The organism is Streptomyces sp. NPDC039609 (genome assembly GCF_055596705.1).
The window spans coordinates 114029-170888 of sequence record NZ_JBVIUJ010000012.1 but is presented as its reverse complement, the minus strand read 5'-3'; the positions used below and the strand labels follow the sequence as shown (position 1 = coordinate 170888).

General features: G+C 72.3%; 49 protein-coding genes and 1 pseudogene (1 of these 50 only partly in view). 18 read left to right on the top strand and 32 right to left on the bottom strand.

Features of this window, described 5'->3' with window-relative positions:
- Positions 1 to 18: 18 nt before the first annotated feature.
- The 4 genes from ACZ561_RS31210 to ACZ561_RS31195 form a co-directional block, all read right to left on the bottom strand.
- Positions 19 to 342: a hypothetical protein gene (locus tag ACZ561_RS31210; RefSeq protein ID WP_471001350.1), complete on the bottom strand. Its 324-nt coding sequence runs from the start codon at positions 340 to 342 to the stop codon at positions 19 to 21.
- On the bottom strand, positions 339 to 707 hold the full coding sequence (locus tag ACZ561_RS31205) for a WhiB family transcriptional regulator (RefSeq protein ID WP_137993472.1): 369 nt from the start codon (positions 705 to 707) through the stop codon (positions 339 to 341). The genes ACZ561_RS31210 and ACZ561_RS31205 overlap by 4 nt, the downstream gene beginning before the upstream one ends.
- Before the next feature lie 173 nt (positions 708 to 880).
- Positions 881 to 1240, bottom strand: a complete 360-nt coding sequence (locus tag ACZ561_RS31200; RefSeq protein WP_376446124.1) for a hypothetical protein — start codon at positions 1238 to 1240, stop codon at positions 881 to 883.
- Between the two features lie 180 nt (positions 1241 to 1420).
- Positions 1421 to 3670, bottom strand: a complete 2250-nt coding sequence (locus tag ACZ561_RS31195; protein ID WP_471001347.1) for an ATP-dependent DNA helicase UvrD2 — start codon at positions 3668 to 3670, stop codon at positions 1421 to 1423.
- A 101-nt stretch (positions 3671 to 3771) separates the two neighbouring features.
- Here ACZ561_RS31195 and ACZ561_RS31190 point away from each other — a divergent pair, with 101 nt between their 5' ends.
- On the top strand, positions 3772 to 4014 hold the full coding sequence (locus tag ACZ561_RS31190; protein ID WP_149547526.1) for a mycoredoxin: 243 nt from the start codon (positions 3772 to 3774) through the stop codon (positions 4012 to 4014).
- A 79-nt stretch (positions 4015 to 4093) separates the two neighbouring features.
- Here the strand turns inward: ACZ561_RS31190 and nudC are convergent, their stop codons facing one another.
- The 7 genes from nudC to ACZ561_RS31155 all read right to left on the bottom strand — a co-directional run bounded on the left by nudC (position 4094) and on the right by ACZ561_RS31155 (position 16281).
- Positions 4094 to 5080 (bottom strand): NAD(+) diphosphatase, encoded by a 987-nt coding sequence (gene nudC, locus ACZ561_RS31185; RefSeq protein WP_471001344.1) that lies wholly within the window; start codon positions 5078 to 5080, stop codon positions 4094 to 4096.
- A complete protein-coding gene (locus ACZ561_RS31180; RefSeq protein ID WP_471001341.1) occupies positions 5077 to 6510 on the bottom strand; it encodes a dipeptidase in 1434 nt (477 codons plus the stop codon). Before ACZ561_RS31180 ends, nudC begins: the two co-directional genes overlap by 4 nt.
- 10 nt (positions 6511 to 6520) lie before the next feature.
- Complete coding sequence (locus tag ACZ561_RS31175) at positions 6521 to 10027, bottom strand: UvrD-helicase domain-containing protein (RefSeq protein WP_471001338.1); 3507 nt, start codon at positions 10025 to 10027, stop codon at positions 6521 to 6523.
- Positions 10028 to 10100: 73 nt separating this feature from the next.
- Positions 10101 to 10943, bottom strand: coding sequence for a hypothetical protein (locus tag ACZ561_RS31170; RefSeq protein WP_471001335.1), 843 nt, complete (start codon positions 10941 to 10943; stop codon positions 10101 to 10103).
- 95 nt (positions 10944 to 11038) lie between these two features.
- Complete coding sequence (locus ACZ561_RS31165; RefSeq protein ID WP_471001333.1) at positions 11039 to 11836, bottom strand: hypothetical protein; 798 nt, start codon at positions 11834 to 11836, stop codon at positions 11039 to 11041.
- 123 nt (positions 11837 to 11959) lie between these two features.
- Positions 11960 to 15754, bottom strand: coding sequence for a UvrD-helicase domain-containing protein (locus tag ACZ561_RS31160; RefSeq protein ID WP_471001330.1), 3795 nt, complete (start codon positions 15752 to 15754; stop codon positions 11960 to 11962).
- Between the two features lie 149 nt (positions 15755 to 15903).
- Positions 15904 to 16281, bottom strand: a complete 378-nt coding sequence (locus tag ACZ561_RS31155) for an MGMT family protein (RefSeq protein WP_471001327.1) — start codon at positions 16279 to 16281, stop codon at positions 15904 to 15906.
- A 189-nt stretch (positions 16282 to 16470) separates the two neighbouring features.
- Here ACZ561_RS31155 and ACZ561_RS31150 point away from each other — a divergent pair, with 189 nt between their 5' ends.
- The 3 genes from ACZ561_RS31150 to ACZ561_RS31140 all read left to right on the top strand — a co-directional run bounded on the left by ACZ561_RS31150 (position 16471) and on the right by ACZ561_RS31140 (position 22730).
- Positions 16471 to 19140, top strand: coding sequence for a lysylphosphatidylglycerol synthase transmembrane domain-containing protein (locus ACZ561_RS31150; RefSeq protein ID WP_471001324.1), 2670 nt, complete (start codon positions 16471 to 16473; stop codon positions 19138 to 19140).
- Between the two features lie 425 nt (positions 19141 to 19565).
- Positions 19566 to 21134 carry an alpha/beta hydrolase gene (locus tag ACZ561_RS31145; protein ID WP_471001321.1) on the top strand — a complete coding sequence of 523 codons (1569 nt, stop codon included), beginning with the start codon at positions 19566 to 19568 and terminating at the stop codon, positions 21132 to 21134.
- A 54-nt stretch (positions 21135 to 21188) separates the two neighbouring features.
- Entirely contained in the window at positions 21189 to 22730 is a 1542-nt protein-coding gene (locus tag ACZ561_RS31140) for an alpha/beta hydrolase (protein ID WP_471001318.1), read from the top strand.
- 66 nt (positions 22731 to 22796) lie between these two features.
- Here ACZ561_RS31140 and moeZ read toward each other — a convergent pair whose 3' ends face one another.
- From moeZ to ACZ561_RS31100, 8 genes and pseudogenes are all read right to left on the bottom strand, one after another.
- A complete protein-coding gene (moeZ, locus tag ACZ561_RS31135) occupies positions 22797 to 23975 on the bottom strand; it encodes an adenylyltransferase/sulfurtransferase MoeZ (RefSeq protein ID WP_189600485.1) in 1179 nt (392 codons plus the stop codon).
- 63 nt (positions 23976 to 24038) lie between these two features.
- Positions 24039 to 24788 carry a spherulation-specific family 4 protein gene (locus ACZ561_RS31130; RefSeq protein WP_471001316.1) on the bottom strand — a complete coding sequence of 250 codons (750 nt, stop codon included), beginning with the start codon at positions 24786 to 24788 and terminating at the stop codon, positions 24039 to 24041.
- Positions 24776 to 25744, bottom strand: a complete 969-nt coding sequence (locus tag ACZ561_RS31125) for an NAD-dependent epimerase/dehydratase family protein (protein WP_471001313.1) — start codon at positions 25742 to 25744, stop codon at positions 24776 to 24778. Before ACZ561_RS31125 ends, ACZ561_RS31130 begins: the two co-directional genes overlap by 13 nt.
- 127 nt (positions 25745 to 25871) lie before the next feature.
- Positions 25872 to 27815 (bottom strand): hypothetical protein, encoded by a 1944-nt coding sequence (locus tag ACZ561_RS31120; protein ID WP_471001310.1) that lies wholly within the window; start codon positions 27813 to 27815, stop codon positions 25872 to 25874.
- Positions 27816 to 27828: 13 nt separating this feature from the next.
- Positions 27829 to 29448, bottom strand: a complete 1620-nt coding sequence (locus ACZ561_RS31115; RefSeq protein WP_471001307.1) for a DUF3492 domain-containing protein — start codon at positions 29446 to 29448, stop codon at positions 27829 to 27831.
- 198 nt (positions 29449 to 29646) lie between these two features.
- A pseudogene (locus ACZ561_RS31110) lies at positions 29647 to 30252 on the bottom strand (ATP-binding cassette domain-containing protein); the annotation flags it as partial.
- 54 nt (positions 30253 to 30306) lie between these two features.
- A complete protein-coding gene (locus tag ACZ561_RS31105) occupies positions 30307 to 31683 on the bottom strand; it encodes a DUF3152 domain-containing protein (RefSeq protein ID WP_471001304.1) in 1377 nt (458 codons plus the stop codon).
- A gap of 50 nt (positions 31684 to 31733) precedes the next feature.
- Positions 31734 to 32720 (bottom strand): alpha/beta fold hydrolase, encoded by a 987-nt coding sequence (locus ACZ561_RS31100; protein WP_471001301.1) that lies wholly within the window; start codon positions 32718 to 32720, stop codon positions 31734 to 31736.
- 134 nt (positions 32721 to 32854) lie between these two features.
- On the opposite strand from ACZ561_RS31100, the gene ACZ561_RS31095 reads away from it, so the two are divergent.
- The 4 genes from ACZ561_RS31095 to ACZ561_RS31080 all read left to right on the top strand — a co-directional run bounded on the left by ACZ561_RS31095 (position 32855) and on the right by ACZ561_RS31080 (position 34716).
- On the top strand, positions 32855 to 33070 hold the full coding sequence (locus ACZ561_RS31095; RefSeq protein ID WP_376445061.1) for a hypothetical protein: 216 nt from the start codon (positions 32855 to 32857) through the stop codon (positions 33068 to 33070).
- A 147-nt stretch (positions 33071 to 33217) separates the two neighbouring features.
- Positions 33218 to 33877, top strand: a complete 660-nt coding sequence (locus ACZ561_RS31090) for a TetR/AcrR family transcriptional regulator (protein WP_329116321.1) — start codon at positions 33218 to 33220, stop codon at positions 33875 to 33877.
- A 147-nt stretch (positions 33878 to 34024) separates the two neighbouring features.
- Positions 34025 to 34252: a DUF3107 domain-containing protein gene (locus ACZ561_RS31085; protein WP_329116322.1), complete on the top strand. Its 228-nt coding sequence runs from the start codon at positions 34025 to 34027 to the stop codon at positions 34250 to 34252.
- 194 nt (positions 34253 to 34446) lie between these two features.
- On the top strand, positions 34447 to 34716 hold the full coding sequence (locus ACZ561_RS31080) for a hypothetical protein (RefSeq protein ID WP_329116324.1): 270 nt from the start codon (positions 34447 to 34449) through the stop codon (positions 34714 to 34716).
- 31 nt (positions 34717 to 34747) lie between these two features.
- Here the strand turns inward: ACZ561_RS31080 and ACZ561_RS31075 are convergent, their stop codons facing one another.
- Positions 34748 to 35506, bottom strand: a complete 759-nt coding sequence (locus tag ACZ561_RS31075; protein WP_471001297.1) for a ferritin-like fold-containing protein — start codon at positions 35504 to 35506, stop codon at positions 34748 to 34750.
- 490 nt (positions 35507 to 35996) lie between these two features.
- Here ACZ561_RS31075 and ACZ561_RS31070 point away from each other — a divergent pair, with 490 nt between their 5' ends.
- Both ACZ561_RS31070 and ACZ561_RS31065 read left to right on the top strand, forming a co-directional pair.
- Entirely contained in the window at positions 35997 to 38102 is a 2106-nt protein-coding gene (locus ACZ561_RS31070) for a DEAD/DEAH box helicase (protein WP_471001294.1), read from the top strand.
- Between the two features lie 95 nt (positions 38103 to 38197).
- Complete coding sequence (locus ACZ561_RS31065; protein ID WP_471001291.1) at positions 38198 to 39058, top strand: alpha/beta fold hydrolase; 861 nt, start codon at positions 38198 to 38200, stop codon at positions 39056 to 39058.
- A gap of 71 nt (positions 39059 to 39129) precedes the next feature.
- On the opposite strand, the gene ACZ561_RS31060 is transcribed toward ACZ561_RS31065, so the two are convergent.
- Entirely contained in the window at positions 39130 to 40056 is a 927-nt protein-coding gene (locus ACZ561_RS31060) for an NYN domain-containing protein (RefSeq protein ID WP_471001288.1), read from the bottom strand.
- Between the two features lie 182 nt (positions 40057 to 40238).
- Here ACZ561_RS31060 and ACZ561_RS31055 point away from each other — a divergent pair, with 182 nt between their 5' ends.
- Positions 40239 to 40391, top strand: a complete 153-nt coding sequence (locus tag ACZ561_RS31055) for a hypothetical protein (protein WP_318103221.1) — start codon at positions 40239 to 40241, stop codon at positions 40389 to 40391.
- A 97-nt stretch (positions 40392 to 40488) separates the two neighbouring features.
- Here ACZ561_RS31055 and ACZ561_RS31050 read toward each other — a convergent pair whose 3' ends face one another.
- From ACZ561_RS31050 to ACZ561_RS31035, 4 genes are all read right to left on the bottom strand, one after another.
- Complete coding sequence (locus ACZ561_RS31050) at positions 40489 to 41094, bottom strand: MarC family protein (RefSeq protein ID WP_376444558.1); 606 nt, start codon at positions 41092 to 41094, stop codon at positions 40489 to 40491.
- An 805-nt stretch (positions 41095 to 41899) separates the two neighbouring features.
- Positions 41900 to 42760 carry a PHP domain-containing protein gene (locus tag ACZ561_RS31045; protein WP_471001285.1) on the bottom strand — a complete coding sequence of 287 codons (861 nt, stop codon included), beginning with the start codon at positions 42758 to 42760 and terminating at the stop codon, positions 41900 to 41902.
- Between the two features lie 105 nt (positions 42761 to 42865).
- On the bottom strand, positions 42866 to 43504 hold the full coding sequence (locus ACZ561_RS31040; RefSeq protein ID WP_376444562.1) for a DUF6758 family protein: 639 nt from the start codon (positions 43502 to 43504) through the stop codon (positions 42866 to 42868).
- A 165-nt stretch (positions 43505 to 43669) separates the two neighbouring features.
- A complete protein-coding gene (locus ACZ561_RS31035) occupies positions 43670 to 44254 on the bottom strand; it encodes a suppressor of fused domain protein (RefSeq protein ID WP_471001282.1) in 585 nt (194 codons plus the stop codon).
- Positions 44255 to 44666: 412 nt separating this feature from the next.
- Here ACZ561_RS31035 and ACZ561_RS31030 point away from each other — a divergent pair, with 412 nt between their 5' ends.
- Complete coding sequence (locus ACZ561_RS31030) at positions 44667 to 45806, top strand: magnesium and cobalt transport protein CorA (RefSeq protein WP_471001279.1); 1140 nt, start codon at positions 44667 to 44669, stop codon at positions 45804 to 45806.
- A 36-nt stretch (positions 45807 to 45842) separates the two neighbouring features.
- A complete protein-coding gene (locus tag ACZ561_RS31025; protein ID WP_471001276.1) occupies positions 45843 to 46352 on the top strand; it encodes a hypothetical protein in 510 nt (169 codons plus the stop codon).
- A gap of 36 nt (positions 46353 to 46388) precedes the next feature.
- Here the strand turns inward: ACZ561_RS31025 and ACZ561_RS31020 are convergent, their stop codons facing one another.
- Entirely contained in the window at positions 46389 to 47192 is an 804-nt protein-coding gene (locus ACZ561_RS31020) for a hypothetical protein (protein WP_471001273.1), read from the bottom strand.
- Positions 47193 to 47376: 184 nt separating this feature from the next.
- On the opposite strand from ACZ561_RS31020, the gene ACZ561_RS31015 reads away from it, so the two are divergent.
- Genes ACZ561_RS31015 through ACZ561_RS31005 form a run of 3 tightly spaced genes read left to right on the top strand, consistent with a single transcriptional unit; the run spans position 47377 to position 50405 of the window.
- A complete protein-coding gene (locus tag ACZ561_RS31015; RefSeq protein ID WP_471001507.1) occupies positions 47377 to 48651 on the top strand; it encodes a magnesium transporter MgtE N-terminal domain-containing protein in 1275 nt (424 codons plus the stop codon).
- Positions 48641 to 49228: a DUF1003 domain-containing protein gene (locus ACZ561_RS31010; protein WP_471001270.1), complete on the top strand. Its 588-nt coding sequence runs from the start codon at positions 48641 to 48643 to the stop codon at positions 49226 to 49228. Before ACZ561_RS31015 ends, ACZ561_RS31010 begins: the two co-directional genes overlap by 11 nt.
- 43 nt (positions 49229 to 49271) lie before the next feature.
- Positions 49272 to 50405, top strand: coding sequence for an Mrp/NBP35 family ATP-binding protein (locus tag ACZ561_RS31005; protein WP_329116351.1), 1134 nt, complete (start codon positions 49272 to 49274; stop codon positions 50403 to 50405).
- Positions 50406 to 50489: 84 nt separating this feature from the next.
- Here the strand turns inward: ACZ561_RS31005 and ACZ561_RS31000 are convergent, their stop codons facing one another.
- The 5 genes from ACZ561_RS31000 to sigE form a co-directional block, all read right to left on the bottom strand.
- Positions 50490 to 51116, bottom strand: coding sequence for a hypothetical protein (locus ACZ561_RS31000; RefSeq protein WP_471001267.1), 627 nt, complete (start codon positions 51114 to 51116; stop codon positions 50490 to 50492).
- Positions 51117 to 51209: 93 nt separating this feature from the next.
- Positions 51210 to 51650, bottom strand: coding sequence for a sec-independent translocase (locus ACZ561_RS30995; RefSeq protein WP_471001264.1), 441 nt, complete (start codon positions 51648 to 51650; stop codon positions 51210 to 51212).
- 91 nt (positions 51651 to 51741) lie between these two features.
- Positions 51742 to 53583 carry a S1C family serine protease gene (locus tag ACZ561_RS30990; protein WP_471001261.1) on the bottom strand — a complete coding sequence of 614 codons (1842 nt, stop codon included), beginning with the start codon at positions 53581 to 53583 and terminating at the stop codon, positions 51742 to 51744.
- Between the two features lie 77 nt (positions 53584 to 53660).
- The gene (locus ACZ561_RS30985; RefSeq protein ID WP_471001258.1) at positions 53661 to 54626 is read right to left on the bottom strand and encodes an anti-sigma factor family protein; all 966 of its coding nucleotides are present in this window, start codon (positions 54624 to 54626) and stop codon (positions 53661 to 53663) included.
- Positions 54623 to 55381: an RNA polymerase sigma factor SigE gene (gene sigE / locus ACZ561_RS30980; RefSeq protein WP_362363844.1), complete on the bottom strand. Its 759-nt coding sequence runs from the start codon at positions 55379 to 55381 to the stop codon at positions 54623 to 54625. The genes ACZ561_RS30985 and sigE overlap by 4 nt, the downstream gene beginning before the upstream one ends.
- A 141-nt stretch (positions 55382 to 55522) precedes the next feature.
- On the opposite strand from sigE, the gene ACZ561_RS30975 reads away from it, so the two are divergent.
- Positions 55523 to 56188, top strand: a complete 666-nt coding sequence (locus ACZ561_RS30975) for an O-methyltransferase (protein WP_376444622.1) — start codon at positions 55523 to 55525, stop codon at positions 56186 to 56188.
- 104 nt (positions 56189 to 56292) lie between these two features.
- Here the strand turns inward: ACZ561_RS30975 and ACZ561_RS30970 are convergent, their stop codons facing one another.
- Positions 56293 to 56460: a DUF3117 domain-containing protein gene (locus ACZ561_RS30970; protein WP_006346801.1), complete on the bottom strand. Its 168-nt coding sequence runs from the start codon at positions 56458 to 56460 to the stop codon at positions 56293 to 56295.
- Between the two features lie 366 nt (positions 56461 to 56826).
- On the opposite strand from ACZ561_RS30970, the gene chcB reads away from it, so the two are divergent.
- Positions 56827 to 56860: the 5' portion of a 2-cyclohexenylcarbonyl CoA isomerase gene (gene chcB / locus ACZ561_RS30965; protein ID WP_471001255.1), read on the top strand. 770 nt of this gene lie beyond the right edge of the window; the window shows 34 of its 804 coding nt (coding positions 1–34); it begins with the start codon at positions 56827 to 56829; its stop codon lies off the right edge, out of view.

Genomic DNA, 56860 nt, shown 5'->3' with positions numbered 1-56860 from the left:
CCCCGCGAGGTTCTTTCATCAGTGCATGACGGCCATGGCCAGCGCGCGGCGGGCGCGCAGGGACACACGCTCGGCACGCCGCTGCATCCGCCGGGCGGCGACCAGGCGCACGGCCTGGCGTTCCGCGTCGGCTTCCCGCATGCGGTCGTGCATATGAGCACGAGCCAAGGCTTCTGGGATGAGTTGCATCTCACGGGTCCTGTTCTGACGCGAGGCGTTCGCGCCGGTGATGGAAACGTCTGGGGTCGCGGAGCCGGAGGGCTCGCTGGTGGAAGAGGTCATCGGGGCCTGCTTCTGGGGATCGTGCGTGAGGGGTCGGTCGATGGTTCCGGTGACGTTCATGCCGCGACCGGGTTCTTGCGCGGGCGGCCACGCGGCCGCTTGCGAGCTACGACGACTCCCTGGACGAACAGCTCGCCGCCCCAGACGCCCCACGGCTCACGCCGCTCCTTCGCGCCGGCGAGGCAGGCCTCCATCAGCGGGCAGGTGCGGCAGAGGGACTTGGCGTACTCGACGTCGGCCGGGGACTCGGCGAAGAAGACCTCCGGGTCGAACGAGCGGCAGGGGACGGGTACGCCGAGGTTCTCGATGGCGTCGTCGAGCGCGGTGAGCGCGGTGAGGGGGGTCAAGGTGGAGTCCTCCGTGAGGCCGGGCGGGGGGATCGTTTCGGAAGGCGGTACGGACGGGGCGTGCGCTTCGAGTTGCACGGTGGTGTTTCCTCGTCTGGTCGTTCCGGCCTGTTGGCCGGGGTTTCGGCTGGTACCGGGTTCTGCTGGTCCCGAGGCCCCTTCGCTCTGTCGCCCCCGTTCGGGGACAAACAAAAGGGCCGCGGATCCCGGGTGGGGTTCCGCGGCCCTGAAGGCGCCGGCCTGATCGTCGATCAGGCTGGATCACTCCAGGGTTCGAGCCCACGGAAGGCCCACTTCGTGTGGTGCTGCGTCGTCTGCTGCTTGGTTTCGGCACCGGTCGCCGCAAAGTCATAGGCCTTGGCCTCGACTGCTGCTACTCCTGCTTCCAGTGCCTTGGTCGGTCGCTCATTGCGCTCCATGACGAGCAGACCCGCAAGGGCGGCCGGCCGCAGGGAAGCGGCGGCGCCGGCCATACCAGCGCCGGACAGACCGGTGCCAGGAAGACCGCTGCCAATGAACGCCGAGCCGGAGAGGCCGAGCGAGCAGGCGGAGACGACCGAGCGATCGGTCATTTTGTCGGTGCTGACGAAGCTGACGTTGGTGCTGTTGATGTTGCTGATCACTGGAATCGCCTCCTCTCGGCGTCTCGGAGGGCTCGGGGTGAGCCGGACCCTCATGTTCATTTGGACAAGTACAGCACGAAAGCAGGGCTTCGAAGAAGCCGCTGTTTCCGTGGTTAAGAACCTATGGGGCTTGACGGGGGGTGCGCAAACTATTTTTTCGACGAGTTTTCATGAGTCCTGCTCGTCGTCTCCTCCAGGCGCCCCACCTGGCTCTTCGCCCGCGCAGATGGCGAGGACGTCGACCCCGAAGCGGTCGAGCTTGCGGACGCCGACCCCGGAGATCCCCGCGAGTTCGCCGTCGGTGGACGGCATGCGCTCGGCGATCGCCATCAGCGTCTTGTCGGTGAACACGCAGTACGCGGGCTGCCCGAGCTCCTTGGCCTGGTCGGCACGCCAGTCGCGCAGCCTCTCGTAGAGCGCCTCGTCCATGTCGGAGGGGCAGTCCTCACAGCGCATCAGCTTCATCTCACCGGCTTCGGTGAGTGTGGCGCCGCAGACGCGGCACAGCACCGGACCGCGGCGCTTGCGGCGGGCGGCGCCGCCCCTCTCGATGGAGCCGCCGCCTCCCGTGCTGCCCACACCGAGAGCGCCGGAGCCGGGGCGCAGCCCCTTGAGGAAGCGGGTGGGGCGCCGGGAGGCGCGGCCGCCCGGGGAGCGGGAGAGCGCCCAGGAGAGCGTGAGGTGCAGCCGGGCGCGGGTGACCCCGACGTACAGCAGGCGCCGTTCCTCCTCGACCTGTTCGTCGGTCTTGGCGTAGGTGATCGGCATCATGCCCTCGGTGAGGCCGACCAGGAAGACGGCGTCCCACTCCAGGCCCTTGGCCGCGTGCAGCGAGGCGAGGGTGACGCCCTGGACGGTCGGGGCGTGCTGGGCGGCGGCCCGCTCGTCGAGCTCGGCGACGAGGTCCGAGAGCGTGGCACCGCTCTTGGCGCGGGCGAAGTCCTCGGCGAGGCGGACGAGGGCGGCGAGGGACTCCCAGCGGTCACGGACGGCGCCGGAGCCGGCGGGCGGTTCGCTGGTCCAGCCCTTGGTGGAGAGCACGGCGCGGACCTGGGAGGGCAGGTCCTCGGCGTCGTCGAGGAGGGAGTCGTTGCCCCCGGCGCGGGCGGCTCCGCGCAGGGCGATGCCCGCCTCCCGTACCTCCTGGCGCTCGAAGAAGCGCTCGGCGCCGCGCAGCTGGTAGGGCACCCCGGCGTCGGCGAGGGCCTGTTCGTAGACCTCGGACTGGGCGTTGATGCGGTAGAGCACGGCGATCTCGCCGGCCGGGACGCCCGCGGCGATCAGGTCGCGGATGCGGCGGGCGGTGCCCTCGGCCTCGGCGGGCTCGTCGGCGTACTCGGTGTAGACGGGCTCGGGGCCGGTGTCGCGCTGGGAGATCAGCTCCAGGCGGTGCTCGGCGGCGCGGCCGCGGGCCTGGCTGAGGAGTCCGTTGGCGAGGTGCACGACCTGGGGGGTGGAGCGGTAGTCGCGGACGAGCTTGACCACCGTGGCGTTCGGGTGCCGGGTGCGGAAGTTCAGCAGGTGGTCGGGGGTGGCGCCGGTGAAGGAGTAGATGGTCTGGCTGGCGTCGCCGACGACGCAGAGGCTGTCGCGGTCGCCGAGCCACAGGTCGAGGAGCCGCTGCTGGAGCGGGGAGACGTCCTGGTACTCGTCCACCACGAAGTGCTGGTACTGGCTGCGGATCTGGTCGGCGATGTCGTGCCGGTCCTGGAGGATGCCGACCGTGAGCAGCAGCACGTCCTCGAAGTCGATCACCGAGCGGTCCCGCTTGAGCTGCTCGTACATGGCGTAGATCTGACCGATCTCGGCCGGGTCGCGGGGGGCGTCGCGGACCGACTTGGCGACGACCGCGGGATAGTCGGCCGGGACGGTCTGGGTGACCTTGGCCCACTCGATCTCGCCGGTGACGTCGCGCAGCTCGTTGCGGTCGAGCCGGACGCGGCAGCGCGCGGCCGACTCGGCCACGAGCTGGATCTTGCGCTCCAGGAGTCGGGGAAGATCGCCACCGACGACTTTCGGCCAGAAGTACTGGAGCTGACGCAGGGCGGCGGAGTGGAAGGTACGGGCCTGCACCCCGCCCGCGCCGAGCTCACGGAGCCGGCCGCGCATCTCCCCTGCCGCCCGGTTGGTGAACGTGACGGCCAGCACACTGCCGGGCTGGAGTATCCCCGCCCGCACCCCGTACGCGATGCGGTGCGTGATGGCCCGCGTCTTGCCCGTACCGGCTCCCGCCAGCACGCACACCGGGCCGTGCAGGGCCAGGGCGACCTCGCGCTGCTCGGGGTCGAGCCCGTCGAGCACCGCGTCGGCCGACTCGGGGACCTGCGGGAAGAGAGTGGAGTGCGTTGCTGCTGTCACCCCGCCATGCTGCCAGGTTCGCGAGGGGCGGTGCGTCGCGTTGTCCACAGGCCCGGACATGCAGTCATACGAATCACGGTCGTCCTCATCCGGGAATGGGGACGGGGGCGCGTACGTTCTCCTCCTCGGCACCTACCCCGCGAACAGAGGAGCGCCAGGCCATGCAGGGCACTGTGACGATGTACAGCACCACGTGGTGCGGCTACTGCCGTCGGCTGAAGAGCCAGATGGACCGCGAAGGCATCGCGTACACGGAGATCAACATCGAGCAGGACCCCGAGTCGGCGGCGTTCGTGGAGAAGGCCAACGGGGGCAACCAGACCGTCCCGACCGTCCTCTTCGCCGACGGCTCGACGCTGACGAACCCGTCGCTCGCCCAGGTCAAGCAGAAGGTCGGCGTCTGACGCGACGCGCACGCGGACCGAGAAGAGCCCCCGCCCGGTGCTGCCGGGCGGGGGCTCTTTTCAGCCATGGGTGCGGACGTCAGACGACGTCGCCCGGCTTCGGCAGCGGCTTGCCGTACCAGAGCTCGATCAGCCGGGAGGCGATCGAGATGCCGTACGGAGGCAGCACCTCGCCCGACTCGAAGGCGGCGGCCAGCTCCTCACGGGAGAACCAGCGGGCCTCGTGGATCTCCTCGCCGTCCACGTGTATCTCCGAGGAGGTCGCGTGCGCGATGAAGCCCAGCATCAGGCTGGACGGGAAGGGCCACGGCTGGCTGGCGACGTATTCGACCTCGCCGACCGTGACTCCGGCCTCCTCGAAGACCTCGCGGATCACCGCCGTCTCGATCGACTCGCCGGGCTCGACGAAGCCCGCGAGGGTCGAGAAGCGGCCCTCGGGCCAGTGGACCTGGCGGCCGAGCAGGATGCGCTCCTGGTCGTCCGTGACGGCCATGATGACCGCCGGGTCGGTCCGCGGGTAGTGCTCGGCGCCGCAGGCCTGGCAGCGGCGGATGTGGCCGGCGGCCGCGATCACCGTGCGCTCGCCGCAGCGGGAGCAGAAGCGGTGGAGTCGCTGCCAGTTCTCCAGGGCCACGGCGTGCACCATGAGGCCGGCGTCCCGGGGCGAGAGCAGCAGGCCGGCCTCGCGCAGCCCCGCGGGCCGGGCGGACTGGTCCATACGGCCGGGCAGGGCGTCCTTCTGCAGGGCGAAGTAGGAGACGCCGTCGGCGTCCGTGCCCAGGAAGTAGCGGTGGGTCTCGGTGACGGGCGCCTCGAAGGCCGGGGTCATGACGAGCTCGGTACGGCCGTCGGGGGTGTCGTCGATCAGCACCTGACCGCCGGAGACCACGAAGACGCGGGTCGTGGGGTGGCTCCAGGCCGCCGCGAGCCAGGCCTCGTCGAGGCGGTGGTGAGCGGCACGGTCGATGCCGCTCGGGGCGGTGAGCGAGATCGGCCGGTCCGCGAACTGGCTGTTCAAGGTGGACACAGGTACTTCCAACTCCCCCGGATCGTTGTGTGGGTTCATCGCGCGGCTGCGTGGAGTGCGGCGGGCAGGTCGCTCCACAGATGGGCGGTGGTCTCGACGCCCTTGAGGAGAAGATCGAGCTCGATCTTCTCGTTGGGGGCGTGCCAGCCGTCGGACGGCACCGAGATGCCGAGGAACAGCACCGGTGCGCCCAGGACGTCCTGAAGGTCTGCGGCGGGGCCCGAGCCGCCCTCACGGGTGTAGCGGACCTTGGCGCCGTCGAAGGCGCGGCTCATCGCGCCCGCGACCGCCTTGAGGGCCGGGTGGTCGAGCGGGGTGAGGCAGGGCCGGGTCGGGGCGCCGAAGACGATCTCGTACCGGATGCCGGCGGGGACACGGGCGGCGAGCCAGTCCCGTACGGCGAGCTCGATCTTGTCCGGGTCCTGGCCGGCGACCAGTCGGAAGGAGAGCTTCAGCTGGGCGGAGGCGGGGACGATCGTCTTGCCTCCGGGGCCCTGGTAGCCGCCGCCGATGCCGTTGACCTCGGCGGTCGGGCGGGCCCAGACGCGCTCCAGGGTGGAGAAGCCGGCCTCGCCGAGGGTGCCGCGGGACTTGGCGGTGGTCAGCCAGGCCGCCTCGTCGAAGGGCAGCTCGGCGATGAGGGCGCGCTCGGCGTCGGACAGCTCGGTGACACCGTCGTAGAACCCGGGGATCGCGACGCGCTCGTCCTCGTCGTGCAGGGCGGCGACGAGACGACCGGCGACGGCGGCCGGATTGGGCACGGCTCCGCCGAAGGAACCGGAGTGGATGTCCTGGTCGGGGCCGAACAGCTCGATCTCGCAGTCCGCGACGCCGCGCATCCCGGTGCAGACGGTCGGGGTGTCCTCGGACCACATGCCGGTGTCGGAGACGATCACGGCATCGGCGGCGAGCCGGTCCGCGCGGGCCTCGACGAGGGCCCGGAAGTGCGGGGAGCCCGACTCCTCCTCGCCCTCGACGATCAGCTTGAGGTTGACCGCGGGGGCGGTGCGCCCGGTCGCGGCGAGGTGGGCACGGACCCCGAGGGTGTGGAAGAAGACCTGGCCCTTGTCGTCGGCGGCACCGCGCGCGTACATCCGGCCGTCGGTGACGTGCGGCTCGAACGGGTCCGTGTGCCAGCCGTCCTCGCGGGCGGCCGGCTGGACGTCGTGGTGGCCGTAGACGAGCACGGTCGGGGCGTCCGGGTCGTCGGACGGCCACTCGGCGAAGACCGCCGGCGCTCCGTCCGTCTCCCAGACCTCGACCGTCGTGAACCCCGTGTCGGACAGCTTGCCCGCGAGCCACCGGGCACTGCGCCGTACGTCCTCGGCGTGGGCGGGCTGCGCCGACACGGAGGGGATCCGCAGCCAGGCGGCGAGGTCGCCGAGGAAGGCGACGCGGTGCTGCTCGATGTACGTGCGCACGGCCTGGGTACGTACGGTCTGGACGGCGTTGTCCGGGGTCTCGCTCATGCTCCTGAGCCTATCCGGCGTCCGGGGCGGGTCCGTCCGGGGTCGGTCCGCCCAGCAGGATCCCCTCCAGTTCGGCACGGCCGGGGAGTGCCCGGGGCCGTACGACCTCGCCCGTCCGTACGTAGACGAAGGCGGCGGCGACGTCTTCGGGGGCGAGGCCGTGCCGCTCGGCCCAGGCGAGACGGTAGATCGCGAGCTGGAGAGGGTCGGCGGTACGCAGATGGCTGGTCTTCCAGTCGACGATCTCGTACGCGCCGGACTCCGGGTCGCGGTAGACGGCGTCGATCCTGCCGCGGACGACCCGTCCGGCGAGGGAGAGATGGACGGGGACCTCGACGCGGTGCGGGGTGCGGTGGGCGTACGGGGTGAGGGCGAAGGCGTCCTTGAGCGCGTCGAGGTCGCGCTCGTCGACGATCTCCGGTTCGCCGGCGAACTCCTCGCCGCCGGGGAGCTCGTCCGGGCCGAGCATGGGGAGCGGGAGCTCCTCGAACCGTGACTCCACCCACGCGTGGAACCGGGTACCGCGGCGGGCGGCGGGCTGCGGGGGCCGGGGCATGGGCCGGGCCAGGTCCTGGGCGAAGCCGTCGGGGTCGGCGGCGAGGCGGAGGACCTGGGAGGCGGAGAGGTAGGCGGGCAGGAGTACGTCGCGGGTGGTGGCGCGGGCGCGACGGAGTTCGGTGGTGAGGGCGGTGAGGTCGCGGTCCCAGGAGGCGATCGTTCTGGCTTCCTCGGGGGTCGCTCCGACCTCCGGTGACCGGGGCGCGGGGATCCCGTCGGTCGTGGGCTCGTCCGCCGGGGGCTCGTCCGCCGGGGGCTCATCGTCCCAGAACGGGTCCTCGACCCACTGAGGCTCCTCGTCGGGCCAGAGGTCCTCGGGGTCCTGGGGTGCGGGCCCTTGCGCGGGCAGCGCGTCCGTGGGTTGTGCCCACCCACCCCCGGACTCCGTCCGGGGGTGCCCCCACCGCCCCTGCGGAACGAATGCCCACAACTGGGACCGGACCAGCTCAGCCGCCCTCCGGCGGCGCACGAAGGACTCCTCGTCCAGCGGGAGGGGCCAGGCCTGGTCCGCGAGGTGCTCGGTCAGGGTCGGGTTCTCCGCGTCCTTCTCCGGCTCGTCCGCCCATGCCTCGATCTCGCCGAAGCCTGCCGCGCAGTGGTCGTGGAGGGCGTGGAGGAAGTCCGAGGGGCCGCGGGGCTTCTTCTGCGACGGGCCCCACCAGTGGGCTGAGCCCAGGAGGAGGGAGCGGGGGCGGGTGAAGGTCACGTAGCCGAGGCGGAGCTCCTCGGTGTGCTGGTGGTCGCGCATCGCCTCCTTGAAGGTCTTCAGGGAGGCCGCGTCCCAGGTCGTGATCTCGGGCAGCGTCGCCGTGTCGCCGCGCAGGGCGTGCGGCAGCACCTGGGGCTGGGAGGTCCACGACTCGCGGGACCTGGTGCTCGGGAACTGGGCGGAGACCAGGCCGGGCACCGCGACGACATCCCACTCCAGGCCCTTGGACTTGTGGGCGGTGAGGACCTTGACCGTGTTCTCGCCGCCCGGGAGCGCGTTGTCGAGGCCCTTCTCGTACTGCGCGGCCGTACGCAGGAAGCCGAGGAACGCCAGGAGGGTCGCCTCGCCGTCCAGGGAGGCGAAGCCGGCCGCTATGTCGAGGAAGTTCGAGAGGGTCTCGCGGCGCCGGGCGGCGAGGGCGTGCGGGGACGCGGAGAGTTCGACCTCCAGGCCGGTGGTGGCGAGAACCCGGTGCAGCACGTCCATCAGCGGGTCGGCAAGTGAGGAGCGCAGGGTGCGCAGCTCGGCGGCGAGCCGGGCGAAGCGGACGCGGGCCTCGGCGGAGAAGGGCAGGCCGTCGTCCTCGCCGCCGGAGTCGAGGAATGTGTCGAGCGCGTCGGCGAGCGAGATGACCTCGGCGGGGTCGACGCCCTCGACGGCCGCCGCGAGCCGCTGGTCGGCGTCGGCGTCCCCGCCCCGCTCCCGGTGGACCAGCAGCCGGGCGCGGCGGCCGAGGAGGGCCAGGTCGCGCGGGCCGATGCGCCAGCGGGGACCGGTCAGGAGGCGGACCAGGGAGGCGTTCGCCCCGGGGTCCTGGAGGACCTCGCAGACCGCCACCAGGTCGGCGATCTCGGGCAGGTGGAGGAGCCCCGACAGACCGACGACCTCGACCGGTACGTCACGGGCGACCAGGGCGGCCTGGATGGCGGGGAAGTCGGTGGCAGTCCGGCAGAGGACCGCGATCTCGCCGGGCTCCCTGCCCGTGCGGACCAGGTGGGCGAGGGAGTCGGCGAGCCAGTCGATCTCCTCGGCGTGGGTGGGGAGGAGCGCGATCCGTACCGAGCCGTCGCGCTCCGCGCCGGGCGCCGGGCGCAACGCCTCCACGCCCGCGTGCATGGCCCGCAGGGGCGTGGCGAGGCCGTTGGCCAGGTCGAGGAGGCGGCCGCCGCTGCGGCGGTTCTCGGAGAGGGCGTACCGGGTGGCGGGGGTGCCGTCCTCGTACGGGAAGTGCGTCGGGAAGTCGTCCAGGTTGGCGACGGACGCGCCGCGCCAGCCGTAGATCGCCTGGCAGGGGTCGCCGACCGCGGTCACGGCGTGCCCGGTGCCCGAGCCGAACAGGCCGGAGAGCAGCAGCCGCTGGGCGACGGAGGTGTCCTGGTACTCGTCGAGCAGCACGACCCGGAACTCGTCGCGCAGGATGGCGCCGACCTCCGCGCGCGTGGTGGCGAGTTCGGCGGAGCGGGCGATCTGGTCGCCGAAGTCGAGCAGATCGCGGGAGCGTTTGGCCGCGCGGTAGCGGATCACCAGGTCCAGCAGCTCGCGGCGGGCCGCGGCCGTCTCGGGGACCTTGCGCAGATCGGCGTTGGAGAGCTTGGCGCGGGAGAGGGTGTCGAGCAGCTCGGTGTCGTACGCCTTCAGGTCCTCGGGCCGTACGAGATGCTCGGCCAGCTCGGCGTCGAGTGCGAGGAGGTCGCTGACCAGCGTCGGGAACGACTTGGTCAGGGCGGGGTACGGTCCTGGCGCCTCGCGCAGGACCCGCGCGGCGAGCTGATAGCGGGTGGCGTCGGCGAGGAGGCGGGAGGTGGGCTCCAGGCCGATGCGCAGGCCGTGGTCGGTCAGGAGCTGCCCGGCGAAGGCGTGGTACGTGGAGATGCGGGGCTCGCCCGGGGAGTAGTAGGGGTCGGCGGGCACCGCCGTCGTCGAGGGGTGGCGGTCGGGCGACGGGTGGGACGGGGTGATGGCGTCGGGGTCTGTGACGCCCGCGCGGACGAGGGCCGTGCGGACGCGTTCGGCGAGTTCGCCGGCGGCCTTGTTGGTGAAGGTGAGACCGAGGACCTGTTCGGGCGCGACCTGGCCCGTGCCGACCAGCCAGACCACCCGGGCTGCCATGACCGTCGTCTTGCCGGAACCGGCTCCGGCCACGATGACCTGCGGGGCGGGCGGCGCGATGATGCAGGCCGTCTGCTCCGGGGTGAACGGGATGCCGAGGAGCTCCTTGAGCTGCTCGGGGTCGGTGATGCGTGCGGTCACCCCAAAGAGGCTAACGGGGACCACCGACAGCGCCGACCACGGCGGAAGGCGAGCGGACGCGAGCGGGGACGCCTCAGACCGCCGCTGTCGGCGTCCCCTGGTCGAGCTTGGTGAGGTCCACGGTCTCGCCCGCGGGCGGTACGACGACCTTCACCGGCTTGTCGTAGTCGGAGAAGACGAGCGTCCCTGGCTCCTCGCCACCCGTCTTGACCATCCTGAGGATGTAGGGCTTGCCCTCCTGGGAGACGGACACCGTGGTCGTCTCACCGCCGGGCCTCTTCTTCACGAGGGTGGCGACCGGGGTTCCCTCGACCTCGGCGTCCGGTCCGCGGGTCAGACCCCTGCGCTCGCCGTCGTCCTCGTCCAGGTCGGCGAGGAGCTCCTTGAGGTCGCAGACCCCGCTCAGGTCGCCGCTGCCCGCCTGACCGGGGGTGATCTTCAGCCAGCGCCCTTCGAGGAGCTCGATCGTGGGGCCGATCTGGGGCTCCGGTATCCCCTGGGAGGTCATGGAGACCCGCCAGAACCGCTCGTCGCCCTTGATGTACGTGATCCCGTCGGCCTGCCGCAGCTCCGCCGTGCCGCCGCCGATCGTCATCCGTCCGGTGCACTCGCGCTTGTCGTCGACGGCGAGGTCGATGTCCAGCGGCTGTCCGTCCGACTCGACCCGGCCGGTCATCCGGAGAGAGGTCGCGGACTGGGTGGCGGTGACGGCGCGGTCGCCGATCCGGTCGGCGGACTGGCCCTCGAAGGGGTCCGGCGAGGGGCTGGGGGCTGCGGCCTGTACGTACGCCGGTGCGGGAGGCACCTGGGCCCCGGCCGCCGGAGCGGCCCCGACGATCACGGCCGTACAGACGGCCGTCGCACCGGCCGCCACGGTGGCCGTCGCGGTGCGGAGCATTCGACGCTGGGACGCCATGCGAGCCTCCTCGCGGATTCCCCCGTCCACCAGCGTCGCCCCTGTGACGTGCGCCCGCTACTTCGCCGCGGCGGGCGCACGTCGAGGCGGGTGCGTCAGCCGAGCTTCGCCGGGTCCATCACCTGGTCCGCCGGAGGCGCGGTGGCCGTGACGGGCTTGTTGAAGTCGGAGAAGACGAGCGTTCCGGGCTCCTTGCCGCCGGCCTCGACCGACTTGAGGATGAAGGGCTCGCCCTCCTTGGCGACGTACACGGTGTGGGTCTCGCCGTTGCTCTTCTTCTTGATCAGGGTGACGGCGGGGCGGCCGTCGATGTCGGCGTCGGCGCCCTTGGTCATGCCCTTCCGCTCGGACTTGTCCTCGTCCATCTCCTTGATCAGGGCGTTGAGGTCGCACAAGTCGGCCAGTTCGCTCGCGTTGCCGTCGGACATCTTCATCCAGCGGCCCTTGAGGAGCTCGGCCATGGCGTTGCCCTCCTCGGCGGAGGAGCCCTCGCTCTTGGCCATGTTCTGCCAGAACTTGTCGTCACCCTTCATGTACATGACCTTCTCGGCCTGAAGGAGGTCCGCGGTGGCCGTGTCGATGGTCATCTTGCCGACGCAGGCGCCCTTGCTGTCGACGGCGAGGTCGATCTTCATCTGCTCGCCGTCGGCCTTGCTGTCGCCGACCATGCGCAGCGAGGTCGCGCCCTTCATGGCCTTCACGGCCTGGTCGGCGATCGCGTCGGCATCAAGGCCCTTGAACGGGTCGACCGGGGCCTGCGTCGTGGCGGACGCCGCCGGCTCCTTCTTGTCGCCCTTGGCCTTGGTGTCGTCGCCCTTGGAACAGCCCGTCACACCGACGACGGTGGCCGCACAGACCATCGCCGCGACCCAGATCTTCCGGTTGGCCCGCATTTGTGCACTCCTCATGAAATTTCTCTTGACCCCCGGGACAGTCCGACTCCTGTGAGGTCCCCATGGATTCACGGCGGGAAAGTGACTTCGGACACGTCGGACGGCCGGTTCACGAGGAGGCCGTCATTCGACGATGTGGCGGCCCTCGGGCTGCGCGCTGCACGAGGCGCGGAAGGTGCAGTGGGTGCAGTGCTGGCCCGTGCTGGGGGTGAAGCGCTCGTCGAGGACCCGGCCGGCCGCGGTGGCCAGGAGGTCGCCGACCCACTCCCCCGCCAGGGGTTCCTGTGCCTGGACCTTCGGGAGGGTCTCGCCGCCCTCCTTCTTGGGGGCGGGCTGGCGCAGTTGTACGAGTTCGGCGCCGCCGGGGTCGGGGCGGTGGCCGTCGAAGACCTCGTCCAGGGCTCCTTCGCGCACCGCGAGCTGGTACACGGCGAGCTGGGGGTGGTGGGCGACCTCGTCCCTGGTGGGCGCGGACTTGCCGGTCTTGAAGTCGACGACGTAGGCGCGGCCGTGTTCGTCGGTCTCCACGCGGTCCATGGAACCGCGGATCCGGACCTCGTACGCACCGGCTTCGAGGGTCACGTCGAAGTCGTGCTCCGTCGCGGCGGGGGTGCGGCCGCCGCGGTCCATGACGTGCCAGCGCAGGAAGCGTTCCAGCGCCACGCGCGCGTGCTCCTTCTCCTGCGCGGATTTCCAGGGGGCGTCGAAGGCGAGCGCGTCCCAGACCGAGTCCAGGCGGGCCATGAGGACGTCGAGGTCGGCGGGGGTACGGCCGGAGGCGACCTCGTCGGCGAGGACGTGGACGACGTTGCCGAAGCCCTGGGCGGCGGTGGCGGGGGCGTCGGCCTTGACCTCGCGGCCCAGGAACCACTGGAGGGCGCAGGTGTTGGCGAGCTGGTCGAGGGCGGAGCCGGAGAGGGCGACGGGGTGGTCGCGGTCGCGGAGCGGGACCCGGCTGCGGGTGGGCTCGAACAGGCCCCACCAGCGGTCCGGATGAGCGGCCGGGACGAGCGGCTGGCCCTCGTCGTCGGTGAGCGCGGCGAGCTGGGCGAGGCGCTGGGCGGCGGCGTCGCGAAGGGCGTCGGAGGCGGCCGGGTCGACGGTGGTGGCACGCAGTTCGGCGACGAGCGCGGCCACGGCGAGGGGGCGGCGGGGGCGGCCCGGGACGTCCTTGGGCTCGGTGCCGAGTTCGGTGAGGAAGCGGGAGGGCTGGTCGCCGTCGTCGGCGGGGGTCTTGACCGCGGTCACGACGAGCCGGTCGCGGGCGCGGGTGGCGGCGACGTAGAAGAGGCGGCGCTCCTCGGAGAGGAGGGCGCCGGGGGTGAGGGGTTCGGCGAGACCGTCGCGGCCGATGCGGTCGGCTTCGAGGAGGGAGCCTCGGCGGCGCAGGTCGGGCCAGAGGCCCTCCTGGACGCCGGCGACGACGACGAGGCTCCATTCGAGGCCCTTGGCACGGTGGGCGGTCATGAGGCGGACGGCGTCGGGACGGGTCTGGCGCTTCGAGAGGGTGTCGGCGGCGATGTCCTGGGCGTCGAGCTCTTCGAGGAAGTTCAGGGCGCCGCGGCCGCCGACACGGTCCTCGGCGCGGGCGGCGGCCTCGAAGAGGGCGCAGACGGCGTCGAGGTCGCGGTCCGCGTTGCGCCCGGCCGGGCCGCCGCGAAGGGCCGCGCGCTCCAGCCGGCCGGGCCAGGGGGTGCCGTTCCAGAGCAGCCAGAGGGCCTCCTCGGCGGTGCCGCCTGCGGCGAGGCGGTTGCGGGCCTGCCGGAGCAGATCGCCGAGCCGCTTGGCGCCGCGGGCGTACGACTGGTCGTGCGCGACGAGCCGCTCGGGCTCGGCGAGCGCACGGGCGAGGAGTACGTCGGAGGGCGGCGGCACCTGGTTCCCGCCGGCCCGCTCCTCGTCGCGCAGCGCGCGGCCGAGGCGGCGCAGATCGGCGGGGTCCATACCGGCGAGGGGCGAGGCGAGCAGGGTGAGCGCGGTCTCGGTGTCAAACCACGCCCCGCCCCTCTCGTCCCCTTCGGCACCGCCGCCGGAAGCCGGGGGCTCGCCTCCCGGGCCCGTCGTGTCGCCGACGGCGAGGCCCGTCTCCCCAGGGACCGTCTCCCCGGCGCCCGGCTCCACAGCGTCGCCGGACGCGATCGGCTCGGGCGCCGCCTGCTGAGCGACCGCCGGGGTGCTCGGCGAATCGCCGCCCAGCCCGGCGGGCTCCTCGGCTCCGTCGGCGGGCGAGTCGAACGCGGCATCCAGCTCCACGTGGTGGGCCGAGTCACCGGCGACCCCCGCGGGCTCCGCAGCCTCGTCGGCGGGCGAGTCGAACGCGGCATCCAGCTCCACGTGGTGGGCCGAGTCACCGGCGTCCCCCGCGGGCTCCGCAGCCTCGTCGGCGGGCGCGTCGAACGCGGCATCCAGCTCCACGTGGTGGGCCGACTCGCCGGCGTCCCACGCGGGCTCCGCAGCCTCGTCGGCGGACTCCCCCCTGCCCTCGGTCGGCTTCCCGGCGCCATCGCCCGCCGTGTCCCGTCCCGCCGCCCCCGGGGCGGCCGGGTCGTCCGCGCCCGGGGTCGCCGCCGTGCGCAGGGCGAGAAGCAGCGGGGCCACCGCCGGTTCGTGGCGGAGGGGGGTGTCGGCGGTGTCGGTTTCGAGGGGGACGCCGGCCGAGGTGAGTGCGCGGCGGAGGCCCGGGACGGTGGTGGCCGCGCGGACCAGGACGGCCATGTCCTGCCAGGGGACACCGTCCTCCAGGTGGGCGCGGCGCAGGAGGTCGGCGATGTTGTCGGACTCGGTGGAGGCCGTGGGGTACGTGTACACCTCGACCCGGCCGCCCCCGCGGCTCGCCGCCGGCTCGCGGTGGGCACGGACCTTGTCGCCGGGGAGTCGCGGCAGGGGCATCCGCCGGGTGAGTTCGCGTGTCGCGGCGAGCAGCCCCGCGCCCGAGCGGCGGGAGCCCGTCAGGACCCGGACGTCCGACGGCCGGCCGTCGAGCCGCCGGAACGTGTCGGGGAAGTCGAGGATGCCGTTCACATCGGCACCCCGGAACGCGTAGATCGACTGGTCCGGGTCGCCGAAGGCGACCACCGTGCGGCCGCCCCCCGCCAGCGCGCGCAGCAGCCGCACCTGCGCGGGGTCCGTGTCCTGGTACTCGTCCACGAAGACGGCGTCGTAGTCGGGCAGCGTCACGCTCTCCGACAGCAGCACCGCCCGGTGCACGAGCTCCGTGTAGTCGAGGACCCCTTGCAGGTCCAGGACGTCCAGGTACTCCGCCAGGAAGCCGGCCGCCGCCCTCCAGTCGGGGCGCCCCACCCGCTGGGCGAACTCGGCCAGCGCCCTCGGCCCGAGCCCCAGCTCGCGTGAGCGCGCGAGGACGGCCCGTACCTCGTCGGCGAAGCCGCGCGTCGTCAGGCAGGCCCGCAGCTCGTCGGGCCACCGGATCCCCGCGAGCCCCGCCTTCTCCAGGTCGATCTGGCCCGCGAGCAGCTCCCGTACGAACAGGTCCTGCTCCGGTCCCGACAGCAGCCGCAGCGGCTCGGCGAACAGCTCGGCGTCCTGGTGCGCGCGGATCAGGGCGTAGCAGTACGAGTGGAAGGTCGTCGCCTGCGGAGGCCGCGATCCTCCCAGCCGCGCCGCCATCCGGTCGCGCAGCTCCACGGCGGCCTTGCGGCTGAAGGTGAGGACGAGGATCCGCTCCGGGTCCGTTCCCTTCTCGACGCGGGCCGCGACCGCCTCCACCAGCGTCGTCGTCTTGCCGGTGCCCGGTCCGGCGAGGACGAGCATCGGTCCGCCCGCGTGGTCAACCACTTCCCGCTGCGCTGCGTCCAGCAGAGGGGGATCCACCTGGGTCGGGGCAGTACGCACCAGTCGGTACGCGCCCGTGGTCCGCCCCTGGTACGGCGTGCGCCGGGTGGTGGAGGAGGAACTCACGTGGATCGACCGGTCCTGAGCGAAGAGGTGGAGAGGTGTACGGGGCGAACGACGACGTTACGGGAAACAGAGGGTGCCCGAGTCGTACTCCGTACGGGCCTCCGTGCCGCCATCGGGCCGCCCGGCCCGTCCTGCCATGGGCAAAGCTGTCACGTGTGAGTTCCCGCACGCGGATCCCGGTCGGTGACGTCCGTGCCGTCCCAGCGCGCCCGCCGCATGTCGAGCTTCGGTATGTGCCCTTCGGCGGTGCGCCCGGCCTGCCGGAGCGGGGTGCCCTCGTCCCGGTAGTGGTCGAGGGCGCGCAGCTCGTGGCCGGGCAGCAGCATGCCGTCGGAGCGCACCACACGCCACCACGGCACGGCTCCGCCGTACAGGGCCATCACCCGGCCGACCTGGCGCGGCCCTCCCTCGCCGAGCCATTCGGCCACGTCTCCGTAGGTCATCACCCGGCCCGGCGGGATCAGCTCGGCGACCTCAAGGACCCGCTCCGCGTACTCCGGAAGCTCCTCCACGCTCATCCGCCCCATCCTGCCTCACGCCACCGACAACCCCACCGACAACGCCCTGATGCCTCCGTGGGCCGGCGCTTCGTGCCACCATCGTCCGGGCGGTGACTGGTGATACGAGATCAAGAGCGACAAGACGACCAAGAAGAACAACAATTCGAGAAGCGGGACGCGTCGCACGACGAGCACGCGGCACAAGCAGAGACGGACATGGTCATGGGGTACGACGCTCGGCCTCCTGAGGAGGGGGCTCACCCCGACCTGCCCTCGCCCGAAGGAGAGCCCAGCGAGCGGGTCTCGCAGGACGAACCGCTGCTCGCCGCCCGTGTGCACCGTCCGTCCGACCTGATGCGGCTGCTCGTCGGCGTCCTCGCGATCGCCGTCGTCATCGCCATCGCCGCCTTCGCCCACGGCACCACCTCCGGCCTCGAGCAGGACATCAACAAGGGCGCCGGCGGTGCGCCCGACGTCTTCGTCAAGATCGCCGGCCTGGTCTCCAGCATCGCCGTCCTGCTCGTGCCGGTGGCCTTCGCCATCGAGCGGCTGATCAAACGGGACGGACTACGCATCGCCGACGGCGTCCTCGCCGCCGTACTCGCCCACGGTGTCACCCTCGCCACCGACCTCTGGGTCGCCAAGGCCGCGCCCGGCACCATCCAGGACGCCCTGACCCAGCCGGCCACCGGCGGCGGCCTGACCGACCCGGTGCACAACTACCTCGCGCCCGTCATCGCGTACATGACCGCCGTCGGCATGGCCCGTCGGCCGCGCTGGCGGGTGAGCCTGTGGGCGGTGCTGCTGCTCGATGCGTTCACGATGCTGGTCGCCGGGTACACCACCGCGTTCTCGATCATCCTGACCGTGCTGATCGGCTGGACCGTCGCGTACGGAACGCTGTACGCGGTCGGCTCCCCCAACGTCCGCCCCACCGGGCAGACCCTGCTGGCCGGTCTGCGCCGGGTCGGCTTCCGGCCGGTCACGGCGCTGCGCGCCGAAGGCGCGGGCGTGCCCGACTCGGCCGACAGCGGCGACCGCGGCCGCCGGTACATCGTCACGCTCGAGGACGGGCCGCCGCTCGACGTCACCGTCGTGGACCGGGAGCAGCAGGCGCACGGCTTCTTCTACCGGGTCTGGCGCAGGATCACCCTGCGCGCGATCACCACCCGCCGTTCGATCGTCTCGCTGCGCCAGGCACTGGAGCAGGAGGCCCTCCTCGCGTACGCGGCGATCGCCGCCGGGGCCAACGCCCCGAAGCTGATCGCCACCTCCGAGCTCGGCCCGGACGCCGTGATGCTCGTGTACGAGCACCTGGGCGGCCGGACCCTGGATTCGCTGGACGACAAGGAGATCACCGACGATCTGGTGCGGAGCGCCTGGCGACAGGTGGAGGCGCTCCAGTCGCGCCGGATCGCGCACCGCAGGCTCGCGGGCGACGCGATTCTGGTGGATCGTTCCGGCAAGGTCATCCTGACCGACCTGCGGGGCGGCGAGATCGCCGCCGGCGACCTGATCCTGCGGATGGACATCGCGCAGCTGCTCACCACCCTCGGTCTGCGGGTGGGTGCCGAGCGGGCGGTGGCCGGGGCCGTGGCGGTGCTCGGCCCGGACGCGATCGCCGACTGCCTCCCCCTGCTCCAGCCGATCGCGCTGAGCCGCTCCACGCGGGCGACGCTGCGGAGGCTGGCCCGAGAGCGGTCGAAGCGGGAGCGCGAGGCCGTGCTCGAGGCGTCGGAGGCGGCGAAACGGGCGCGGGCCGAGGCGAACGCGGGCACCACGGACCTCAAGCCGGACCGCAAGTCCGACCGGAAGATCGAGAAGGCGGAGAAGCAGGCCGAGAAGCGGGCCATCGACGAGGCCCTCGACGACGCCCGCGAGGAGGATCTGCTGGCCCAGATCCGCCAGCAGGTGCTGCTGATCCGGCCGCAGGCACCGGTCGAACCGGTCCGTCTGGAGCGGATCAAGCCGCGCACGCTCATCAGCCTCATCGCCGGTGCCGTGGCCGCGTACTTCCTGCTCTCGCAGATCGCCCGGACGCCGCTGTCCACCATCAGCTCGGCCGACTGGCGGTGGGTGGCGGCGGCGGTGCTTTTCTCGGCGCTGAGCTACATCGCCGCCGCGATGAGCCTGCTCGGCTTCGTACCGGAGCGGGTGGGGTTCTGGCGGACGGTGGTCGCACAGGTGGCCGGGTCGTTCGTGAAGATCGTCGCTCCGGCGGCGGTCGGCGGTGTCGCGCTGAACACCCGGTTCCTCCAGCGCTCGGGGGTGCGGCCCGGGCTCGCGGTGGCGAGCGTCGGCGCGTCGCAGCTCTTCGGGCTCGGGGCGCACATCCTGCTGCTGCTCGCCTTCGGCTATCTGACGGGTACGGAGAAGTCGCAGTCGTTCACCCCGTCGAGGACGGTCATCGCCGGTCTGCTGACGGTGGCGGTGCTGGTTCTGGTGGTCACGGCGATCCCCTTCATGCGGAAGTTCGTGTCGACGCGGCTGCGGTCGCTCTTCGCGGGTGTCGTGCCGCGCATGCTGGACGTGCTCCAGCGGCCGCTGAAGCTGCTCACGGGCATCGGCGGGATGCTGCTCCTGACCGGTGTGTTCGTGCTCTGCCTTGACGCCTCGATCCGCGCGTTCGGGCACGACAGCCAGGGGATCAGCTACGCCAGCGTGGCGGTCGTCTTCCTCGCGGGCAACGCGCTCGGTTCGGCGGCGCCGACGCCTGGCGGTGTGGGCGCGGTCGAGACGGCGCTGACCCTCGGTCTGGTCGCGGTCGGCCTTCCCATCGAGGTCGCGACCCCGGCGGTGCTGCTGTACCGGCTGCTGACGCTGTGGCTGCCGGTGTTGCCGGGGTGGTTGTGCTTCAACTGGCTGACGAAGCGCGGGGCGCTTTAGCGCGGGGGCGCTTTAGCGCGGGGGCGGGTGGCGGGCGGCGGGCAGGGTCGTGCGGAGTCTGCGGGCCGGCTGTGGCTGGTCGCGCAGTTCCCCGCGCCCCTAGGGTCCTGGGGCCGGCGTCCGGATGGAGTCTGCGGGCACATCGTGGCTGAGCGCGCCGTTCCCCGCGTCCCTGACAGGGCCCGCAGGGTCGGCGTCCGAACGGAGTCTGCCCGCCCGTCGGGGCTGAGCGCGCCGTTCCCCGCGCCCCTGACAGACCGGCTTCCGGACGAAGCCCGCACGCGCCGTTCCCCGCGCCCCTGACAGACCGGCGTCCGGACGAAGCCCGCACGCGCCGTTCCCCGTGTCCCTGCGGGGTGCCGTGCGTGACACCCGTGTGGGTGCTCGCCCGCGCGGGGTTGCTTTGTTCGGCTCACGATGGGTTCATGCCGATCTCCGCCGCGCAGCGTGCCGTCCTGCTCACCGCGACCACCGTGTTGCTCGCCGTCGGAGTCGCCGGATGCTCGGACAGTGGTGGGACGGCCTCCGACTCGCCCACCGATCTCGCCGGGTTCGCCGCACAGGAGCTGGAGTGGGCCGCCTGTCCTCCCCCGTCCGCCGCGGAGGGCGGCGGACCCGCGCCCTCCCCGCTGCCCGGCGGGACCGCCTGGGAGTGCTCGTTCATGGAGGTGCCGCTCGACTACGACGACCCCGGAGGCGTGACCATCGAGCTGGCCCTGATCCGCGCCCGGACCAGCAACCCGGACCAGCGGATCGGCTCCATGATCTACAACTTCGGCGGCCCCGGCGGCTCGGGCGTCACCGGCCTGCCCTCTTTCGCCCCGGACTACGAGAAGCTCCGCACCCGCTACGACCTCGTCTCCTTCGACCCCCGGGGCGTCGGCCGCAGCGCGGACGTCCAGTGCCTGACCGACAAGGAGCTGGACGCCTACTACGCCATGGACTTCACCCCGGACGACGCCGCCGAGGAGCGGACGATGTCCGACGGGCAGAAGAAGTACGCCGCCGGCTGCGAGAAGGAGGCCGGTACGGTCCTCCCCCACGTCGGCACCGAGAACGCCGCCCGCGACCTGGACCTGATGCGCCAGGTCCTCGGCGACGACAAGCTCCACTACTTCGGCATCTCGTACGGCACACAACTGGGCGGTGTGTACGCCCACCTGTTCCCCGAGAACGTCGGCCGCGCCCTCTTCGACGCGGTCGTCGACCCGAACTCCGGCACAGAGGCGGGCGCCCTCGGCCAGGCCCAGGGCTTCCAGCTCGCCCTCGACAACTTCGCCAAGGACTGCGTGGCCCGCGGCGACGCCTGCACGCTGCCCGGTTCGACGGTCGCCGAGATCGAGGCGTTCATCATCAACCTCCTCGACGAACTCGACGAGAAGCCGATCCCCGGGATCGGGGACCGCAAGCTCACCCAGACCCAGGCCACCAACGGCATCGCGCAGGCCCTGTACTCCAAGGAGTTCTGGCAGTACCTGGAGCAGGGCCTCGACTCGGCCGAGGGCGGCGACGGCGCACTGCTCCTCGCCCTCTCCGACTCCATGAACGGACGTGACCAGAACGGCAGTTACAGCAACATCCAGGCGGCGAACGCGGCCATCAACTGCGTGGACTTCAAGGAGCGCTACACCCTCGGCCAGGCCAAGGAACGGCTCCCGGAGTTCCAGAAGACCTCCGCCGTCTTCGGGGACTACATGGGCTGGGCCCTGTCCGGCTGTTCCCAGTGGCCGGTGCCCGGCGCCTGGGAGCACCCCGACGTCTCCGCGCCAGGCTCCGCCCCGATCCTGGTGCTCGGCACGACGGGCGACCCGGCGACCCCGTACGGGGGGACCCGGGCCATGGTGGACGCGCTCGGCGAGGGCGTCGGCGTGGAGCTGACGTACGAGGGCGAGGGGCACGGCGCGTACAACGGCGGCAACGCGTGCGTGCAGAACGCCGTCAACGCGTACTTCCTGGACGGAAAGGTGCCGGCCTCGGGGACCATCTGCAAGTAGGTCCACCGCGGCGCCTAGGATGGCGATTTTCCGGTCCGGATCACGGGGGTTGTCTTGTCCAAACGGATACGGGTGGCGGCCGCTGTCGTCACCGGGCTGCTGCTCGCGGGCTGCACGAGCACCGGAACGCCCACCGAGACCCCTCGGAGCATCGGGAAGACCCCGCCGAGCACGGATGCCAAGCAGCCGAAGGACGCCACGCTGCCCGCCTCGCTCACCGGGCAGCGCCCCGAGTGGAAGCCCTGCGCCGCCCCCGAGGGCGGCGACGAGCCCGGCGCCGACTGGCGCTGCACCGAGGTGCGGGTCCCGCTCGACTACGCGCGGCCTGACGGCGAGACGATCCCGATCGCGCTGATCCGCAAGGAGGCCCGCGACAAGAACCGGCGGATCGGCTCCCTCCTCTTCAACTTCGGGGGCCCGGGCGCCTCCGGGGTCGAGATCCTCCCCCGCGCGGCCCAGGCGTACAGCGCGCTGAACCGCCGCTACGACCTGGTCGGCTTCGACCCGCGCGGCGTCCGGCAGAGCGCCGGTGTGGTGTGCCGGGACGACAAGGAGCTGGCCGCCGCCGAGACCGTCGACATGACGCCGGACACTCCTGCCGAGGAGGCCGCGTTCCGCGCGGACGGCGCCTCCTTCGGCGCCGGGTGCGCCCGCCGCTCCGGCAAGGTCATCCCGCACACCACGACCAGCAACACCGCCCGAGACCTGGACCTGGTCCGGCACGTCCTCGGCGACGACAAGCTGAACTACTTCGGCATCTCCTACGGGACCCAGCTCGGCGGCGCCTACGCGCATCTGTTCCCGGCGCACGTCGGCCGGACCGTCCTCGACGCGGTCGTCGACCCGACCGCCGACAGCACGGGTCACGCCCGCAACCAGACGATCGGCTTCCAGCGCGCCCTGGACAACTACCTGAAGAGCACCGGCGAGGACCCGAAGCAGGGAACGGCCCGGATCGCCCGTCTGCTGGAGCGGCTGGACGGCGACCCGCTGCCCGTCGGCGACCGGCAGCTGACCGACGGTCTGGCGCTCACCGGCATCGCGGTCACGCTCTACTCGGAGAGCAACTGGCCCCTGCTGACCTCCGCCCTGGAGCAGGCCCGGAACCGCAACGGCGCGGAGCTGCTGGCCCTGGCCGACTCGTACAACGACCGGGACGAGTCCGGGCACTACTCCACCCAGTCCCACTCCCAGCGGGCGATCTCCTGCGCCGACTCCGCCGAGCGGCCGACGACCGAGCAGGCGAAGGCCCTGCTGCCGGAGTTCCGCAAGCTCTCGCCGGTCTTCGGCGCGTTCCTCGCCTGGGACACGGCCGGCTGGTGCGCCCAGTGGCCGGTGAAGGGCGAGCGGGTCGACCCGGACGCCGGCGCGCCCGGTGCGGGCCCGATCCTGGTCGTCGGCACGACCGGTGACCCGGCGACCCCGTACGAGGGGGCGGAGCGGATGGCGAAGGAGCTGGGCACCGGCGTCGGCGTCCTGGTCAGCAACGAGGGCGAGGGCCATGGCGCGTACGGCACGTCGTCCTGTGTGACGAGGACGGTCGACGCGTACCTCCTGGACGGCACGGTCCCCAAGTACGGCACGCGCTGTTCCTAGTCGGAGGTGCGAGAAGGGCCCGGACCTGATGTCAGGTCCGGGCCCTTCTCGTACACCTGCGCGGGTCTAGTAGACCGGCTTCTCGGGCTCGATCTGGTGCACCCAGCCGATCACGCCGCCGCCGACGTGCACCGCGTCCGCGAAGCCCGCGGACTTGAGCACGGCGAGGACTTCCGCACTGCGGACACCCGTCTTGCAGTGCAGGACGATCCGCTTGTCCTGCGGCAGGTCCTGGAGGGCGGTGCCCATCAGGAACTCGTTCTTCGGGATCAGCCGCGCGCCGGGGATCGAGACGATCTCGTACTCGTTGATCTCCCGGACATCGATGATGTCGATGTTCTCGCCCTCGTCGATCCACTCCTTGAGCTGCTTGGGAGTGATCGTCGAGCCGAGCGCCGCCTCCTGGGCCTCCTCGGACACGACGCCGCAGAAGGCCTCGTAGTCGATGAGTTCGGTGACGGTCGGGTTCTCGCCGCAGACCGCGCAGTTCGGGTCCTTGCGGACCTTCACCTGGCGGTACTGCATCTCCAGGGCGTCGTAGATCATCAGTCGGCCGACCAGCGGGTCGCCCACGCCGGCCAGGACCTTGATCGCCTCGGTGACCTGGATGGAGCCGATGGACGCGCAGAGCACGCCCAGGACGCCGCCCTCGGCGCAGGACGGGACCATGCCCGGCGGCGGGGGCTCCGGGTAGAGGCAGCGGTAGCAGGGGCCGTACTCGGACCAGAAGACGGAGGCCTGGCCGTCGAAGCGGTAGATCGAGCCCCAGACGTACGGCTTGTTCAGCAGCACGCACGCGTCGTTGACGAGGTAACGCGTGGCGAAGTTGTCCGTGCCGTCGACGATCAGGTCGTACTGGCTGAAGATGTCCATCACGTTCTCGGCTTCGAGCCGCTCTTCGTGGAGGATCACGTTCACGTACGGGTTGATGCCGAGGACCGAGTCCTTGGCGGACTCCGCCTTGGAACGGCCGATGTCCGCCTGGCTGTGGATGATCTGGCGCTGCAGGTTCGACTCGTCGACCTCGTCGAACTCCACGATGCCGAGCGTGCCCACACCGGCCGCGGCCAGGTACATCAGGGCCGGCGAACCGAGGCCACCGGCGCCCACACAGAGCACCTTGGCGTTCTTCAGCCGCTTCTGCCCGTCCATCCCGACATCCGGGATGATCAGGTGGCGGGAGTACCTGCGGACCTCGTCTACGGTGAGCTCGGCAGCCGGCTCGACCAGGGGTGGCAGCGACACGGGGGCTCCGTTGGTCGGTATGTCAGTACGGTTGTTCTCCCCGTAACACTGCCACGGCCCTTCTCATTCCGAGACACCCGGTCCAATGCGCGAGACGATTTCGTCCCAGTAGCCGGGCAGAGTTTGGAATGGATCGTTTTGTCCCGTGCGGTCCGCGTGGTCCGTGAAGAAGATCGTCCCCGCTCCCTGCCAGCGGGCGATCCGCATCGCCTCGTCCAGGTGACTGCGCGGCACCCCGTGGACGAGATGGACGAACTTCTCCGGCGGATACTCGGCGGTCCACTCGGCCACCTGCGACCAGCGGTAGTCCGCCCACGGCCCGGAGAAGGTGACCAGCTGGTCGGCCGTCTCGGCGTAGCCGGGGTACGGATGGGTGCCATGGCCGAGGACGAGGTGGGCCTCACCGTCGAGGACCGCCTCCAGGGTGGCCGTGACGCGCCTCACCTCGGGCAGGTCGACCCGGTCGGTGGGGCACCGGTCCAGGTAGAAGCCGTCGACCTTGTACCAGTCGAGGAAGCGGTGGGCGTCCGAGACGATCTCGCCGAACTCGCGCGAGCCGTGGCAGAGGTCCAGATGCCCGAGGACCCTGATCCCCGCGTTCCGCAGTCGGCCGGACGCCTCCAGGCAGTGCGGGTCGGGCCGGTCCCCCGGCCCTTCGGCGACGTTGAGCACGGCCCAGTGCAGGGGGGTGCCGGGGCGGGTCAGTTCGGCCCATTCGACGGGGGCGAGCAGCGGGTGGGCGTAGCCGGGGACCCCGAAGCCCAGCTCCTCCATCCGTACGGCTCCGGTCGTGCTGGTGGTCAGATGCGACATGCCGCCTCCATCCAGATGTCGGCGAGCGACTCCTCCAGGTTGATCCTGGGGCGCCAGCCGAGCCGGTCGCGTGCGGTGCGGACGTCGGCCTGCTGCCAGCTGCCGCAGCCGTCGGGGTACGGGAAGGGCGCGGCGGCCAGCTGTTCGGCGATGGTCTCGGTGCGGGGGGCGCCGATGACGGGTCGCTGGGGCGGGCCGTGCGGGCCGTCGAGTTCGTGCAGGGTCCCGGCGTATCCCGCGACGCGGGCCAGCACCGCGGCGGCGTCGCGCAGCCTGACCGCGCGGCCGGTGCCGATGTTGACGACACCCTGGGCTGCGGAGAGCGAGGCCGCGTGGACGGCGCGGGCCACGTCCCGTACGTCGACGAAGTCGCGCTGCACGCCGAGGCCGCTGAGCTTGAGCTCGCCGTCGCCGGCCTGCATGGCGCGGCGCATGGCCTCGGCGAGGCGGCCGAGCGGGGAGCCGGCGGGGGTGCCGGGGCCGACGGGCGAGAACACCCGGAGCACGACGGCGTCGAGCCCCGACCCCAGGACGAGTTCGGTCGCCGCCAGCTTTGACACCCCGTAGGGGCCACCGGGGCGGGGCACGGCGTCCTCGGCGGTGGAGGAGCCGGGCTGGCTGGGCCCGTACTCCGAGGCGCAGCCGACCTGGACGAGCCGCGCACCACAGCCGCTGCGGCGCAGGGCCTCGCAGACGGTGGCGACGGCGACGGTGTTGTGCCGGGTCAGTTCGCGGGCGCCGCCGCGGGTGGCGCCGGCGCAGTTGACGACGACTCCGGGGTGGACGGCGTCCAGGAACCGGGTCAGGGCGCCGGGGCTGCCGCCGGCGAGGTCGAACCGTACGTCGGCGTCGTCCCCCCGCCCGAGGGCGGTGAGGTGCACGGCCGGGTCGGCGAGCAGCCGGTCGGCGACGAAACGGCCGAGGAATCCGTTGGCTCCGAGCAGCAGCACCCTCATCGTGCGGCCCCTTCGTGCCGACCGGCCGTGGCTGGGGGTTGGGAGGTCATGTCTCTTTCGTCTCCTTGGAATGGGGTCCTGCGGGGTGGGTACGCCCGCGGCGTCGGCTCCGCGGGTGCGCCGGGGTTCAGGTGCCGGTGGCGGCGTGGGCCGAGGCCCGGGAGAGGGCGGCGGTGGCGTGGGCCAGCAGGCCGAGCGCCGCGGCGCCGCAGACGAGGGTGGGGACGGCGCCGGGGCCCCAGGTGTCGACGAGGGCGCGGACCGGGACGGCGAGGAGGTCGCAGCCGGGCACGCGGCCCGCCAGGACGCTCGCGAGGGCGAGCGCCTCGGCGGCGCAGGCGGCGGCGAGACCGCTCGCGGCGGTCTCGGGGAACCCGTGGACGGTGAGGAGCCGGGTGAGCAGGAGGAGCGCGCCGAGGGCGAGGGCGCCGGGCGCGAAGCCGGTCAGGGCCAACAGGCCCGCGAGGGCGGCCAGATAGAGGGCCACGGTGGCCAGGAGCAGGGGGCGGGTGCCGGCGGCGAAGTCCTCCAGGCCTCGGCTGACGGTGAGCCTGCGGCGGGCCCTGGTGGCGAAGAGCCGGGCGCACCAGGCGGCGGGGGCGACAGCGAGGGCGAGGCCCAGGAGGGGCTGGGGCGTGATGTCCCAGGCGCCGTCGGGTCCGCCGGCGAGCACCTGCCGGAGAAGACCGTCCCCGCCGACCGCGTACGCGAGGAGCCAGAGGGTCCAGACGCGGGCGGCGGGGACGGTGCGGCCGGCGGCGCGCAGGGGGCCGCGCCGGACGGCGACGGCGAGTGCGGCGGCCAGGCCGAGGGCCCCGGCCGCGCCGACGGCGAGGCGCACGGGCCCTTCGGTGAGCGCGAGTCCGGTGACGGTGAGGGCGGCGACGGCCCCGGGCGCGAGGGCGGCCACGGTCCACCCGGCCCACCCGGGGCGCGCGCCGTCCTCGATCGCGGGACGCGGGGGCGCCCCGTTCTGCCGGGGCACGCGCGCGTACAGCTCCTCGGCGAGCGAGAACACGTCCCGATGCCGAAACCGCGCCGCGGTCCGGTCGGTGACCCCGTGGGCCTCGAGCCCAGCGGCGATCTCCAACGGATCGACGGCCCGCTCACACAGCTCCCGGTGCCGGTGCATGAGCGCTTTGACGGGATCGGCGGAACCTCGCCGATGGGGCTTGGCAACGGCCTCCGGCGCCGGCGCCGGTTCGGCGGCCTCGCCGCCCGGAACGGCGCGCGGCTGCGGGGCGGCCTGCGGGTGGGGGGCGATGCCGGAGCCGGAAGGGTTCTGCCGGTGCGGGGCGGCGTGCACGCCCGGCGCGACGTCGGCACCGGGCGGAGCCTGCGGATGCGGGGCGGCATCGGCGGCGGGCGGGCCGGGCACGTCCCCGGCACCGGGCGGGACCTGCACGGCCGCAGCCCTGGGTGGGGCACCGGCGCCGGGCGGAGCCTGCGGGTGCGGGGCGGCATCGGCGGCGGGCGGGCGGGGCACGTCCCCGGCACCGGGCGGGACCTGGCGGTACTGCCCACCTCCGGCCCCGGAGGGGCCTGGGGCGTCCCCCACGCCGAACGGCGCCTGCGGGTGTGGCCCGTCCCCGGCCTGCCGGGACGGTACGGCTTCGGTCTGCGGGGCCGCGGCCCAGGGCTGCGTGGGCGAGGCGTCGCTCGCCTTCCGTCTTCCGGGCAGGGCCGACGCGGCCCGCAGGTGCGAGCCCTCCGGTGTCCCGGGCTGGTGCATCGTCGCCGCTCCCGCCCATGAGCGGGATCGCGGTGCCTCGTCCTCCTCGCGTGGTGCGAGCCGCGCCCGGGGGCCGGCCGATCGGTCCGCGTCCGGTCCGCCCACCGACCGCAGGTCGAGGTCGCCGCCCCGTGCGGGAGGCGCCTGACGCGGGTCCCCGGTCTCCCCCGCGGCGGGCCTCGCGGCGGGCACCGCGTCGGCCGTTCCCCGGCGAGCCCACCCCGGGGTCGCCGCCGGCGGCTGCCCGTCGGTCTTCACGGAGACCGTCACGGCGACGGTCAGCGCCGTCGTCTCGAGGAGCGCCTCGGCGCGGGAGTCCGGGGCGGCGGGGCCGCGCATGGGGGTGCCTCCTTCAGGCATCGGTTTCTCCCGCGACGGCGGCGCTCACGGGCTGGTCCGCCCAGGTGCCGGGGACGTACGCCTCCGCCGGGTGGGCGAAGGGGACGCCCTCGGCGGCATGGCGGCGCACGGGTGCGTGGGAGAGGAGTTCCAGGTAAATGCCGCGAAATGCCGCGAGGTTCTGCTCGACGGTGAAGAGCTCGAGCGCGCGGGCGCGGGCTGCGGCGCCCAGGCGGTAGCGGCGCTCGGGGTCGCGCAGGAGCGCGAGGCACGCGTCCGCGAGCGCTCGCGGATTGCGCGGGGGCACGACGAGTCCGGTTCCGCCGATGACCTCGACGACCGCGCCCACGTCCGTGGAGACCGTCGCCCGCGCGCAGAACATGGCCTCGACCAGGCTGATCGGGAAGCCCTCGACGACGCTGGAGAGCACCACGACCGCGCCCGCCGCGTACGCCTCGGCGAGCGTCGGCGCCTCCGGTCCGCCGATCTCCTCGAAGGTGACCGGGTTCTCGCCGACGTCGTGCGCCCCGGCGGCCTCGTCGGGGAAGAGCTGCGCCGCGAGCGCCCGGCAGTGCGCGAGGTACGCCTCGGCGCCGGATTCGCGCACCGGGGCCGCGATGATCCGCAGCCGGACGTCGGGCTGGGCCTTGCGCACCTCGGCGAAGGCGTGCAGCAGGGCAATCAGGTCCTTGGCGGGTTCGACGCGGCCGACCCAGACGAGGGTGGCCGGGTCGCCGCTCTCCTCGTCCTCGCCGACCTCGGTGAACCGCTCGGACTCCATGCCCGGGTAGACCGTGCGCAGTTTGGCCCGGTCGGCCCCGCACTTCTCCTGCCAGCGGCGGGCGTGCGTGTTGCCGGGGGTGAGGAGCGCGGCCTGCCGGTAGACCTCGGCGGCGAGCCGGCCGTGGAAGGCGGCGAGCAGGGCGCGCACCGGCGCGGACAGCGGTGCGTCGGTGGCGGCGAGGTAGTGCGCGCGCAGCTGGACGCCGTACTCGGTGACCAGCAGCGGAGTGCCGAAGAAGCGTTTGGCCAACAGACCGGGAAGCGCCGCCGATCCGCCGGACGCGGCGTGGCAGAGGTCGACCGCGCCGAGCCCGTCCTCGCCGTACCAGTCGAGCGACAGCGGGCGCAGGGCGCGCTCCAGCTGGTCGACGAAGGCGAGGTAGTCGGGCACGGTGGCGTCCGCCACGCCCCGGCGTGCGCCGGGAGCGCGGCAGGCGGTCTCCAGGGTGCGGACCGCGAGTTCGGAGCGGAGGGCCGCGTAGAGACCGCCGCGCTCGCGGGCCAGTCCGGCCAGTCCGTAGAGCCCGTCGGCGAAGGCGCGTGCGGCCGCCGCGTCCTCCTCGGCGCAGACGCCGGTCGCGAGCGCTCCGAAGTGACCGGCGAAGGACCGCCGTTCACGCCGGCCGTATGTGTGTCCGTCGTCGTCGGGCGCCCAGAGCGGGGCCGTGCGGACGCGCCGGACCTGCGGGGGCAGGTCGACCCAGCCGGCCTCTTCCTGCCGGGCGCTGCGGCTGAGGGCGTACAGGTCGAAGTCGTGCGGCGCGAGCCCGCGCACGAGCCGGTCGCACCAGAGCCTGGACTCACCCGTGGCGTACGGGTAGCCACCCTCCGTCAGCAGTCCGATCCGCATGAGCACACCCCCGATCTCCCTTGCCTTGCGGCGCCGTGGCTCGGCGACTCGCAGCGGGAAGAACGTAAGCGGATATACCGGTGGCGCGATGGACGGTTGTCCGTCGCGCCACCGGAAGGGGTGAATGCACGTAACTTTCCCACCCCGGTCGCGTTCCGTCGCGCTACGGGGTGTCGTGCATACGGAGAGTCAGGCTGCGGCCAGCTCCTGCCGCCGTTCGCGGCGCGGGTCGAGCGAGGAGACGGCGTCCTGGAACACCATCTGCAGCTCGCGCGAGAGGCCCCCGAGCTCCGCACCGCCGTACCGAAGCCGGCCGCCGGTCGGATCGAGCAGCCGCACGAGCATCCGCCCGAGCGTCGTGTTGCCGCTGCCGGACTCGCCCACGATCCCCAGGACCTCCCCCGCCCGCACGGCGAGCGACACGCCGTCGACGGCGGTGACGCGCGCCTTCCCGCGCCCGAACTCCCGCCGTAGGCCGACCGCTTCGAGCAGCGGCTCGCCCACCGCCGGGGGCCGCTCGCGCAGCGGCCCGTCGAGGCGTGGCACCGCGGTGAGCAGGGTCCGGGTGTACGGCTCCGAGGGCGCGGCGAGGACCTCGCGTACCGGGCCGGGTTCGACCTCCCGCCGGCGCATCCCGCCGCTGTACTCGTGCGGGCGGGCGCGGGCGCGGCGCGCTGTGTCGGAGATGCCGACGCGGTCCAGGAGCTCGACCGCGCGGGCACGGGCGGCCCGCCTGGATCCCGGGCGGTGGATCCGGTAGACCTCGGCGATCCGGTCGCCGACCGCGAGATACGGATCGAGGGACACTCGTCTCGCGATGCGGTCACCTTCGACGGGTCCGGGCATCCGGACGGGGCCTCAACTCCCGGGATGCACCCAGGGGTTGGGGCGGCACTTGATGCCCTCGACGTTCAGGGACTTGGTCTGCTGCTGCATCACGGGGGCGAGGGCACCGGGCGTACGGCAGGAGACGTGGCTGTGTCCGAGCCGGTGTCCGACCTCGTGGTTGATGAGCATCTGGCGATAGGCGAACATCGCCTTCGCGCCGAAGGTCTCCGAGCCCTGGGCCCAGCGGAACGCGTTGATCATCACCCGGGAGGTGGACGCGGAGTCGCAGGAGACATTGTCGACGGTGGTGTCCAGGTCGGACTTCGCGCACCAGACACCGGTGGTGCCGGGACTGGCGAGCGTGATCACGAACTCCGGGTCCCCGCTGGAAATCCGCTCGAAGGTCATCTCTCCCTGACCGGCCCAGCTCCGCTCGTCGTTGAGGGTCTTCTGCACGGCCTGCGCGAAGAGTGCCGCGTCGAGTCCGAGCCCCTTCTCGACGTCGACCCGGTAGCGGATCTTCCTTCCCTTGCCGGGCGCCTTGTCGAAGCCGGCCACGGCCTCGAACTCGCCCGAGCCCTTGAGCTTGGGGTCGATGGGGAACTGAAGTGACATCAGCTGTTCGTAGGTGGGCGGTGCGGCGGGGGCGCTGGGTGCGACGGGTGCGGCCTGCGCGGGTGTCGGCCGGATGTCGGAGCGCGAGGCCCCGTCCTCGAGGGCCCGGTCGGCGGAGCCGTCGGCCGAGTGGGCCAACGGACTGCCGGAGTCCCGATCGGCCACCTGCCCGGCCACGACGACGGCGAGGACGGTGGTGACGGCGGCGGCCGCGATACCGGTGAAGGTCCGGCCCTTGCCGCCGGTCTTGGCCGGCGGTTCCTCGGGAAGCTCCTCGGGGCGGGGCTCGCGCCGCTGAGCGGGGATGAAGGGGGCCTGCGGTGCGGCCTCGTCCCGGGCCGGCCGGGGCGCCTCCTGCAGGTCCATGTAGCGCTGGGGCCGTGCCGGCGTGTCGGTGTGCTCGGGATGCCCGCCCCGTACCGCCGTGTCGTCGGGGGCGGTGTAGATCGGCGTGCCGTGCATCGGGGTGTCCCAGACCGGCCGACCGCCGCCGGGCCCGTAAGCCCCCTGCCCGTACCCACCCTGGGTGCGCGGGCCCTGGGTGCTCGGAGCCTGCCCGTACCCGCCCTGTCCGTACCCGCCCCGCGTGCTCGGGCCCTGCGCGTACGCGCCCTGGGCGTAGCCGGTCTGCCCGGCGCCCTGCTGCGGTCCCACGCCGCCGGGGCGGCCGTATCCGCTCTGCCCGTACGGACTCTGCTGTCCTTGCGCCGTCGGGGTGTACCCGTCCTGGCCCGGCCCGCGCCTGCGGCGTCCCGTCCCCGACCCCGCCGCTTCGCGCTGCCCCGTATCCACGGGGGGAGCGGGCGCGGGGCCCTTCCGACTATGTCGTCCCACGCCCCGGATCAGCTCCCGCCGCTGTCGTGTGTGCCGTGTTTCTCGGCTTCGATCAGTTCCCGGACGGCCTTGGCGACCGTCTCGGGGTACTCCATCATGGCCACATGTCCGGCGTCCGGGAGCGTCAGGAGGCGCGAGCCGCGGAACGCGGCGGCCGCCTTGCTCGCCATCCGGTACGAAACGAGCTGGTCACGGCCGCCGTAGACGAGCAGTGTCGGCGCGAGCACCCGTTCTGCCTGCCGCCAGAGACCGTGTTGACCGCCGAGCGTGTAGGCGTCGACGATGCCGCGCGACGAGCGGGCCATGACGTCCCAGAAGTACGGGAGCTCCAGGCGCCGCTCCATCTCCTCCACGGCGTGTCGGAAGCCCTCGTCGGAGACCCGGCCGGGGTCTCCGTAACAGAGGGCGAGCACCCCGCGGACCCGCTGCTCCGGCGTCCAGCCCCTGGTCAGCTTCGCGAAGAGGGGCGCGACGCCCGGCACGGCGAGCATCACGGTCGGCCAGGCGGTGCGCTGGGCGCGCAGCTCGGGCAGGGCCGGGGAGACCAGGGTGAGGGTGCGGACCAGGTCGGGGCGGACCGCGGCGACGCGGGTGGAGACGGCGCCGCCGAGCGAGTTGCCGATCAGGTGGACCGGTCCGCGGCCGGCGGCGTCGAGAAGTCGGATGACGGCCCGGGCGTGTCCGGTGACCGAGTAGTTGCCGTCGTCGGGCGGCGGGGAGTCGCCGAAGCCGGGCAGATCGACGGCCTCGCCGTCGACCTGGTCGGCCAGCAGCGGCATCATCGCCGACCAGTTCTGCGAGGAGCCGCCGAGCCCGTGGACGTACAGCGCGGGCGGGAGGCCCGGCCGGTTACCGGGGCGGGCGCGCACGGTCAGCGTGAGCCCGGGCAGGGTGACGGAGCGCAACTCCTCGCCGTCCGCCACCCGTACGGCGCGGGTTCGCGACGCGGGCGGTGCGGCGGCGGTCCGGGTTTCCGGCAGCTCGGTCGACGACATGGCCGCAATATTACGAGACGATCACGCGGCGGGGCGTGTGTGTGGCGTCACAGGTACGGGTGCGCCGCGCGAGGTGTGCTCCTACGCTCGAAGAGAGGGCCATCGGAGAGGACCCGCACGCCGGAAGGAATCGCATGACTGTCGATCCGACCGAGCCGGACACATTCGCCGAGGAAGAGGTCGCGGTGCTCGACGAGGAAATCCCGGAGGCCGACGCCGCCGAGCAGCACACGGATGTCCAGCAGCAGGAGGAGGAGCATCCCACTCATCTCGAACAGGACTCCGCGAACCCGGCGGACGCGTCCGAGCAGGCACGGGTCGTCACCCTGGACGAAGACGACTACCGCTGATTTGTTCGGTTTAATCTTGAATCGCCTGTCGCCCCGGACGTCCGGTCCGTGAAATTCTGCGTCCGCACCGCGCACACCCGGGTTACCCAAAAGTACGATGGCGGGCGCGGCGCCACAGCGCGCATGGATCGATTTTTGGGAGGCGGCGTGACAGCCATCGAGCAGACAGAGGCAGCACGCCCTCGGGGCACGCGCCTGCCGCGCCGAGCCCGACGGAACCAGCTTCTGGGCGCGGCCCAGGAGGTGTTCGTCGCACAGGGGTACCACTCCGCCGCGATGGATGACATCGCCGAACGGGCGGGCGTCAGCAAGCCGGTGCTCTACCAGCACTTCCCGGGCAAGCTCGAGCTCTACCTGGCTCTGCTCGACCAGCACTGCGAGTCACTCCTCCAGGCCGTGCGCACGGCGCTGGCGTCGACGACGGACAACAAGCTCCGCGTCGAGGCGACGATGGACGCGTACTTCGCGTACGTGGAGGACGAGGGCGGCGCGTTCCGTCTCGTCTTCGAGTCCGACCTGACCAACGAGCCGGCCGTACGCGAGCGCGTGGACCGGGTCAGCCTCCAGTGCGCCGAGGCGATCTCGGACGTGATCGCGGAGGACACCAACCTCTCGAAGGACGAGTCGATGCTGCTGGCCGTGGGCCTGGGCGGCGTCTCGCAGGTCGTGGCGCGCTACTGGCTCTCCAGCGAGTCCGCCATTCCCCGCGACAAGGCGGTGGCGCTGCTGACCTCGCTGGCCTGGCGCGGTATCGCGGGCTTCCCGCTGCACCCGACGGACGGCCAGCCGATCACCGACGGCGGCTGAGCCCCCCTCCCCGGTCCCGGTTATTCCCTCCCGGCTGTTCGCTCCTGGCGTGCGGTGGGTGCGCCGTGCGGGTCCCCTCACCGGGCTAATGTGTGCACCGTACGGCGCGGGAGACGCGCAACGCTGACCGTTCGGAGGGACATAGCCGTGGAGGTCAAGATCGGCGTGCAGCACGCACCCCGGGAGATCGTTCTGGAGAGCGGGCAGTCCGCCGAGGAGGTCGAGCGCGCCGTTGCCGACGCGCTCGCCGGCAAGGCGACGCTGCTCAGCCTCACGGACGAGAAGGGCCGCAAGGTCCTGGTGCCGGCCGAGAAGATCGCGTACGTGGAGATCGGTGAGCCCGCGGTCCGCCGCGTGGGCTTCGGCGCTCTCTGAGACGTACGGCCGAACAGGCGAAGGCCCGGCGGATCCGATCCGCCGGGCCTTCCGTGTGTCCTGGCGCCCGCTCCCGCCTACGCCGTGGGCGAATGTCCTGGTGAGGGGCGCCGAAGAGGATTGCGTCCGGGGCGGCCCGGGTAGGACGGCCTGTGACCGAATTGCCCGCCCCGCACCGCACGCGAGGTGATCCCGTGTTCTTGGAAGCTCTCGGCTCCGCCCTGCTCGGACTCGCCCTGGCCTGGGCCGCCGTGCACCGGCTGCCCGACCGCCTCCCCGCACGTGGGGTCGTCCTCACCACGGGCTCGCTGGGTGCCGTCTTCGGCGCCCTGGTGACGCACGGGGCCCTGGGCCCCGGTCACGCCCTGGCCACGCTGCTCGGCGCGGTCGCGGTCGCCACGGTCCTGCTCTCGCTGCTGATCCGCCCCGCCTCGCGTCGGCTGCGGCGATCAGCGGCGGCGTGAACAGCGCCGCCGCACAGGACCCGTGACCCGTTTACGCCGCCAGACCCAGCGCGGCCATGCGCTTGGTGTGCGCCTCGGTGATACGGGAGAACATCCGGCCGACCTCCGCCAGGTCGAAGCCGTCGGCGACACCGCCGACCAGCATCGTGGAGAGCGCGTCGCGCTCGGCGACCACACGCTGCGCCTGGGAGAGCGCCTCGCCCATCAGCCGGCGGGCCCACAGCGCGAGCCGCCCGCCGAGGCGCGGGTCGGCCTCGATCGCGGCTCGCACCTTCTCCACGGCGAAGTTGCCGTGCCCCGTGTCGTCGAGCACCGAGAGCACCAGCCGGCGCGTGTCGGAGTCGAGGCGGGCCGCCACCTCCCGGTAGAAGTCGGAGGCGATGGAGTCACCGACGTACGCCTTGACCAGGCCCTCCAGCCAGTCCGACGGAGCGGTCTGGCGGTGGAAGTCGTCCAGCGCCTTGGCGAACGGCTCCATCGCGGCCGTCGGCTCGGCGTCGACGGCGGCCAGCCGGTCCCGCAGCTGCTCGAAGTGGTGGAACTCCGCGGAGGCCATCTTCGCCAGCTCCGCCTTGTCCGCCAGCGTCGGCGCGAGCTTGGCGTCCTCGGCGAGCCGCTCGAAGGCCGCCAGCTCGCCGTAGGCCAGTGCGCCGAGCAGGTCGACGACCGCGGCGCGGTACTGCGGCTCGGCCGAGGCCGTGGCCCAGTCCTGGGCGGCGATCCCGGTGAACTCTTCGGCGGTCTCCGCGGCGGTCTCTCCGGCGGGCGTGGCGTTGTCAGGCGTCTCCATGAACCGCACAATAGCCCGCTCCCCGACCCGCGTAAGGCCCTGGTCAGTCACTGTGACCGCGCCCTCATCACGAATTCCCCCAACACACATGCGCGAATCCGGGGTACAGTGGTAAAGCGCCTGCTGAGTATGCGGACATGCTTTCGCACGTTCGGACGTACACGGTGGGCCGACTCATGAATGAGGATGCCCGGTCGGTGGCCCGACTGGCTCCGACCCGACAGCCCTCCCCGCGCACCTGCAGGAGAGGGTCCCTCAAGCGGCACGACGCTCGAGCGACGGCAGTGGTCCCGCGCCACCCGGCTGTGATCCATTCGTCGATCCGGCCGGAAGCGAATCGGCACGGTACGACCCCCAGCGTTCGCCTCGCGCCGCGTCTCACAGAAGAGGCAGCACCCTGACTACGACTTTCCGAGAGCTCGGGATTCTTCCCGAGACGGCCGAGGCGCTCGAAGCCGTCGGCATCGTGTCCCCCTTTCCCATCCAGGAGATGACCCTTCCGGTCGCGCTCTCCGGCACCGACGTCATCGGCCAGGCCAAGACCGGCACCGGCAAGACGCTCGGCTTCGGTCTGCCGCTCCTGGAGCGCGTCACCGTCCCCGCGGACGTCGAGGCCGGCCGGGCCAAGCCCGAGCAGCTGACCGACGCCCCGCAGGCCCTGGTCGTCGTCCCGACCCGCGAGCTGTGCACCCAGGTCACCAACGACCTGCTGACCGCCGGCAAGGTCCGTAACGTCCGCGTGCTCGCCATCTACGGCGGCCGGGCGTACGAGCCCCAGGTCGAGGCGCTCAAGAAGGGCGTCGACGTCGTCGTCGGCACCCCGGGCCGCCTGCTCGACCTGGCCGGCCAGCGCAAGCTCGACCTGTCCCACGTCAAGGCCCTCGTCCTCGACGAGGCCGACGAGATGCTCGACCTGGGCTTCCTGCCCGATGTCGAGAAGATCATCAACATGCTTCCGCCGAAGCGGCAGACCATGCTGTTCTCGGCGACCATGCCGGGCGCCGTCATCGGCCTGGCCCGCCGCTACATGTCGCAGCCCACGCACATCCGCGCCACCGCGCCGGACGACGAGGGCGTGACCGTCGCCAACATCACGCAGCGCGTCTACCGCGCGCACTCCATGGACAAGCCGGAGCTGATCTCCCGCGTCCTGCAGGCCAACGGCCGCGGGCTCGCGATGATCTTCTGCCGTACGAAGCGCACGGCGGCCGACATCGCCGAGCAGCTGGAGCGGCGTGGCTTCGCGTCCGGCGCGGTCCACGGCGACCTGGGCCAGGGCGCCCGCGAGCAGGCTCTGCGCGCGTTCCGCAACGGCAAGGTCGACGTGCTCGTCTGCACCGACGTCGCCGCCCGCGGTATCGACGTCGAGGGCGTCACGCACGTCATCAACTACCAGTCGCCGGAGGACGAAAAGACGTTCCTCCACCGCGTGGGCCGCACCGGCCGCGCGGGCGCCAAGGGCACGGCCATCACCCTGGTCGACTGGGACGACATCCCGCGCTGGCAGCTGATCAACAAGGCGCTGGGGCTGGACTTCCACGAGCCGGTCGAGACCTACTCCAGCTCCCCGCACCTCTTCGAGGAGCTGGACATCCCGGCGGGCACCAAGGGTGTCCTGCCCCGCGCCGAGCGGACCCGTGCGGGTCTGGGCGCGGAGGAGCTCGAGGACCTGGGCGAGCCGGGCGGCCGTGGTGGCCGTGGGCGCAAGCAGGCCGCCGCCCCTGCGGCCGAGGAGCGTCCGGCCCGTACGCGCGCCCCGCGCCAGCGTCGCCGTACGCGTGGTGGGTCCACCGTGGACGAGACGACGGCCGTCGTCGCCGCTCCGGTGGCGGAGGACGCCCCCGCCGAGCCGCGCACCCCGCGCCGCCGTCGCCGTACCCGTACGGTCGGCGTGCCGGTCGCGGAGGCCACTGTCGCCACGGTGACGGAGGCCCCGGTGGCCCCCGCCGCCGCGGTCGCCGTGAAGGCCGCGGTCGCCGCCAAGGCTCCCGCCGCTCCGGTGATCCCCGCCGCCGCTGCGGCCCCGGCGATCGAGGAGGCTCCCAAGGCTCCGCGTCGTCGCCGTACGCGCATCGTGAAGCCCGACGAGACGGTGTCCTTCCAGACTCCGGAGACGGCCGCCGCCGCCCTCGCGACGCTCGCGCCGGCCGCGCCGGTGGAGACGGTCACGCCGGTCGAGACCGTCGAGGAGCCCAAGAAGGCGCCCCGCCGCCGTACGACGAAGAAGGCCGCCGCGGTGGTCGAGACGGCCCCCGTGGCCGCCGAGATCATCGAGGAGGCCCCGAAGGCTCCCCGTCGCCGTACGACCAAGAAGACCGTCGCCGCCGAGGCCCCGGCCGTCGAGGCTCCGGCCGCCGTGGTCGCCGAGGCCGCCCCGGTCGCCGAGGAGGCCCCGAAGGCTCCCCGTCGCCGTACGGCCAAGAAGGCCGTCGCCGCCGAGGCCCCCGACGCCTCGGAGCCGAAGGCGGCCCCGCGCCGCCGCACGGTGAAGAAGGCGGCCGCCGCTCCGGCGGAGGCCACCGAGACGGCCGAGGCCCCCAAGGCCCCGCGTCGCCGCACGACGAAGAAGGCCGCGGCCGCTCAGCCCGAGAGCTGACGCGTCGTCGCACCGCTTTCGGCGGCCCGGTCCCTGCTCAGGGGCCGGGCCGCCGTGCTGTCCGACCCCTTTCCAGCAGCGGTTACAGTCCCTCTATGAGCAAGCCCCGGTCCCTGGCGCCGCCGCCGCGCACCCGTGCCTACCGGCTGGTGACGGCCCGCGGCGACTTCGCCGTCCTGGACACCGCGCCCGAGGGCAAGGCCCTCGGCACGGTGCTGCTGCTGCCCGGCTACACCGGCAGCAAGGAGGACTTCCTCGCACTGCTCGGGCCGCTGAGCGACGCCGGCTACCGCGCCGTCGCGGTCGACGGCCGGGGCCAGCACGAGAGCCCGGGGCCACGGCACCGCGCCGCGTACAGCCGACGGGCGCTGGCCCTCGACGCCGTCTCCCAGGCCCTCGCGCTCGGCGACGGGCCGGTGCATCTGCTGGGGCACTCCTTCGGCGGGCTGGTGGCGAGGTCCGCGGCGTGGCTGGCACCGGAGGCGTTCCGTTCGCTGACCCTGCTGTCGTCGGGACCCGGCCGGGTCGCCCGGCCGCAGCGCGTCCGCGTCCGGCTGCTGCGCGGGGCGCTCGCGCTGCTGCCCAAGGAACGGGTGTGGCGGGCGACGCGCTGGCTCGACAGCCGGGGCGAGGAGCCGGGCGTGACCGACCCGCCCGAGATCGTGAGCTTCCTGCGGCGCCGCTGGATGCGTACGCGGATCGTCCAACTGTCCGTCACGGGACGGCTGTTGAGGCGGGAACGGGACAGTACGGCTCAGCTGGCGCAGCTCATCGTGCCGCTGCACATCGCGTACGGGGACGAGGAGATGGTCTGGCCGACGGCGAGCCTGGCTGAGGCGGCGCGGCGTACCGGCGCCCATCACACGGTGGTCGCGGGTGCGGGCCACTCCCCCAACGTGTCCCATCCGCAGGAGCTGGCCGACCGGCTGACGGCGTTCTGGGAGCGCTGCCCCTAGGGGGTGTGTTGTCACCCCGCGAGCCCGGCATGATCGGCAAGACACCCCCTGGGCCTGGACGGTCCGGCCCGTCAGAACTGGGCCTGGATGTGCTGCCAGAACCCGTCCCGCAGCGCCCTGCGCAGCGCCGCGTGGCCACGCAGGGAGCGGCTGAGCAGCTTCTCCGCCTCGATGAGCAGATCCTGGTCGACCGGTCCGGGCAGATACGGATGCCCGGGCAGCAACTCGGCCAGGGCATCGGGGCCGCGCTCGACGAGCCAGGTCGCGGCGATCTGGGCGCCGACGAAGCGGACCTCGTCGCGCGACGGCGGCGGCTCGCCCTCGTTCTCGTACGTCGTGACGGGGCGTCGGGTGACGTACGGGCGACAGAAGTCGAGGTCGAACGTGCGCTGGCTGTCGACCTCCCAGAGCAGCGGCTCGGCCTGGTTGCGCCCGTCGGCGGCCTCAATGCCCCAGAGGTGGACGCGGGCCCCGTACCCCTGGGCCGCCTCGACGGCCGAGACGAGGTCCTCGTCGCCGCCGACGAGTGCGGCGTCGCTGATGGCGCGGTGGCGGGCGAGGGACTCCAGATCGGAGCGGATGAGGGAGTCGACGCCCTTCTGCTGGTTGTTGGCGTTGAGGTTACCGAGGCGGACCTTGACGTCGGGCAGCTCGGCGATCGACTGCTGCTCGGGGGTGTGGATGCGGCGCCGTGCGCCGTCGTACCAGTAGACGCGCAGCAGCCGGCTGTCGGCGAAGATCGTGCGGGCCTTGTCGATGAAGGCCTCGATCAGCCCCTCGGCGTCGAGGTCGAAGGAGCGGCGGTCCTCGGTGCCCGCGACCAGCAACCCGGCCGCAGCATAGACGTAACCTGCGTCGACGAAGATGGCGTGCGTCGAGGGTGTCTTGGCCACCTCGGCGAGCATCCGCTGGAGGAGCTCATTGGTGCGCTCCAGGCGGGCGCCGAGGTCGCGGACCGGGTCGCCGGGCGTCGTCTGAGGTGTCTCTGCGTCGTTCATACGGGCCTCATTCTCCGCCGGTCGCGGCCCCGTCGCCAACGCCCCCTACCGCTTAGTAGTTAGCCATCCGAAAAATTTCCTTAGCGTAGGGAATGTTTGCAGGATGCATCCCGTTGGAACGATACGTAACTCGCATCGCAGTTCTCCATCAGGAGGATCAACTCAGACGAAGGGAGAAGCCTGTGCGCTTCGAAATCCTGCGACTGGACGACATCGACGGCACGCCCGTCGACCGAACCGTCGTGGACGCCGCCTCCGTCAACCGGATCGTGCAGCAGGCCGCATCGATCGGCCAGCGCATCTGGATCCGTCCGGCCGACACCACGGCCTCATAACAAGGCAACCGCTCAGACGCACCGCGCCCCCGCATGGACTCCGTGAAACGGAATCCGTACGGGGGCGCAGTGGCGTGCGGGGCGACCTCCGGGCTCCCTAGGAGCCCTGGATGACCTGGGTGACGCCGTTGATGATCTGCTGGACGGCGATGGCCGACAGCATCATGCCGGCGAGCCGGGTGACGAGCACGACGCCGCCGTCCTTGATGACGCGGATGATCAGCAGCGAGTAGCGCATGGTCAGCCAGAGCACGACGTGCATGGCGACAATGGCGGCCCAGACCGAGACCTGCGCGGCGGTGCCGTCGGCGTGCTGCACGGCGAGAATCACGGACACGATCGCACCGGGCCCGGCGAGCAGCGGCATCCCGAGCGGGACGAGGGCGACGTTGACGTCCTTGGTCTGCTTCGGCTCGTCGGTCTTGCCGGTGAGCAGGTCGAGCGCGATGAGCAGGAGGAGCAGACCGCCGGCGATCATCAGCGCGGGTACGGACACATGGAGATAGTCGAGGATCTGCTGCCCGAGGATCCCGAACACGGTGATGACCCCGAAGGCCACGGCAACGGCCTGCCAGGCCATCCGCCGCTGAACCTTGGCGGGCCGTCCGGAGGTGAGGGCGAGGAAGATCGGGGTGATCCCGGGGGGATCCATGATCACAAAAAGGGTCAGAAAGAGCGAGCCGAAGACGGCGACGTCGAACACGGTGAGCCTTGCGATATGGGGTGTACGAGGGACGGGGACGCGCTTGTGGGGGCGCGGTGCCCTTGGCGGGCGGCTTGGGAGCGTGGACGGCGTCCCGGGCGGGAGAACCCGCCCGGCACACCGCCCGGCTGCCCCCGGGAGTGGGCATTCACCGGGACGGACCGGACCGCCACGGAGACACTGGCCGGGAATCGCCGGACCGGCAGGGCCGGACCGGACTCCGCCGGGTCCGACGGGCTCCGCCGGATGACATCCGCCGTGACCGACCGACAGGCCGTAGCGCACCGGCCGGAGACCGTCCGGACCGCCCCGGCGGGCACCCGCCGAGAGATCCCGCCGGGCTTCCGTGGAGCGGCTGCCACCGAGGGCGGTCGCCGGACCGAGCGGATCCCGTCAGGAACCGGATCTTCCGGCGGCCGACCACCGGAAGGTTTCCGTCAGAGCCGAATCGGATCCCGCAGGGGTCCTGGCCAGGCCCCGGCAGGGGGCCGAGTCCCGGTCCCCGTAGGAGGCCGAGTCCAGGTCCGTGCAGGAACCCGAGTCCAGGTCCCCGCAGGAGGCCGAGTCCCGCAGAAACCCGAGTCCGATCCCGGAGAGGCCCGAGTCCAGACCCCGGCAGGGGCCGAGGCCGAGTCAGCAGGGGGGCGGCTCCAAGTCCGCAGGGGCCCGAGTCCGGGTCCCACGGGGCCCGAGTCCGGTCCCGCAGGGCCCGAGGCCAGGTCCCCACGGGGGCCGAGGCCAGGTCCCCGCAGGGCGGCAGCCGGGGCCCGCGCGGGACCTTTCCGGTGGCCGGTCCCGGTAGGGACTACGCGGGTCCGCCCGTGCCCGGGACCGGGAAGGCGCCCGTGGCGCGGCGGGTGATCTCGCCGTAGATCTCGGGGTCCGTGGTGAAGTCCCCGAGGCGGCACGTCTTGCGGCTGCCGTGGTAGTCGCTGGAACCGGTGGCCAGCAGCCCGAGCTCCTTCGCCAGCCCCCGCAGCCGCGCCCGCGTCGCCTCGTCGTGGTCCATGTGGTCGACCTCGATGCCGTCGAGGCCGGCCTCCGCGAGTCGGGCGATCGCGGACTCCGGCACGACCTCGCCGCGCTTGACGGCGAGCGGGTGCGCGAAGACCGTGACGCCGCCGGCCGCCTTGACGAGCCGGATCGCGTCGAACGGGTCGAGCTCGTGCTTCTCCACGTACGCCCGTCCGCCGTCCGCCAGCCACTCCTGCGTGAACGCCCCGGACACGTCCGGTACGACGCCGAGTTCGACGAGCGCCTCCGCGACGTGCGGGCGGCCCACCGAGCCGTCCCCCGCGATCCGGGCGACCTGCTCCCACGTGGCGGGGACGCCGAGCTCCTGGAGCTTGCCGACCATCGCCCGGGCGCGCGGCACGCGGTCGTCCCTGACCAGCTCGCGCTCGGCGGCCAGCTCGGGCTCCTCGGGGTCGAAGAGGTAGGCGAGCATGTGCAGCCCGACCCCGTCGACCCGGCAGGACAGTTCGGCGCCGGTGACGAGGGTCAGCCCCTCGGGAAGCGCGGCGATCGCCTCGGCGTACCCACGCGTCGTGTCGTGGTCGGTGAGGGCGACGACGTCGAGTCCGGCGGCACCCGCGTTACGGACCAGCTCGGCCGGGGTGTCCGTGCCGTCCGAGGCGGTGGAGTGGGTGTGCAGATCGATGCGCACGACGCGGTACTCCAGGGCTCGGGGCGGACGAAGGGGACGCTCCAGCATAACGGGGGAATCGAACACCCCCGCCCCGTTGCGCCCCGCCCGAAGCCGCCGGGCTCGCTACGTCAGCAGACGCGGCGTCAGCGCCCCGCACGGCAGCAGTTCGACCTCCGCGCCCGCGTCCCGGAGATCGGTCAGCACCAGCTCGTCGTACATCAGCAGCCCGGACTGCTCGGGCCACACGATCGCCCACAGCCACAGCCCGCGCGCCTCGCCCGCGAAGACCGCGCGGTCCTGCGGCGCGCCGTTCACGTGCCACAGCGGCGTCGGACGGCCGGCGGCGAGCACCTTCGTCTGGGCGGGCTTGTCGATCGCCATGTGAGGCCCGGGGTCGGGTCCGTCGATCCCGGCGTACCGCGCACCGAGTCCCACGCCCAGCTCCTCCGCGACGAGCAGCAGCTCACCGATACCGCCGAGCGGCCCGGGACCGGAGCAGGCGACGGCCGTCGCGCGCCCTCCGCTGCGGTCGTCACCGGCGTACGCGACTCCGGTGAAGAGCCATCCGACGGGCAGGGGCCACGGCATCCACACAGGCACCTGGGTCCGGTGCACCACGACACCGAGGGCCTCGACGCTGGGCGGGATCACGGGTTGCAGCGGGTGCACCGAGCCGTGCACGTCGCACTGCCACGAGTCGGCAAAAAGACCGGGCGCCCTGACCCGGCCACCGCACTTCGGGCAACTGGGTTCGCCCCTCATAGAGCCCAACGGTCCTACCCCACCGCGTCCACGTCAAGGACGATCACCCGTCCGGCCCGACCAGTTCACCCCCAGCAATAGATGCGATTTGCATGCATCGGCTCGGCCCACCCATTCCGTGTACGCCTCAACCAGCGACGCACGCCACATGAGGGAGGCGCGGCCTCAGTCCAGCGACACGGACCTGCGCAGCGGATCCCGCAGATCCGTGCCGTTCGTCAGCCAGCGCTCCCGGAGCGCCTCCGCACCATGGACCCGCTTCCACGCCGCCTCGTTGGACGTCATCGGCAGCACCGGCAGGAACCGCACCGGATCCATTGGCTCGTCGAGCTCCAGGTCCTCCACCAGACCACCCGGCTCCGCGACGAGGACCGAGCTGAACGGGGCCCCGGGCCACAGGGGTTCACCCACGTCGAGCGAGGCCCCGGCGGCCACCACCACACCCTCGACCTGCGGTGTCGAGGCGAGGACGGCGAGCGGGCGCAGCACCTTGTCGGTGTCCGCGAGCCCGCCCCGTACCGACAGCACGAGTTCGGCGCGCGGGCCCTTCACGGGGTCGGCGAGCGCGGACGTCGGGTCGGTCATCGGGTGCGCGGACATGCCGAGGGTGGCGTACCGCACGACATCGCCGTCGACGAAACGGAGCACCTCGATCCGATCCGTACCGAGGAACGTCACCGCGGCCCGCGCGTCAGGTTCACCGAGCGCCGTACGTAGCCGGGCCTCGACCAGAGCAAGAACTTCTCCCATGACGCGAGCATAGAGCGCGTATGGAACGGGCAAAGGAAGGGATTGACCCTCTGTCGGCTGATAGTCTTGGCCGCTGGTCGGGACTCCCGACTACTCGTCATCCCCCAAGGGGGACCGGCTGGAGGAGGTGGGGCTGCGTGGATCGAAGTCGGTCGGGCAGTACCAACCGCTCTTCCGCCCCGCACCCGAGCCCGGTGCGTTCCTCCCGGTGATCTGAGGCCTTCCGCACCCGGTCCGCCCCGTCATCCGGCATCTCGCACGACGGAAGAGCACTTCGCCTTTGCCTGTCTGTAGCGAACGCCGTCACCGCGATCCCGCGGTGCCGCCCGCTTTGTGGACGACGTAGCTCCCCGTCCCCATTCCGGGCTGTGCCACGCCTCGCCGACGGCTTCTCCGTGAAGGAGCATGCCAAATGTCGATGATCCGTGACCTCCGTGCCGCGGTCCGCCCCTCCCTGCGCCCCTCGCTGCGCAAGGGCGGCTCCACCCTCGCCTCCCCGTACGCGAACTACGACGCCACCCGCGACCCCTCCGCCTCCAGCGCCGTCGTCGACTGCGCCGTCTACCGCGACGGCCGTCGCATCGACGACCGTGCCTGCCTGACGCCGCGCGGCGCGATGCGCCAGGTACGGGAGAGCGGCGGCTTCGCCTGGATCGGTCTGCACGAGCCGACCGAGTCCGAATTCGCGGGTATCGCCGCCGAGTTCGGGCTCCACCCGCTCGCCGTCGAGGACGCCGTCCACGCCCACCAGCGGCCCAAGCTGGAGCGGTACGACGACACCCTCTTCACCGTCTTCAAGACGATCCACTACGTCGAGCACGCCGAGCTCACCGCGACCAGCGAGGTCGTCGAGACCGGCGAGGTGATGTGCTTCACCGGCCCCGACTTCGTCATCACCGTCCGGCACGGCGGCCAGGGCTCCCTGCGCAACCTGCGCCACCGCCTCCAGGGCGAGCCCGAACTGCTCGCCAAAGGTCCTTCGGCCGTCCTCCACGCCATCGCCGACCATGTCGTCGACGGCTACATCGCGGTCGCCGACGCGGTCGAGCTCGACATCGACCAGATCGAGATCGACGTCTTCTCCCCGCCGGCCAAGGGCTCCACACGCGGCACCGACACCGGCCGGATCTACCAGCTCAAGCGCGAGGTACTGGAGTTCAAGCGGGCCGTCACCCCGCTGCTGCGCCCGATGCAGCTGCTGAGCGAGCGCCCGATGCGGCTGGTCGACCCCGACATCCAGAAGTACTTCCGTGATGTCGCCGACCACCTCGCACGCGTCCAGGAGCAGGTCGTCGGCTTCGACGAGCTCCTCAACTCGATCCTCCAGGCCAACCTGGCCCAGGCGACCGTCACGCAGAACGAGGACATGCGCAAGATCACCTCCTGGGCGGCCATCATCGCCGTGCCGACGGCGGTCTGCGGCGTGTACGGCATGAACTTCGATCACATGCCCGAGCTGGAGTGGAAGTACGGGTACCCGATGGTGCTCGTCGGCATCGCCGCGGCCTGCTTCGCCATCCACCGCACCCTGAAGCGCAACGGCTGGCTCTAGGCGGCGCACCGGCCGGCACTGGATAGGCTGCGGGGCATGACAGACACGCTGCTCGGCCTCGCCCTCGTCGAGGAGGCCACCAAGAAGTCCGGCCTCATCTGGGTTCGGGGCGACGCCCCCGCGGCCCGGGCGCTGTGGCACGTCTGGCACGAGGGCGCGGCGCACGTCGTGGGCGACGGCCCCGGCGAGCAGCCGCTCCCCGGCCTCGTCGCGGGCGCGACGGCCGAGGTCACGGTCCGCAGCAAGGACAAGGGTGGCCGGATCGTCGCCTGGACGGCGGCGGTGACCGAACTGGCTCCGGGTACGGAGGAGTGGGACGCCGCGGTCGCCGAGCTGAAGGGCAAGCGCCTGAACGCGACGGACGGCGAGGCGATGCCGGACCGGTGGGCGCGCGAGTGCCGCGTGCTGCGACTCACTCCGCAGGACTCCACCACGGAGCTTCCCGACGGGTCCCTGGCGGCGGTTCCGCAGCCGTCGGAGGCCACGACGCGGCGCCCGGTTCCGGCGGCGCTTCCCCGCCTGCTGCTGAAGCGCCGCAGGCGCTGACCCGAAACAGGCCCGGCCGGCCCGACGGCCGGCCCTTCACGTACGCGGCAGCTGCTTGCCGTAGTCCAGGGTCTGGTCCTTCGACGGCTCCTCCAGCGGGAAGTCCTTGTCCCACTCGGACAGCACCACCACCCCCGCACCGCCGCCGCGCGCGAACTGGAGCGGGAACGGAGTCCCCTCCAGCGCGACGTCCAGCGTGCCGCCCTCGCCGTCCTCGCCGCCCTTGACCTTGACCGTGCGGATGCCGCCGATCTTGTCGCGGTCGCCCTTGACGACGTCGCCGTGCAGCCCGATGAGCCCGTCGAGGAGCAGATCCATGTCGGTGAAGCCGCGCAGCTGCTTGTACGAGGGGTCGTCCTGCGGCACCTTCACGTACTTGTCGTCGAGCTTGTCGGCGGCCTCGCTGTCCGACTCGTCCGGCTCCTCGGACGCCGATCCTCCGGACGCCGCGCCGCCGTTCGCCTTGCCGTCGGACGCCCCCCCGTCGTGCGCCCAGAAGCCGGCGTCGGCCTTCAGATAGAGCGCCTCGCCGATCCGCAGCAGCTCGAACGTGCTGTTCTTCGTCGTCACCGAGCCGCTCGCGCCGTCCTGCTTGAGCCGCATGTTCAGCTTGTACGTGCCGCCCTTGCTGACCAGGGTCCCGGCCAGTCGCACCGCCTTCGCCGCATCGGCCGCCGACTGCGCCTTCTGCTCGATGGCGGTCGCCTCCAGCTTCCCGACCCCGTTCGTCCCCTCGTCCGGATCCGATGCGCAGGCGGTGAGACCCGCCACGAGCCCGGCGCAGAGCGCCAAGGGCAGGACGGCCCGGCGGATGCGCGATGCAGTGGGGAGTGCGGTCACCTGCGCTGCCTCTCGAATGTCGTCGGTGGGGGGACGGCAGACCGCAGCGTACCCGGGACGGGAGCCGGCCCCGCAGGCAGCCGTACGGGCGCTCTTCCGGGGCGCCGCGGAAGGGCACGGGCTAGCCTGAACCCGGCATATCTCGGCAATGACCGAATCGTGCGACATCGAGGAGGCGCGTGGCATGGTGGCAGGCGCCCCCCGGGTCTTCGTCTCGCATATCGCCGGTGTCCCCGTGTTCGACCCCAACGGCGACCAGGTCGGCCGGGTCAGCGACCTCGTGGCCATGCTCCGGGTGGGCGGCCGCCGGCCGCCCCGGCTGCTCGGCATGGTCGTCGAGGTCCTCAGCCGCCGGCGGGTCTTCGTCCCCATGACCCGGATCACGGGCGTCGAGTCCGGCCAGGTCATCACCACGGGCGTGGTCAACATGCGCCGCTTCGAGCAGCGCCCCACCGAACGGCTCGTCCTCGGCGAACTCCTCGACCGCCGGGTGCGGCTCGTGGAGACGGACGAGGAGGTCACCGTCCTTGACGTGGCCATCCAGCAGCTGCCGGCCCGCCGCGACTGGGAGATCGACAAGGTCTTCGTACGGCGCGGCAAGCCCGGCGCGCTGCGCCGCAAGGGCGAGACGCTGACCGTGGAGTGGTCGGCCGTCACCGGCTTCTCGCTGGAGGAGGAGGGCCAGGGCGCCGAGAACCTGGTCGCCACCTTCGAGCGGCTGCGCCCCGCCGACCTGGCCAACGTGCTGCACCACCTCTCCCCCAAGCGGCGGGCCGAGGTCGCCGCCGCCCTCGACGACGACCGGCTCGCCGACGTGCTGGAGGAGCTGCCGGAGGACGACCAGGTCGAGATCCTCGGCAAGCTGAAGGAAGAACGCGCCGCCGACGTCCTGGAGGCGATGGACCCGGACGACGCCGCCGACCTGCTCTCCGAACTGCCGGAGGAGGACAAGGAACGGCTGCTGACCCTGATGCGGCCCGACGACGCCGCCGACGTGCGCCGGCTCCTGGCGTACGAGGAGCGGACCGCCGGCGGTCTGATGACGACCGAGCCGATCGTGCTGCGGCCCGACGCCACGGTCGCGGACGCACTGGCCCGCGTACGGCAGCAGGACCTGTCCCCCGCGCTCGCCGCGCAGGTGTACGTGTGCCGGCCGCCGGACGAGACTCCGACGGGCAAGTACCTGGGCACGGTGCACTTCCAGCGGCTGCTGCGCGACCCGCCGTTCACGCTCGTCAGCTCGCTCGTCGACAGCGATCTGCCGCCGCTCGCCCCGGACACCCCGCTGCCCGCCGTCACCAGCTACCTCGCCGCGTACAACATGGTCGCGGCGCCGGTGGTGGACGAGAGCGGGTCGCTGCTCGGCGCGGTCACCGTCGACGACGTACTCGACCACCTGCTGCCGGAGGACTGGCGGGAGACGGAGTTCCACGGGGAGGGGGCCGCGCATGGGAGCTGAGCGCGCGCAGGAGCGGGAGAGGGAGCGGGAGCGGGAACGGGAACGGACCCTGCCCCGGATCCGGCTCGATCTCCCGCGCGAGCGGCGGTCCAGGCTGCTGCCGGAGTACGACCCGGAGGCCTTCGGCCGGCTCTCGGAGCGGATCGCCCGCTTCCTGGGAACCGGACGCTTCCTCGTCTGGATGACCCTGACGATCGTCGTCTGGGTGCTGTGGAACATCTTCGCGCCGACGCAGCTGAGGTTCGACGAGTACCCGTTCATCTTCCTGACGCTGGTCCTGTCGCTCCAGGCCTCGTACGCGGCCCCGCTGATCCTCCTCGCCCAGAACCGGCAGGACGACCGGGACCGGGTCAACCTCGAGCAGGACAGGAAGCAGAACGAGCGGTCGATCGCGGACACCGAGTTCCTGACGCGGGAGATCGCCGGGCTGCGGATGGGGCTCGGCGAGGTGGCGACCCGGGACTGGATCCGTTCGGAGCTCCAGGACCTGATCAAGGAGATGGAGGAGCGCCGGGACGGCCACCGGGATCTATTCCCTCCGGGCGGCGATCCCCGAAGTGACGTACCCGACCGCTGACGGGCTTTCCGGGGCCGGTGGTCCGCGCCGTACCATCGTCGGTATGGCTACGGAAGACGCGGTGCGCGAAGCACTGGCGACGGTGAACGACCCCGAGATCAACAAACCGATCACCGAGCTCGGCATGGTCAAATCGGTGGAGATCGGATCCGACGGCAGGGTCGCCGTCACGGTCTATCTCACCGTCTCCGGCTGCCCGATGCGCGACACGATCACCCAGCGCGTCACCGACGCGGTCTCGCGGGTCGAGGGCGTCTCCGGCGTCGACGTCACGCTCGACGTGATGAGCGACGAACAGCGCAAGGAGCTGGCCGCGGCGCTGCGCGGCACGACGGCCGAACGTGAGGTCCCGTTCGCCAAGCCCGGCTCGCTGACCCGCGTGTACGCGGTCGCCTCCGGCAAGGGCGGCGTCGGCAAGTCCTCCGTGACCGTGAACCTCGCGGCGGCGATGGCCGCCGACGGCCTGAAGGTCGGCGTCGTCGACGCCGACATCTACGGCCACTCGGTGCCCCGGATGCTGGGCGCGGACGGCCGTCCGACCCAGGTCGAGAACATGATCATGCCGCCGTCCGCGAACGGCGTGAAGGTCATCTCCATCGGCATGTTCACCCCGGGCAACGCCCCGGTCGTGTGGCGCGGCCCGATGCTCCACCGCGCCCTCCAGCAGTTCCTCGCGGACGTGTACTGGGGCGACCTGGACGTGCTGCTGCTCGACCTGCCCCCGGGCACGGGCGACATCGCGATCTCGGTGGCGCAGCTGGTGCCGAACGCCGAGATCCTCGTCGTGACGACCCCGCAGCAGGCGGCGGCCGAGGTCGCCGAGCGGGCCGGCTCGATCGCCGTCCAGACCCATCAGAAGATCGTCGGTGTCGTCGAGAACATGGCGGGCCTGCCGTGCCCGCACTGCGACGAGATGGTGGACGTCTTCGGCACGGGCGGCGGCCAGAAGGTCGCGGACGGCCTGACGAAGACCACGGGCGCGACGGTCCCTGTCCTCGGGTCCATCCCGATCGACGTCCGCCTGCGCGAGGGCGGCGACGAGGGCAAGCCGGTCGTCCTGACCGACCCGGACTCCCCCGCGGGCTCGGCCCTGCGCGCCATCGCCGGCAAGCTCGGCGGCCGCGCCAGGGGCCTGTCGGGAATGAGCCTGGGAATCACCCCGCGCAACAAGTTCTAGAACGCGGCGGCCCGCAGGGCCCGCGCAGCGACGAAGGGGCACCCCGGTCGGGGTGCCCCTTCGTCGTGTCTGCGCGCCTCGCGCCTACGCGTACGCGTTCAGGTCCTCGACCCCCGAGAACCCCAGCCCGTACGCGCTCATGCCCCTGCCGTACGCCCCGATGTGCACCTCACCCGCAGACCCGGCCAGCACCCACCCGAACTCCGACTCCCGGTAGTGGAACGGCACGGGCACCCCGTCCACCGGCAGCGACAGCGTCGACCACTCCGGCCCCGTCAGGTCGTCCGCCAGCTCGAAGGCCGTCTCCGTCTGCTGGTCCAGCCAGTCGTTCCGCAGCGCGTGGTCCAGCTGCGCCGGCCAGGTGTACGCGAGGAGCCCCGAGCCGGCCAGCCACGCGGCCGAGGCGACCGTGGTGGCGTCCAGGACCCCCGTACCGTCGGCAGAGCGCCGCACCGGGTTCGCCGCGACCGTCACGACGACCGCGAAGCGCTCCTTCTCGACCCCGCTCGCGTCGGACTTTATGGACGGCTCGTCCCCGTGGCCCATCGACCCGTGCTGGACGGTCCCGTCGGCCGCCGTGCCGACCTGCATCAGCCAGCGCGGCCCCGTGAACGCCTCGTCAAGTCCGTACCAGGTGAAGGGTGCGCGCAGAAAGCCTTCGACCGTGCGCCGGGCAGCGGGCACTCCCTCCACCCGACTCGTCGTCTCCATCTCGGCCGCCTCCTCGATCCGTTGTGCCCGCGTCGGCGGACAACAGATGGAGGATAGCCACCGGTGTGTGCCCGGTGGTGTCAGCCCAGGTGGTCAGGTCGCGTCGGAGTCGTACGGCGGCCGCTCACCGGCGCCCGGCTTGTCCTGCTTCTTCAGCAGGTCCGGTGAACCGTTGACGGCGGCCGGAACGGACGGGGTCTCCGTCTCGCGGCCGTGCACCGCGTCGGCGACCTCGTTCATCTCCTTCTTGAGGTCGAAGCTGCTGCGCAGCTCCTTCAGCTCCTTGAAGTCCTCGTTGCCGTCGAGCTGCTTGCGCAGGAACGTCTTCGGGTTGAGGTCCTCGAACTCGAAGTCCTTGAACTCGGGCCCCAGCTCGGTGCGGATGTCGGCCTTCGCGCTCTCCGAGAATTCGCGAATCTTTCGGATGAAGCGCGAGACGTCCTGGATGACCTTCGGCAGCTTGTCCGGGCCGAAAACGAGCACAGCGAGGACCACGAGCGTCACGAGCTCGAGTATGCCTAGGTCGTTGAACACCTTGCTGCTCCTTACACGGGGTTCGGGGCCCGCTCCACGGTACCCGCCGAAGCTGCCGGGCGGGTACCTTGCGGTGTCTCCCACATGGCGCTCAGTCGCCCTGGGAGGAACCGAGCGTCAACGTCTTGGTCTGCTCCTTGCCACCGCGGAGCAGCGTCAGCTCCAGCCGGTCCCCCGGGCGGTGGGCGCGGATCTTGACGATCAACTCCTCGCCGCTGTGGACCCGCTGGCCGTCGACCTTGGTGATCACGTCGCCGGGGCGGATGCCGGCCTTGGCGGCCGGGCCGCCGGGGGTGACGGCGGCGGAGCCGTCCTTGCCCTTCTCGCCGACGCGGGCGCCGTCGCCGTTGAACTGCATGTCGAGGCTCACACCGATGACGGGGTGGGTGGCCTTCCCGGTGTTGATCAGCTCCTCGGCGACCCGCTTGCCCTGGTTGATCGGGATGGCGAAGCCCAGGCCGATGGAGCCGGACTGGCCGCTCTCGCCGCCCTCGCCGCCTCCGGCGGCGCGGATGGCGCTGTTGATCCCGATGACCCGGGCCTTGGAGTCGACCAGCGGGCCGCCCGAATTGCCCGGGTTTATCGGCGCATCGGTCTGGAGCGCGTCGACATAGCTGACGTCGCTGCCGTCGCCCTTCTCGCCGCCGGCCGTGATGGGCCGCTCCTTGGCGCTGATGATGCCGGAGGTGACGGTGTTCTGGAGGTCGAAGGGGGCGCCGATGGCGACGACCGGGTCGCCGACCCGCACGTTGTCGGAATTGCCCAGCGGCAGCGGCTTGAGCCCCGAGACTCCGGTGACCTTGACGACGGCGAGGTCGTAGCCGCTGTCCTTTCCGACCAGCTTGGCGCTCGCGGTCTCACCGCTGCTGAAGGTGACCGAGATGTCCCCGGAGGAGGAGGCCGCGTCGACGACGTGGTTGTTGGTCAGGATGTGGCCCTGGGTGTCCAGGACGAAGCCGGTACCGGTGCCCGAGGCGCCACCACCGCTGACGTGGAGGGTGACCACGCTGGGCAGGGCACTGGCGGCGATCCCGGCGACGCTGTCGGGGGCGCGGCCGGAGTCCTCGGGGCCGGCCTGGGGCAGCTCGATCGTGCTGATGCCCCCGTTGCGCTCGACATAGGCGCCGACCGCGCCGCCGAGAACGCCCGTGATCATGGCGAAGACCAGTGCGCCCGTGAGCGCGAGCCCGCGCCGGGATCGCCGCCGCTTCGCGGGCGGCTCCGCGCCGATGGTCAGCGGGACGAGCGGGGTGCCTGCGGCCCCGGGGGCACCCCAGGGGTCGTACTGCACCCACTGCGCGGGCTGCTGGGGCGTCGGGGCGGCCTGCTGCGGCATCGGCTGCGGTGCGGGTGCCGGTTGGGGCGCCGTGTGCGGGGCGTGCTGGGGCGCGGGCTGCGGAGGTACGGGGACCCCTTGGGCCGGAGTCGCCACCGGCCGCTGCACGGGCGGGGCGGGCGCCCAGGGGCCGGGCCCGCCGTAGGGCGGGGTCCGGTACTCGTCGGGCTCGTGCAGAGGCTGCGGCGCGGCGCCCGGCTCCGGAACCGTCTCCGCCCCGGACTCCGGGACCGCGGCAAGGACCGGGACGGGCCCGGGAACGGGGGACGGGACCTGGTCGGCGCCATGCTCCGGGGCCACAGCCCGGCCCGGGACGGCAACCTGCTCGTGGCCCGAGCCCGAGCCCTGGACCTCGTCCGAGACCGGGACCTGCTCCTGGTCCGGGACCTGGTTCGGCGCGGGCACCCCGTCGGCGGGCGGCTCGGGGGCCGTGGGGAGCTCCGTAGCCGCGGGTGCGGCGAGCGTGAAGTCCCCCTCGTCCGCGGCCGGCGGCTCCGGTATCTCCCCCGCACCGCCCCCGGGGTGCCCCCCGGCCGACGGCGTCGTGGGCCGGCTCCACCACTTCGGCTTCTGGCCGGTGGGCTTCCCGTCGTTCATGCTCTCCCCGCAACAGCTGGCCTGACCGCGCCCGCCTGCGTCGGGCACTCGTGACCTGGATTCAACCAGGTCCCGGGTCAGCGTTGGGAGGTGAGCGGGATCGTCGACGAGCCGGAGGCCGCCGACGTGGACGGGGCCGGGTTGACGGTCGGGCCGCCGAGCGTGTTGAGCCCGGACGTGAACGCCAGGTGCAGCGCCGGTCCCGTCGGCCGTATGAACGGCGAGAGGGCCAGCAGCGACGGCGGAGCCTGGTCCTGGAGCCGGCCGGTCACCGCGGGGGTCACCTCACCGGGCACCAGCGGTCCGGGCGCCACGACCCCGGGCGTCGACAGGGGCGCGCCGACCGGGCCGGTCGACGAGTCCGTGACGGACCGCTCTCCCGAGCGCCCGCCGCGACCCGTGGCTGCGCCCATGTTCGTACCCGCGCCGTTGCCCGAGTTCGAGCCGGTGCCACCGCCCGAGGCGGCTGCCCGCAGCGGGGTCACGGTGTTGCCCGTGCCCTCGCCGCGCGCGCCGACGTTCACCGAGGACTCCAGCGGCAGGGCGCCGCCGAGCGCGATGGCCGCGAACGAGACCGCGCTGGCCGCCGCGATGCCGAACCGCCGCCCGCGCCAGGGCGAACGGTCCTGGTCGGGACGGCCGACCGCGTGGATACGGAAGCCGGAGTGCGGGGAGACGACGGCCGTGGCGAAGCCGTCGGACTTCACCCCGCCGGCGCCGCCGGACCCACCGGGTCCGCCCAGGCCGAAGAGTTCGCCGAAGGGTCCCCGGCGACCGTCGTCGCCCCCCGGGTCACCAGGGCCCCCGGGCAGCCCCTGGAGACGGGCGAGAAGGCCCTCCGAGGGCGGAGGGGGTGCGGTGGAGGCGAAGACGCTCTTCAGCGTGCGCTGGGCGTCGGCCTCCGCCTTGCATTTGGGACAGGTCGCGAGGTGCGCGAGGACCCGCTCGCGGGCGTCGTGGCCGAGCTCCCCGTCGACCAGCGCCGCGAGCCGGTCCCCGAGGTGCTGCTCCGCGGGGGTCGGTCCGGCAGGACGTGTGTTCACGCCGTACCGCCCTCCCAGCCGACGGTGGCCAGCGCGCGCTCCGCCCGAGCCTCGGGGGAACGGTGCTTCAGCGCCTTGCGCAGGTGGGAGCGCCCGCGGTGGATCCGGCTGCGGACCGTGCCGAGCTTCACGCCGAGCGTTGCGGCGATCTCCTCGTACGAGAGTCCTTCGATGTCACAGAGGACGACCGCGGCCCGGAACTCGGGCGCGAGGGTGTCGAGAGCCTGCTGGACGTCGGCGTCGAAGTGCGTGTCGTTGAACGCCTGCTGCGGGGAGGGCTCGCGGCTGGGCAGCCGCTCGGCCGCGTCGTCGGCGAGCGCGTCGAAACGGATCCGCTGCTTGCGGCGGACCATGTCGAGGAAGAGGTTGGTGGTGATGCGGTGCAGCCAGCCCTCGAAGGTGCCCGGTGTGTACGTCGACAGTGAGCGGAAGACGCGGACGAAGACCTCCTGCGTGAGGTCCTCGGCGTCGTGCTGGTTGCCGGTCAGCCGGTAGGCGAGGCGATAGACCCGGCCACTGTGCGTGCTGACGATCTCCTCCCAGGTGGGCGGAGTCCACGCCTGCGATTCCGCATCCGATGCGAAGGTCGCGGTGGTGGGAGCGGAGTCGGCGGTGTGGATTCGGTCAGCGGTGTCGGTCACGGATTTCGGCTCACCCGCCGACCTGAGAAGACGCCGAAGCACTCCTCCCCGATCCACAGGCGCAGCCGCACCTCCCCTGTCGGCTCTGGTGGTGTCCAGTGGAGCCCCTACCATAGCCACCTCGCCCGTTAGCTCCGGATAAGAATCTTTACGCGAATTTGGGGGCCGGGTGGGCCGGCGCTCCGTATCGCTCCCGCCTCCTCAGAACGCGCGGTCCCATCTGCGGGTTCCCGCGTGCAGCGGATACAGTCACCGTTGCGCCAACTACGGGGACAGGAGAGGGCCATTACCGCCAACCGGCAGACGAGCTGGGCGTTCGCCGACGCCTTTGTCGCCGAGGACGAAGCGCTGCACTGGGCCCGTGACCGGGCCCGGGAGGCAGGGCTGCCCTCGGTGTCTCCGGGCACCGGCGCCGCTCTGCGCCTGCTGGCGGCCACGGCGGGCGCGAAAGCGGTGGCCGAAATCGGTACGGGCACGGGGGTGTCCGGGATCTACCTGCTGCACGGAATGCGGCCGGACGGGGTCCTGACGACGGTGGACCTGGAGCCGGAGCGTCAGCAGTTCGCGAAGACGGCCTTCCGGGCGGCGGGCTTCGCCGGGAACCGGGCGCGTTTCATCCCGGGCCGGGCACTGGACGTCCTGCCGCGACTCGCGGACGGCGGGTACGACCTCGTCTTCTGCGACGGCGACCGGCTGGAGTGCCTGGACTACCTCGCTGAATCGTTGCGCCTGCTGCGACCCGGGGGTTTGGTCTGCTTCGAGGGAGTCTTCGCGGACGGCCGTACGGTCGACTCCGCGGCCCAGCCGGCGGAGGTGCTGCGGGTGCGCGAGCTGCTGCGTGCGGTCCGCGAGAGCCAGGAGCTGCTGCCGTCCCTGCTGCCGGTCGGCGACGGCCTGTTGTGCGCGGTGCGACGGGGCTGAGGCCCCTCAGTGCCGCTGGACGCGCGACCCGCCCCCGACACACTCCTGCCCCGGCGCGGTGGGTACCGTGCCGGGGCAGGAGCGGACAATCCTGGCTTGTCGCGTCAGCCGACTACCTGCTTCAGGGCGTCGCCGAGTGCTTCGGCCTCGTCCGGGGTCAGCTCGACGACAAGCCGACCGCCGCCTTCGAGCGGAACCCGCATGACAATGCCCCGCCCCTCCTTGGTCACCTCGAGCGGGCCGTCGCCCGTCCGCGGCTTCATGGCCGCCATGCTTGTTCCCCTTCCTGAAACCAGCTCTTCGTCAGCCGACGGCCCCTGATCGGGAGCACACGTCACCGGCATCGAACACATTGCTTCCAGGTCATTATCCCGCATCACAGGACCCGATGACCAACATCAGGTTGCATCGCTTCTGCAACGCGCTTCCGCAAAACCGCCCTTTTCGGCGATCAGCCTGCGATACTGCGCCGCCACCCCGCCGCTCCTCCCGTGTCGGTCTTTGACGCAGCTCACATGTGCGGGGTGCGTGATCTCCGACATCCTGGGGGTTCTCCCGGACGAGATCCGGGGGTGGGGGTCCCCCCGGACGAAGTCCGGGGGGAGGTCAGGACGCAAAAGACGCGAAGGGAAGCCCCGATGGCCGACACCGTTCTGTACGAAGTGAGCGACG

Coding starts and splice junctions, on each gene's coding strand:
- ACZ561_RS31010 (WP_471001270.1), top strand. CDS start 48,641: ATGGGAGCTGAGCGCGCGCAGGAGCGGGAGAGGGAGCGGGAGCGGGAA.
- ACZ561_RS31015 (WP_471001507.1), top strand. CDS start 47,377: ATGGTGGCAGGCGCCCCCCGGGTCTTCGTCTCGCATATCGCCGGTGTC.
- ACZ561_RS31165 (WP_471001333.1), bottom strand. CDS start 11,836: ATGCGGGCCAACCGGAAGATCTGGGTCGCGGCGATGGTCTGTGCGGCC.
- ACZ561_RS31130 (WP_471001316.1), bottom strand. CDS start 24,788: ATGTCGCATCTGACCACCAGCACGACCGGAGCCGTACGGATGGAGGAG.
- ACZ561_RS31075 (WP_471001297.1), bottom strand. CDS start 35,506: ATGGAGACGCCTGACAACGCCACGCCCGCCGGAGAGACCGCCGCGGAG.
- ACZ561_RS31030 (WP_471001279.1), top strand. CDS start 44,667: ATGTCGATGATCCGTGACCTCCGTGCCGCGGTCCGCCCCTCCCTGCGC.
- ACZ561_RS31100 (WP_471001301.1), bottom strand. CDS start 32,720: ATGTCGTCGACCGAGCTGCCGGAAACCCGGACCGCCGCCGCACCGCCC.
- ACZ561_RS31195 (WP_471001347.1), bottom strand. CDS start 3,670: ATGTCCGGGCCTGTGGACAACGCGACGCACCGCCCCTCGCGAACCTGG.
- ACZ561_RS31170 (WP_471001335.1), bottom strand. CDS start 10,943: ATGGCGTCCCAGCGTCGAATGCTCCGCACCGCGACGGCCACCGTGGCG.
- ACZ561_RS31115 (WP_471001307.1), bottom strand. CDS start 29,448: ATGCGGATCGGACTGCTGACGGAGGGTGGCTACCCGTACGCCACGGGT.
- nudC (WP_471001344.1), bottom strand. CDS start 5,080: ATGAACCCACACAACGATCCGGGGGAGTTGGAAGTACCTGTGTCCACC.
- ACZ561_RS31150 (WP_471001324.1), top strand. CDS start 16,471: ATGGTCATGGGGTACGACGCTCGGCCTCCTGAGGAGGGGGCTCACCCC.
- ACZ561_RS31155 (WP_471001327.1), bottom strand. CDS start 16,281: ATGGGGCGGATGAGCGTGGAGGAGCTTCCGGAGTACGCGGAGCGGGTC.
- ACZ561_RS31060 (WP_471001288.1), bottom strand. CDS start 40,056: ATGAACGACGCAGAGACACCTCAGACGACGCCCGGCGACCCGGTCCGC.
- ACZ561_RS31120 (WP_471001310.1), bottom strand. CDS start 27,815: ATGCGCGGCCCCGCCGCCCCGGACTCCCGCGCCGAGGCGCTCCTCGAG.
- ACZ561_RS31005 (WP_329116351.1), top strand. CDS start 49,272: ATGGCTACGGAAGACGCGGTGCGCGAAGCACTGGCGACGGTGAACGAC.
- ACZ561_RS31125 (WP_471001313.1), bottom strand. CDS start 25,744: ATGAGGGTGCTGCTGCTCGGAGCCAACGGATTCCTCGGCCGTTTCGTC.
- ACZ561_RS31070 (WP_471001294.1), top strand. CDS start 35,997: ATGACCCTTCCGGTCGCGCTCTCCGGCACCGACGTCATCGGCCAGGCC.
- ACZ561_RS30990 (WP_471001261.1), bottom strand. CDS start 53,583: ATGAACGACGGGAAGCCCACCGGCCAGAAGCCGAAGTGGTGGAGCCGG.
- ACZ561_RS31210 (WP_471001350.1), bottom strand. CDS start 342: ATGAACGTCACCGGAACCATCGACCGACCCCTCACGCACGATCCCCAG.
- ACZ561_RS31025 (WP_471001276.1), top strand. CDS start 45,843: ATGACAGACACGCTGCTCGGCCTCGCCCTCGTCGAGGAGGCCACCAAG.
- ACZ561_RS31000 (WP_471001267.1), bottom strand. CDS start 51,116: ATGGAGACGACGAGTCGGGTGGAGGGAGTGCCCGCTGCCCGGCGCACG.
- sigE (WP_362363844.1), bottom strand. CDS start 55,381: ATGGTAGGGGCTCCACTGGACACCACCAGAGCCGACAGGGGAGGTGCG.
- ACZ561_RS30970 (WP_006346801.1), bottom strand. CDS start 56,460: ATGGCGGCCATGAAGCCGCGGACGGGCGACGGCCCGCTCGAGGTGACC.
- ACZ561_RS31095 (WP_376445061.1), top strand. CDS start 32,855: ATGACTGTCGATCCGACCGAGCCGGACACATTCGCCGAGGAAGAGGTC.
- ACZ561_RS31040 (WP_376444562.1), bottom strand. CDS start 43,504: ATGAGGGGCGAACCCAGTTGCCCGAAGTGCGGTGGCCGGGTCAGGGCG.
- ACZ561_RS31065 (WP_471001291.1), top strand. CDS start 38,198: ATGAGCAAGCCCCGGTCCCTGGCGCCGCCGCCGCGCACCCGTGCCTAC.
- ACZ561_RS31035 (WP_471001282.1), bottom strand. CDS start 44,254: ATGGGAGAAGTTCTTGCTCTGGTCGAGGCCCGGCTACGTACGGCGCTC.
- ACZ561_RS31180 (WP_471001341.1), bottom strand. CDS start 6,510: ATGAGCGAGACCCCGGACAACGCCGTCCAGACCGTACGTACCCAGGCC.
- ACZ561_RS31190 (WP_149547526.1), top strand. CDS start 3,772: ATGCAGGGCACTGTGACGATGTACAGCACCACGTGGTGCGGCTACTGC.
- ACZ561_RS31145 (WP_471001321.1), top strand. CDS start 19,566: ATGCCGATCTCCGCCGCGCAGCGTGCCGTCCTGCTCACCGCGACCACC.